Source organism: Variovorax sp. 278MFTsu5.1, assembly GCF_048305045.1.
Taxonomy (GTDB): domain Bacteria; phylum Pseudomonadota; class Gammaproteobacteria; order Burkholderiales; family Burkholderiaceae_C; genus Variovorax; species Variovorax guangxiensis.
The window spans coordinates 2,260,050-2,316,231 of record NZ_CP157622.1 but is presented as its reverse complement, the minus strand read 5'-3'; the positions used below and the strand labels follow the sequence as shown (position 1 = coordinate 2,316,231).

The following is a 56,182-nucleotide window of genomic DNA, read 5'->3' as shown; positions in this document are numbered from 1 at the left end:
ATCCGCTGCCGGCGCCGGAGCTTTCTAGAACACCCGCTCCTGGAGGATCCTCATGACCGAACAACGCTCGCGCGTCCAAGGCCGCGCCGCGCGCGCACTGCTTGGCGCAGGCGCCGCGTGGCTGGCCGCCACCGCCCTGCCCGCGCAGGCCGCCGAAGAACTCACGCTCTACACGACGCGCGAGCCCGCGCTGATCCAGCCTCTCATCTCGGCCTTCAGCGCCCAGAGCAACATCAAGGTCAACACCGTCTTCGTGAAGGACGGCCTGCTGGAGCGCGTCAAGGCCGAAGGCGCCCGATCCCCCGCCGACGTGCTGATGACGGTGGACATCGGCAACCTGATGGACCTCGTCGACGGCGGCGTGACGCAGCCCGTGAAGTCGGCCGCGCTCGAGTCGGCCATTCCGGCCAACCTGCGCGGCGCCGACGGCCAGTGGTTCTCGCTCTCGATGCGCGCACGCGTGCTCTACGCCGACAAGAGCCTGCCGCTCACCAGCTTCCGCTATGAAGACCTGGCCAACCCCAAGTACAAGGGCAAGGTCTGCATCCGCGCCGGCCAGCATCCCTACAACACCGCACTCGTGGCCTCGCTGATCGCGCACGACGGCGAAGCCAAGGCCGAGCAGTGGCTGCGCGGCGTCAAGGCCAACCTGGCGCGCAAGGCCACCGGCGGCGACCGCGACGTGGCGCGCGACATCCTCGGCGGCATCTGCGACGTGGGCCTGGCCAACTCGTACTACGTCGGCCAGATGAAGAGCGCCAAGGAAGGCACCGACGCGCGCAAGTGGGGCGACGCCATCAAGGTGGTGCGCCCGACCTTCGCCAATGCCAAGAGCGGCGGCACGCACGTCAACATCAGCGGCGCGGCCGTCGCGAAGAACGCGCCGCAGCGTGCCAACGCGGTCAAGCTGCTCGAGTTCCTGGTATCGGAACCGGCCCAGGCCCTCTACGCTCAGGCCAACTACGAGTACCCGGTGCGCAAGGGCGTGGCGCTCGACCCGATCATCGGCCAGTCCATCGGCGAGCTGAAGGTCGACCCGCTGCCGCTGACCGAGATCGCGAAATACCGCAAGCAGGCGAGCGCGCTTGTGGACAAGGTTGGCTTCGACCAGTGACATCGACGAGCGCCGGGCATGCCTGCCGGCGACTGACTGAATGAGTCTCCTGCGGCGCCAGCCGCCGGGCCTGCAAGCCGCCGGCCCGGCCTGGCGCTGCGCGTCGTTCCTGATCGCCATCGGCGTGCTCGCGCCGGTGCTCACGCTGGCGTGGCTGGCCTTCGGCTCGGGCCTCGGCCACTGGGGGCCGCTCTTCGCGCACGTGCTGCCCCAGGCGGCGCTCAACACGGCCGTGCTGCTTGCCGGCGTGGGCGCGCTGGTGCTGGTGATCGGCACCGGCTGTGCCTGGCTGGTGACGGCGCACGACTTCCCCGGCCGCGGTACCCTGCACTGGGCCCTGCTGCTGCCGCTGGCGATGCCGACCTACATCGTCGCCTTCGCCTACCTCGACCTGCTGCACCCCATCGGCCCGGTGCAGGGCGCGATCCGCTGGATGCTCGGCTTCGACAGTCCGCGCCAGTTCCGCCTGCCCGACCTGCGCTCGATGCCCGGCGCGATCTTCGTGCTGGGCTTCGTGCTCTATCCGTACGTCTACATGACGGCGCGCGCGATGTTCATGACGCAGCCGGCGCATCTGATGGAAGCGGCGCGCATGCTCGGCGAGAGCCGGCGCGGCGCCTTCTTCCGCGTGGCACTGCCGCTGGCGCGTCCTGCACTGGCCGTGGGGCTGAGCCTTGCGCTGCTCGAAACGCTCAACGATATCGGCGCTTCCGAGTTCCTCGGCGTGAACACGCTGACGGTGGCGGTCTACACCACCTGGATCACGCGCTCCGACCTCGCGGGCGCCGCGCAGATCGCCTGCGCGATGCTGTTCGTGGTGATCGCGCTGGTCTGGCTGGAGCGCAACGGCCGGCGTCACCAGCGCTTCGGCTCGGCGCAGCGAATGCGCGCGGTGCAGCCACGCAGGCTGCACGGAGCCGCGGGCTGGGCCGCGATGGCGGCCGCCTCGCTGCCGGTGCTGATCGGCTTCGTGGCGCCTGCCCTCTACCTGGTCTGGGAAAGCGCCAAGCGGCTGCGCCAGGGTGGCGGCATCTCGCAGGGGCTGGTCGCGAGCCTGGGCAATACGCTGGCACTGGCCACGGGCGTCACCGCCGTCGCGGTGGCAGCCGGGCTGGTCGTCGCGTGGGCCGCACGCAGCCAGGGCTCGGGGCCCGCGCGCGCGCGTTGGCAGGCGCGCGCCGCGACGCTGGGCTATGCGGTGCCGGGCACGGTGCTGGCCATCGGGCTGCTCACGCCGGCTCTGGCCTTCGATTCGGCGCTGGCCGCGGCCTTCGGCCTGCAGGGCCTGCCTCTCATGAGCTGCGGCGTGGTGCTGGTCGTGGCCTGCGCGATCCGCTTTCTTGCCATGCCGGTCGGCGGCATCGAGGCCGGCCTCTCGCGCATTCCGCCCGCCATCGAGCAGGCCTCGCGCCTGCTCGGCGAAACCACCGCCGGTACGCTGCGCCGCGTGCACCTGCCGCTGCTGCGGCCCGCCATGGCGGCCGCCGCGCTGCTGGTGTTCGTCGACGCCATGAAGGAGCTGCCCGCCACGCTGCTGCTGCGGCCCGCCAACTTCGACACCCTGGCCACCTGGCTGTACGCCGAGGCCGCGCGCGGCACGTACGAGGAAGGCGCCATCGCCGCGCTCGCCATCGTGCTGGCCGGCCTGCTGCCCGTGGTGCTGCTGGCGCGCAACCAGCTGGGCGCACCTTCGGCCACACTGGCTCCCGAGAAGACATGACATGAGCTCCCCACTGCACCTCGATGCGATCAGCCTCGCCTACGACACGCCGCGCGGCCTGCACACCGTCGTCGACGGCTTCTCGCTGGCGCTGGACGCGGGCGACATCGCCTGCCTGTTCGGCCCTTCCGGCTGCGGCAAGACGACGGTGCTGCGCGCCATCGCGGGCTTCGAGCCGGTGCGCGCCGGCACGATCCGCCTCGGCGAGGTGCTGCTGTCGTCCGCGCAGAAGCACCTGCCGCCCGAGCAGCGGCGCGTGGGCATGATGTTCCAGGAGTACGCACTGTTCCCGCACCTTTCGGCGGCGAAGAACGTGGCCTTCGGCCTGCGCCGGCTGGGCCGCGCCGAACAACAGTCGCGCGTCGTCGAAATGCTCGCGCTGGTCGGTCTCGCCGATGCGGGCGAGCGCTATCCGCACGAGCTTTCCGGGGGCCAGCAGCAGCGCATCGCGCTGGCCCGCGCGCTCGCACCTTCGCCCGCCCTGCTGCTGCTCGACGAGCCCTTCTCCAACCTCGACGGCGGCACGCGCGAACGGCTGACCGTGGAAGTGCGCGACATCCTGAAGCAGGCGGGGCAGACGGCCATTCTCGTCACGCACAACGAGGCCGAGGCGCATGCGATGGCGGACCGCATCGGCGTGATGCACGGCGGGCGCATCACGCACTGGCTAGATACGACGGCCGTCGATCCCATCTAGCACAAGGCGCCCGTTTCCCTAATGGGCTTTTCGGGAAAAGGTTGTTCAGGACCGCAAGAATCGCCGCGATCCAGACACAACCGATCCAGAAAGCGGAGAGCCCCATGCCCCAGCAATCCCTCACCCTCGTCAGCCACCTGCTTTGCCCGTACGTGCAGCGTGCCGCGATCGCGCTGCACGAGAAGGACGTGCCCTTCGAGCGCGTCGTGATCGACCTTGCCAACAAGCCGCAGTGGTTTCTCGACATCTCGCCGCTCGGCAAGGTGCCGCTGCTGAAGGTGCGCAGGCCCGACGGAGGTGAGGCCGTGCTGTTCGAGAGCAACGTGATCTGCGAGTACCTGGAAGAAACCCAGCCCGGCGCTCGCCTGCACCCCGAGGACCCGCTCGCCCGCGCCGAACACCGCGCATGGATGGAGTTCGGCTCGGCCATCCTCGGCGACCTCTGGGGCTACGAGACCACGCAGGAGGCGGCGGTGTTCGAACAGAAGCGCCAGGCACTGCTCACCAAGTTCCAGCGCGTGGAAGCGGCGCTGGGCCAGGGCCCTTACTTCGCGGGCGGCAGCTTCAGCCTCGTCGACGCGGTCTTCGCGCCGGTGTTCCGCTACTTCGAGGTGTTCGATGCGATCAGCGACTCGCACATCTTCGACGCCCTGCCCAAGGTCGATGCATGGCGCAAGGCGCTGGCCGTGCGCCCCAGCGTTCGGGACGCGGTGGTGCCCGAGTACCCGCAGCACCTGATGGAGTTCCTGAAGCGCCACCAGGCCCACCTGCTGACACTGGCCGCTTGATCGCCGCGCCGGGAGGCCCACAATAGCGGGCTTCCCTCTCCACGACCACGAACAAGGCACAACGAGATGCGACTCCTCCACACCATGCTGCGCGTCGGCAACCTGCAGCGCTCCATCGACTTCTACACCAAGGTGCTCGGCATGAATCTGCTGCGCACCTCGGAGAACCCCGAGTACAAGTACAGCCTCGCATTCATCGGCTATGGCAACGGCAACCCCGACCAGGCCGAGATCGAACTCACCTACAACTGGGGCACCGAGAGCTACGAACTGGGCACCGCCTACGGCCACATCGCCCTCGGCGTGCCCGACGCCTACGCGGCCTGCGAGAAGATCAAGGCCGCCGGCGGCAACGTGACGCGCGAGGCCGGCCCGGTCAAGGGCGGCACCACCGTCATCGCCTTCGTCACGGACCCCGACGGCTACAAGGTGGAACTGATCCAGCGCGACGAGAACGCTGCCGGCGGCGGCCTGCGCTGAAGGCCCCGGCGCCGGATACGCCATGGCAACCGCGAAGAAGCAAGCCGCCACGGCCACGCGCCATGTCGCGCTGCTGCGCGGCGTGAACGTCAACGGCATCACGATCAAGAGCGCGGACCTGAAGGCGCTATTCGTCGAACTGGGCTTCGGCGCGGTGCGCACGGTGCTCGCCAGCGGCAACGTGCTCTTCGACACCGATGAGAGCGACGCCGCCGCGCTGCGCACGCGCATCGAGCAGGCGCTGCGCAAGCGCTTCGGCTACGACGCCTGGATCGTGCTGCTCACGCAGAAGACCGTTGCCGCGATCGCCGCTGCCTACCCCTTCGAACGCATCGACGAGGAGCGCCATCCGTACATCGTGTTCGGCTCCGACAAGGCGATGCTCGACGAGATCATGGAAAAGGCCGGCACGGTCGATGCCAATACCGATACCGAGCGGCTCGAACGCGGCAAGGGCGTGCTGTACTGGCAATGCCCGCGCGGCGAGAGCCTGGACACGCCCGTGGCCAAACTGCTCGGCAAGGCCCGCTACAAGTCGAGCACCACGACGCGCAACCTGCGCACGGTGGAAAAGCTGCTCGCCGACTGATCAGCAGCCCAGCAGCTCGGCCAGCTGGTTGATGTCGCGCGCGTGCAGGTTGTTGTCCGGCTTCGGCGAGACGTCCTTCGGCCGCGCGAGGCCGAACTCGTGGGGCCGCTCGATGTAGGCCGTCTTCAGGCCGCATGCGCGCGCGGCGGCCAGATCGTCGTGATGCGCGGCGGCCAGCATCACCTGGCCCGGCGTCGCGTCGAACACGCCCGCCACGCCGAGATACGTGCGCGGATCGGGCTTGTAGGCTTTGAACACCTCGGCCGAGAGCACGCAGTCCCAGGGCAGGCCGGCACGCTTGGCCATCTCGGTGAGCAGGCCGATGTTGCCGTTCGACAGCGTGCAGATGGTGAACTTCTTCTTGAGCCGCGCGAGCCCCGCCACCGAGTCGGGCCATGCCGGCAGGCGGTGCCAGGCGCGGCTCAGGTCGCGCCTGGCGGCGTTGTCGATGCGATCGGCCAGGCTGAAGTCGTGCAGCACCTGGTCGAGCATGCTCAGGTGCAGCTCGTCGAGCAGCGTGAAGCCGCCCTCGCCCGCGGCGATGCGCTCCATCACCGCCTTCATGGCCGGCTGGTAGCCGGCGCGCCACGCCAGCGCGAAGGCCGCGCCGTCCACGCCAGGGAACACGCGCTCGACCTCGGCGGCGATGCCGCTGTGCCAGTCGACCACGGTGCCGAAGACGTCGAACGCGATGACCTTGAGATCGCTCGCGTCGAATTCAGCGCTGCTCATGGCGGCGGCGCTCAGCGCTGCAGTTGGCTCGCGGCGCGTGCCAGCTGCTCGATGCGTGTCCAGTCGCCGTCGCGGATCGCGTCGGTCGGCACGATCCACGAGCCGCCCACGCAGGCCACGTTCGACAGCGCGAGGAACTCGGCCGCGTTGCCGGCATGGATGCCACCGGTCGGGCAGAAGGTGACATCGCCGAAGGGGCCCTGCCATGCCTTGAGCATCGGCAGGCCGCCGGCCTGCAGCGCGGGGAAGAACTTCAGCTGCGTGTAGCCGTCTTCCTGCGCCGTCATGATCTCGCTGCCGGTCGCCACGCCGGGCAAGAGCGGCAGGCCGATGTCGTGGCATGCCTTGCCGACCGAGCGCGTATAGCCCGGGCTCACGCCGAATTTCGCACCGGCAAGCGCCGCGGCCTGCGCGTCGGCGGCGCTGCGGATGGTGCCGGCGCCGGCCACGGCCTCGGGCACGTCCTTGGCGATGGCTTCGATGCACTGCAGCGCCTGCGGCGTGCGCAGCGTCACTTCGAGCATGCGGATGCCGCCGGCCACCAGGGCGCGCGCGAGCGGGATGGCGTCTTTCACATCGTTCAGCACGATCACCGGAATGACCGGGGCGTCGCGCATCACGTCGAGAGGGGTGAGTTTTTCAGTCATTTCCTGGCTCCAACTGGTTACGTATGCCTCGCCTTGTGGAAGAAGCCGCCCTGGTCACAGCCAGGAGCAGGCCCCCTCTTCGGCGGTCAGTGCATTGCGGCGCATGCCGGCGAACAGCTCACGGCCCAGGCCGTGCCCGTCGGCAATGCGTTGTGCCTCGGGCATCGTCGCGACCTCGCGCGCGGCCCATTCGTCCTCGGGCAGCAACACGGCGAGCGTACCCGCGACGGAGTCGAGGCGGATCAGGTCGCCGTCGCGCACCTTGGCGAGCGGCCCGCCGGCGGCGGCCTCGGGCGAGACGTGAATGGCGGCCGGGATCTTGCCCGACGCGCCGCTCATGCGGCCGTCGGTGACCAGCGCCACGCGGAACCCCTTGCCCTGCAGCACCGACAGCGGCGGCGTGAGCTTGTGCAGTTCGGGCATGCCGTTGGCCTGCGGACCCTGCCAGCGCACCACGCAGACAACGTCGCGCTCCAGTTCGCCCGCCGTGAACGCTTTCTGCAGCGCGGCCTGCGAATCGAAGACGCGTGCGGGCGCCTCGATGACGTGGCGGTCATCGGGCACCGAGGACACCTTGATGACGCTGCGGCCCAGGTTGCCGCTCAGCAGTTTGAGTCCGCCGGTGGCGCTGAAGGGGCTCTCGACGGTGCGGGTGACGGCTTCGTTCTTCAGCGGTGCGGCAGGGGTCCATTGCAGGCGCTTGTCATCCGAACCGCTCGCCAGCGAGGGAATGTTCGCGAATTCGCGGATGCCGCCCGAGCGCACCGTCAGCACGTCGGCATGCATGAGGCCGGCATCGACCAGTTCGCCGATCACGAAGCCGGGGCCGCCCGAGGCCTGGAACTCGTTCACGTCGGCGCTGCCGTTGGGGTACACGCGGCTCAGCAGCGGCACCACGTCGGAGAGCTTCGAGAAGTCGTCCCAGTCGATCAGGATGCCGGCGGCGCGCGCCACGGCCACCCAGTGGATCAGGTGGTTGGTGGAACCGCCCGTGGCAAGCAGCGCGACCATGGCGTTGACGATGCAGCGCTCGTCGACCATCACGCCGATCGGCGGGCAGTCGAAGGGCGCATTGCCCGCCTTGCCCAGCACCGTGCGCACGGCTTCCCGCGTGAGCGTCTCGCGCATCGCGTCGCCCGGCTGGATGAAGGCCGTGCCGGGCACGTGCAGGCCCATGGCCTCCAGCAGCATCTGGTTGCTGTTGGCGGTGCCGTAGAAGGTGCATGTACCGAGCGTGTGATAGGCCGCCATCTCGGCGTCGAGCAGGCCCTGGCGGCCGACCAGGCCTTGCGCGGCCTGCTCGCGCACCTTCGACTTGGCGCCGTTCGACAGGCCCGAGGGCATCGGCCCGGCCGGCACGAACACGGTGGGCAGGTGGCCGAAATGCAGCGCGCCGATGAGCAGGCCGGGCACGATCTTGTCGCACACGCCGAGCATCAGCGCGGCGTCGAACATGTCGTGGGTGAGCGCGACGGCGGTGCTCATGGCGATGAGGTCGCGGCTGAACAGGCTCAGCTCCATGCCGGGCGTGCCCTGCGTAACGCCGTCGCACATGGCGGGCACGCCGCCGGCCACCTGGGCGGTGGCGCCGAGGCCGCGGGCCTCGTTCTTGATGATGTCGGGGTAGCCCTGGTACGGCGCGTGGGCCGAGAGCATGTCGTTGTAGGCGGTGACGATGCCGATGTTGGGCGCGCGCTCGGCCACCACGCGGAACTTGTCGTTGGCCGGAATGCCGGCCACGGCATGCGCCACGTTGGCGCAGCCCATGCGGTCGGAGCCGCGGTCGCGGCTGCGGAGTTCTGCAAGGCGGGTGAGATAGGCGCTGCGCAGCCCCTGGCTGCGCTCGCGGATGCGATCGGTGACATCGCGTACGGTGGGGTTGGTGCTGCTGCTCATGGGGGTCTATGGCTCTTGCTGCTGTCGCCCGGGCGACTCTGGGCCTGGAGGCCCATGGTAACAAGCCGGGTGCGGCAGCCCGATGAAATCCGAGCGCGGGGCAATACGAATTTACCCAGTTGCGCGCTGAAAGAGGCCGCGCACAAAAAAGCCCGGCATGGCCGGGCTTGTTGTTCTTGCGGCGAGGCGGCTGTCAGTCGACCAGCTTGACCTCGACACGGCGCGCCTCGGCGTTGTTGCCCGAGCCGGCCGTCACGGCGGGCTTCTGCAGGTCGACCTTGGCGGCCGGAACGCCCAGGCCCACGAGCACGTCGCGCACCATCTCAGCCCGCTTCTTCGCGAGCTGCTCGTTGATGGCGGCGTCGCCGGTGGTGTCGTGGAAGCCAGAGACCACCGCCTTGCGGCCGCTCTCCACGCCCTTGATGACCGCGGCCAGGGCTTCCGCGGCGCCCGGCGCGAGGTCGGCGCTGCCGGTCGCGAAATAGAAGTTCACCACGCCGTCGACCACGCGGATGCTCGCGCCGTCGGGGATGACCACGGTCACCGTCTCGGTGACTTCGGCCACCTTGGGCGCCGGCTGGGCCGGGGGCGGAGCTGGCATGGTCGTCACCATCGCGGTCACCGCCGGCGGCTTGGCAGCGGCCGCGTTGCCGTGGCCCTTGTGCCAGATGGCGATGCCCACCACGAAGAAGATCACCAGGGCGATCAACGCCATGACGAATCCGAGGATGAAGTTCTGCTGGCTGTCGTCGTCGCTCATCGGGGGTCTTGCTCCGTAAGGAAGGGGCCGGTAAATAATGGTGCGGTGAACCATGATCAGGAAATTGTAGGTGGCGGTTCCGGCACTTCCGTGTCGGAGCCGGCGCCGAACCCCGGTCCGCCGGGACTCGACCCCATGCCCGCGCCCCTGCGCGACCCGCAGCCGATGCTCGAGCGCGCCATCGCCGACTGGGGCGGGCACGAGGACCTCTGGCTCTTCGGCTACGGCTCGCTGATCTGGCGGCCCGAGTTCGACTTCGTCGAGCGGCGCCAGGCCTGGGTGCGCGGCTGGCACCGGGCGCTGAAGATGTGGAGCCGCGTGAACCGGGGCAGCGTGCAGACGCCGGGCCTGGTGTTCGGGCTGCTCTCCGGCGGCAGCTGCCGCGGCATGGTGTTCCGCGTGCCGAAGGCCGAGGGGCTCGAAACCCTGCGGCGGCTCTGGCTGCGCGAGATGCCCACCGGCGTGTACGACCCCAGGTGGCTGCGCTGCGGCACGGCCGACGGCGACGTGCGCGCGCTGGCTTTCACGCTCTCGCGGCGCAGCCCCAACTTCACGGGCGAACTCAGCGACGAGCGCTACCGCCACATCTTCGCTAATGCCGTGGGCCGCTACGGCAGCTCGCTCGACTACGCCCAGCAGACGCTGCTGGAGCTGCGGCGCCATTCGATCCACGACGCCGCGCTGGCCCGGCTGGTGGCGCTGGCCGAGGTGAAGGAGCAGCTGCTGTCGGAGAACGCCGCTGATTGCGATGTGCCGCAGGCTCCGGTATATGTTCCGGGGTCAGCAGACAAGAAGTCTTCCTCCCAACCATCCGGACCCAACAAGGAAAACACATGAACCAAAGTCGTCTCACCGCCATCGGCGCCACCCTCCTCGCGTCGGCCCTGCTGGCCGCCTGCGGCAGCATGGGCGGCAAGCCGAGCTCCGCCGTCGAGCTGGTGCCGACCGCCGCGATCACGCCCAACCCGACGCGCGGCACGGTGACCTTCACCGCCCTCGACCATGGCGTGCGCGTGGCGGGCGAGGTGCGCGGCTTGGTGCCGGGCAGCGAGCACGGCTTCCACATCCACGAAAAGGGCGACTGCGGCGACAACGGCAATGCCTCGGGCGGCCACTTCAACCCGACCGGCGGCACGCACGGCAAGTTCGGCGCGCCGGGCAGCCATGCCGGCGAACTGCCGAGCCTGGTGGCCGACGCCAAGGGCGTGGCCCGCTTCAGCGTGGAAGACCACTCGATCTCGCTCACGCCGGGCGCAGCCAACAGCGTCGTCGGCCGCGCGCTGGTGGTGCACCGCGACCCGGACGACTTCACAACGCAGCCCGCGGGCAACTCCGGCCCGCGCATCGCCTGCGCGGTGATCGCGAAGCCCTGATCGTCGAGAGAAAGAGCTAGGCGCCCTCGCGCGCCAGCCACAGCGCCTCGGCCCTCGCCAGGGCTTCGGGCGTGTCGATGTCGGTGACGACGCCCACGTCGTCCACCGCGAGATCGACGACCGAATCGATGGCGCGCATCGCCCGCAGGACGGACGCCGCGCCGGCAGCCCCCTCCAACGCCGCCAGTTGCGCGCCGCATACGGCGGCGAAGCCCACCGGGTGGCCGCGCTCCCCCAGGTACTGCGGCTGCACGGCATTCACCGCACCGTTCAGAGCGGCCGCCACGGCCCGCAGCGTACGCGGCTGCACCAGCGGCAGATCGCCCGGCAGGATCAGCCAGCCGGCAGCCCCGGAAGTGGCGCGCACGGCCGCGGCAATCGAATCGCCCATGCCGGGATGCCCCGCGTCTTCCACATGCCAGGGCAGCCCGCTGGCGCGCACCGCGTCGAGCGTTCGCTCCAGCACCGGCCTGCCGGCCAGCAGCGCCCTGAGCTTGGAGCCGGTACCGCCGGCCGCGATGAAGCGCTCGCCACGGCCCGAGGCCAGCACGATCACCACCGGGGAATTCGCCTTCTGCGTCGTCATGGGCCGAGTATGTGCGCAACAATCCCGGCATGACTTCCCCTCTTTCCAAAGACGCGCTGGCCGCGCTGCGCAAGAGCTACGAGCGGGCCGAGCTCGATGAGACCCGCAGCGCCGACGATCCGCTCAAGCAGTTCGAGCGCTGGCTCACCGAGGCCGTCGAGGCACAGGTGCCCGAGCCCAACGCGATGACGCTGTGCACCGTGGGCAGCGACCTGCGGCCGTCGAGCCGCATCGTGCTCATCAAGGGCTACGACGCGCGCGGCATCGTCTGGTACACCAACTACGAGAGCCGCAAGGGCCGCGAGCTCTCGGGCAACCCCTATGCGTCGCTGCAGTTCCACTGGGTCGAGCTGGAACGCGTGGTGCGCATCGAGGGCCGGGTGGAGAAAGCCGGCGCAGATGAGAGCGACGCCTACTACGCGAGCCGCCCGCTCGACTCGCGCATCGGCGCCTGGGCCAGCCCGCAGAGCGAAGTGATCAGCGGCCGCGACGTGCTGGTGAAGAACGCAGCCCTCTACGCCGCCAAGCACCTGCTCTCGCCGCCGCGCCCGCCGCACTGGGGCGGCTACCGGCTGGTGCCCGACCGCTGGGAGTTCTGGCAGGGCCGCAAGAGCCGCCTGCACGACCGGCTGCGCTACCGGCTTGAGGGCAGCGACTGGATTCGCGAACGCCTCGCCCCCTGACCCCTACTCCTTGAAGGAACACCGCAGAACCGGCTTTGCCGGGCTGCAGGTGTTGCACCGGAAGGGAGCTGGCGAAGCGACACGAAGTGCGCGCAGCCTGGGGCGAATCAAGCCTCGCAACCGACAACCTTGAACTCGACGCGCCGGTCCAGCGCGTCGCTCGCATCGTCGGCGCCCGTACCGACGATGTTCTCGCGGAATCCCATGCCCGATTCGCGCAGCTTCTTCGACAGCGGCGGGGCCTCTCCCACCAACTTCGCCTTCACGCTCGTCGCGCGCTGCAGCGACAGCCGCTCGTTCACCGCCTCCGAACCCGTGCGGCTGGTGTGGCCCGTGACCACCACGCACGAATCGATCTGCGCCGCCTGCCGCGCGATCTGGCGCAGCCACATCGGATAGGCGGCGCTGATCTTCGGGTCGGACAGGAAGTCGGTCGAGCCCGGCTTGAACAGGAACTTCACGCTCAGGTTGTTGGTTTCGAGCCCGAGCCTGGCGATGGTGCCGAAGGTCTTCTCGGCATCGGCTGTGCGGCCGAGCTGCGATTGCGTGAGGTACAGGCCGCTGTAGATCCGTAGCTGCTGGCCGTCGGGCCGCTTAGATGCGGCCTCGTAGCGGCTCAGCGCCTCGCTCATGCGGCCGGCCTCGTAGGCGGCGGTGGCTTCCTGCAGCACGGTGGCGGTCGGCAGGCGCTCCAGGTAGAGCGCATCGGCGGCCTGGCCGGGCTGCGTCTCCGCGGTGCGGATGTAGCCCTCGACGCCGCGGTCCTTGCCGTTCACCGGGCTGTCGCGGAAGAAGGCGGTGGGGCGTGTGTCGAGCGAGGTGTCGCTGATGCGCGTTACCGACTGCGCGATCACCACGCCGCTCTTGATCTCGGTGAGCGCCAGGTTCAGCCGGTAGGGCCCGCCCGAGGCGTCCTTGTCGCGCACCAGCGTGCCATTGAGCACGTACTGCGCATTGCCGATCTCGGTGGCGTTGAAGGGCGAGACGGTGAACTGCTTGAACTGCGCCTGCATGCGCTGGACGATGCGCTGCTCGGCCACGCGCGTCACCTCGGTCTGCTGGCCGCTGGCGCCTTCGAGCAACGGATCGATCACGATGCGGCGCTGCGTGAGCGTCGACTCCACCTTGGCCAGGAAGGCCGGCAGCTTCTGCGTCTGCACCATCAGGTCGTCCACCGCCTGGTTCACGGCCTGGTCGAAGGGCATGGCGTTGCCGGGCACGGGGCGGTGCGCGCAGGCGGCGGCGAGCACGGCGGCAGCGCACAGCGCGAACGCGCGCAGCGCCAGGCAAGCGCGTTGGATGGTGGTCGTCATCAGCATTGGCTCCTCAATGTCTTCATGTCCTGGTCCGACAGCGGCTCGCCGACGGCGGCGCGCATGTTGATCTCGGTGCAGCGCTTCGACGGCGCGGGGCGCGGCGCGGCGGCTGCTTCGCGTTGCACGGGTGGTTGCGACGGCGGCGGCGCGACCGGCTGCGGGCGAGCCCTGGCCACCGGCTTCGGTTTCAACGGCCCCTCCTCGGCCCTGTCCGCTTTCTCCGCCTTCTCCGCCTTCGCTTCCGCCGGCTCGCGCGGCACGCCCGCCGAAAGGCACGGCGTGCGGCACGGCTTGGGGGCCTCGGCGGCAGTCTCGGCTGCCTGCGCGGGTCGGCCATGCAGCGCGATCACCGTCGCGACCACCGCCATAGCAAGAAGGGGCGAAGAGCGCGCCGGGTAAATCATCAGCCGGCAAATGTAGGTGCGCGAAGGCCGCGCGCCATCTCGCCAAACGGCCACCCTGCCGAACGGCATAGGCGCGCCCGGCGGCAGCGCTAAGGCGAAAGTGCGCGAGAAATTACCTGAAGGAGTCCGAAGGACTCAGGGCAGCCACTGCACGCACATCATCACGAGCGTGAGCGTGGCCAGCGCGAGCACCGTCGACACCACGACGCTGGCGGTTACCAGGTCCTCGGCGGTGCGGTAGCGCTGCGAGAAGAGGAACACGTTGGCGCCGATGGGCAGCGCGGCCGCCACCACCATCACCGTGAGCGGAATGCCGCGCACACCCAGCAGCCATCCGATGAGGGCCACCAGCAGCGGATGCAGCAGGTTCTTCACCAGCGCCTGTGTCAGCGCGCCGCGCCAGTGCCGGCCGATGGGCGTGAGCGCGAGCGTGATGCCCACCATCACCAGCGCGATCGGGCCGAAGGCCTGGCCGAGCAGCTGGATCGGCTTGTCGATCGCCTCGGGCATTGCCAGCCCGGTCTGCGCGAACAGCAGGCCCGCGATGATCGGCAGCGGCACCGGGTGGATGATCGCGTTGCGCAGCGCACGCACCACGGTGCGCGCCATCGAGGGGCGCTTCTCGTTGCCGGAGGCGCCGGCCTGCTCGCGCGCCACGGCCAGCTCCAGCACCACAGTGGCGCTGGTCAGCAGCACCAGCGAATGCAGCGAGATCAGCGTGAGCAGCACCACCATGCCCTCCTCTCCATAGGCCAGGCCGATCAGCGCGATGCCGATCATCACGGTGTTGCTGTAGGTGTTGGCCAGCGCGATCACCGCCGCCGTGCGGTTGAAGCCGCGCAAGGCCAGCGTGCCCGCGAACAGCAGGCCCGAGGCGATGAAGTAGGCGGCCACCGGCTTCAGGCTGAGCTGCTCGACGTGCACCGTGCTCATCGCGCGGAACAGCAGCGCGGGCGCCAGCAGCAGAAAGATGAGGTGAGAAAGATCCTTCACCGCGCCGCCGCCGATCCAGCGCCGCTTGCCGGCCAGGTAGCCCGCGGCGATGAGCACGACCACGGGCACGAGCGAGGAGACGACGATGGAGTTCACCGGGCGAGGATAGCCCACGGACTCCCCTGTCTTGCCCCTTCCCCCTCCGGGGCAAGGTTGGATGGGGGCAGGCGGCGCTTTTGCATGGCCGCGGCCTCATCGGACGCCGCTTGCCCCACCGTTGCCCTCCCCCAGAGAGGGGGAGGAGAAACACACCGATCAGAACGTCACGCGCAGGCCGACCTTCAGCGTGCGGCCCGGCAGCGGCGCATTCGGATACACCGTGCTCGTCAGGATCGAGGTCGCGCTGTAGGCCAGCTTGTTCGTGATGTTGTCCATGCGCGCGTACCAGGTGAGGTTGGCGCGCTGCACCTTCATGCGGTAGGTGATGGCGGCGTTCCACAGCGTATAGGCATCGGTCTCGCGTGCGCCCACCGAGGGAACGCGGCGCTGGGCGGCGTTGTAGTCGAAGCCGAAGCGCGCGCCCCACGGCCCGTTGTTGTAGGCCAGCGTGGCGCCCAGGCGCAGTGGCGCGATGCGCGGCAGCGGCTCGCCGGTGTCGAGGTTCCTGGCGCGCACGATGTCGCCGCGCCATTCCAGGTCGAGCGTGCCCGCATCGTCCATGCGTGCGAAGCCATCGGAGCCCAGCAGGCGCAGGTTGCCGTTGGCCTCGATGCCGGTGAAGCGCGCGCGCACGCCGCCGTAGACGTACTCGGCCAGCGTGTCGGTGGCGCCGGGTTCGGCCACGTTGCCCTCCTCGTCGAGGCTGCGCCCCGTCGCGGTCAGGCCGATGTAGTTGCGAAAGCGCGTGACGTAGGCGTTCACGCGGGCCGTGTTGGGGCCCGACTTCCATTGCGCGCCCAGGTCGAAGCCGGTCGACTTTTCCTTCTTCAGGTTCGGATCGCCCACCTCCCAGGCGCCCGTCGCCACGTGCGGGCCGTTGGCCAGCAGCTCGTAGTCCTTGGGCGCGCGCTCGGTGTAGGCGAGGTTCGAGGTCAGCTGCCACTGCGGCGCGAGGTTCACCAGCGCACCGAATGCAGCGCTGTGCGGGTTGAAGGTGCGCTCGCCGATGGCGAAGCGCGTGACTGTCGGATCGTCCGGATAGCCCAGCGAGCGGATGCGGACCTGCTCGGTGCGCGCGCCGAAGCTCAGGCGGCCCCACGAAGTGCCGTACTCCTCGTGCAGGAAGAACGCGTTGGAGCGCGTGCGGCTGTGCGGCGCGAAGGCTTCCTCGCCGTCGGCGGCGAAGCGATTGGTCTCGCTGCTGAAGCCGACCAGGCCCTCGAAGTTGCCGATCTTCCGGTGGCGCGCCTCGATGCGCAGGTCGTTGCTCATGTTCGAGAAGGTGGTGCCGGGCGTGCCGCCCTCGAACTCGGTATGGCGGTAGTCGGTGTGGCTGAGCTTGGCGTGGATGCTGCTGATGAAGCCGCCCGGGCGCCACTCGCCTTCGAGCGCGTAGCGGTCGGACTTCATGTTGATGGTCACGTCGTCCTCGGCCACCGTGCCGTACTTGCTACGGTAGCTGCTGACCGAGGCGCCGATGTAGCCCTGGTCGAAGAACAGCGTGCCGCCGAGCGCGCCGCCGTTCGCCTCGTTGGCCGAATTGCAGATCTTGCGCGCCGTCCAGGGCGAGCCGGGCTTGCTGCACTCGAGGGTGATCGGCACCGAGACGTCCTTCGAGTCGCGGTTGAAGGCGTCGACGTGCAGGGCGAAGCGGTCGTTGCCGCCTTCGAGCACCACGCCGCCGTTCTTCTCCTTGTTGCCGGTGGAATAGCCCAGGTCGGCGCGGCCTCCGAAGCCGTTGATGGGCTCCGAGGGAATGCGGTTGTCGATCACGTTGACCACGCCGCCCACGGCGCTGCCGCCGTACTGCAGCGCCGAGGGGCCGCGCAGCACCTCGATGCGCTCGGTGACCAGCGCATCGACTGGCACGGCATGGTCGTAGCTGAGCGAGGAGGCATCCGGCGCGGCGCCTCCGTTCTGCAGGATGCGGATGCGGTCGCCGTCCTGGCCGCGGATGATCGGCCGGCTGGCGTTGGGACCGAAGTAGCTGCTGCTCACGCCCGGCACGTTGTCCAGCGTCTCGCCGAGAGTCGATTGGGAGCGCAGCAGCAGCTTGTCGCCGGACAGCGCGGTGGTGGGCGCGATCAGGTCGGTGGCGCCCAGCGGGTTGCCGGTGACGGTGATCTCGCGCAGGCTGGCGGCGTCGGCGGGCTGGGCCGGGGCAGCATCGGATGCCTGCGTCTGGGCCATGCTTGCGAAGGAGGCAAGCGAAAGAACGGCAACGCCGATGGCGTTGCGACGGAAATTGGGGGTCATGAATGGAAACTCGGTGAATCAAGGGACGACCAGCCGCCACCGCGCGCAAGGCGGGTGCAGCAGCAGCCGGCACACAGGAGGATTCAGCGAGAGGAAGGCGGGCCGCGCGCGTCGAAGAGCGCAACCCAGCGGGCGAGAGCCTCGCCCTGCAGGAAAGCGAAGGTGGCCGACGGCAGCAAAACCGGCAGCACCACCAGCGGCACGCCGGGCGCGGCCGAGCCATGGGCGAGCTGGTCGTACAGCCGGCATTCGGCGTCGGTGTGATCGCCGAACAGGCTGGCCAGGTGATGAGCCGCGTGCTTGTGGACGACCTCCGCGGCCTGCGCCGCGGCGTCCGGCAGGCCCGGCACGTGCAGCGAACGGTGCATCAGCCCCAGCGTGCCCGCGAACCACAGCGCGGCCGCGAGCACGACCGCGAGCGCGCGGGTCAAGCGGGGGCGGGACTGTCGGATCGCGAGGTGCACGAAAAGGGCGTGTTCAGGCCATCAGGCCTTGAGGCGGGACGCGAAGGTCTTCTGGAACTTCTCGACCTTCGGGCCGACGACGAAGGCGCAGTAACCCTGGTTCGGGTGGTTCAGGAAGTAGTCCTGGTGGTAGGCCTCGGCCGTCGAGTAGTTGGCCAGCGGGGCCACCTCGGTGACCACGGGCGAGGAGTAGGTCTTGCTGGCCCCGATCTCGCGGATGACGTCTTCGGCCACCTGCTTCTGGGCTTCGTCCGTGTAGTAGATGCCGCTGCGGTACTGGGTGCCGACGTCGTTGCCCTGGCGGTTGAGCGTGGTCGGGTCGTGCACGACGAAGAAGATTTCGAGGATCTCGCGCAGGCTGATCTGCGCCGGGTCGAATTCGAGCTTCACCACCTCGGCATGGCCGGTGCGGCCGGTGCAGACCTGCTCGTAGGTCGGGTTGACGGCCTGGCCATTGCTGTAGCCCGATTCGACGTCGAGCACGCCCTGCACGCGGTCGAAGACCGCCTCGGTGCACCAGAAGCAGCCTCCACCCAGGACGATGGTTTCGGTGGCCGACGATGAAGTGGACATGGTGCTGCTCCGGCGGAGGTTGAAAAGGCGAACCCGATATTGTCGCGGCTTGACGTGACGGATGCCCGTCACTACATTACTAACCCACGAGTCATTAAGAGTATGTCCACGCCCCGCTCCTTCGTCGACAAGATCTGCCCGGTGCGCGCCAAGCGCGAGCGCCGAAAAGAGGCGCGCCCCGGCGAACTGCTGGCGGCCGCGCTCGATCTGTTCGTCGAGAAAGGCTTTGCGGCGACACGTTCCGAGGAAGTGGCGGCCCGCGCCGGCGTTTCCAAGGGCACCCTCTTTCTCTACTTCCCGAGCAAGGAAGAGCTCTTCAAGGCCGTGGTCATGGAGAACCTCGGAGGCCGTTTCACCGAGTGGAATGCCGAGTTCGAGGCCTTCGAGGGCACCACCGCCGACATGCTGCGCTACTGCATGAACGTGTGGTGGGAGCGCGTCGGCAAGACCCAGGCCTCGGGCCTGACCAAGCTCATGATGAGCGAGGGCGCCAATTTTCCGGCACTCGCGGAGTTCTATCGCGAGCAGGTGGTCCGGCCCGGCCACGAGCTGCTTCGGCGCATCTTCCAGCGCGGCATCGACAGCGGCGAATTCGCGCCCATGGACATCGACCACGCGATCTACTCGGTGGTCGCGCCCATGGTCTTTCTCATGCTCTGGAAGCATTCGGCCATGGTCTGCGTCGACGCAACGGCGGCGCTCGACCCCGAAAAATACGTGGCGACCCAGGCCGAAGTGGTGATCAACGGCCTCAGCGTGCGTCCCGGAAGGCCGACCGAACCGGGGGTGTCATCGGCGGCACCTAAAATTGAAGGTTTGTCCTGAGCCCACAAGGAAAGCCACGCCATGAACCCCACCCCCACCCTCGAGCGCTTGCGCTTCAACATGATCGAGCAGCAGATCCGTCCCTGGGACGTGCTCGACAACGACATCCTCGAGCTGCTGGCCCGGATCCACCGCGAGGACTACGTCCCCGACGCGCACCGCACCCTCTCGTTCTTCGACATGGAACTGCCGCTGCTCGACGGCTCCGTGCCCGGCGAAATCATGCTGTCGCCCAAGGTCGAGGCCCGCACGCTGCAGGACCTGCACATCAAGAAGCACGAGACCGTGCTCGAGATCGGCACCGGCTCCGGTTTCATGGCCGCGCTGCTGGGCGCCCGCGCCGCGCAGGTGCTCTCGCTCGAAATCAACCCCGTGCTGGCCGCCCGCGCCGCCGAGACGCTGCGCCGCAACGGCGTGACCAACGTCGAGGTGCGCCATGCCGACGGCTCCGTGCCCCTGCCCAGCGGCCCCAGCTTCGACGTGATCGTGCTCAGCGGCTCCGTCGCACGCATTCCGCAGAACCTCCTGGGTTCGCTGAAGGTCGGCGGCCGCCTCTCGGCCATCGTGGGTGACGAGCCGATGATGCGCGCCCACTTCGTGACCCGCACCAGCGAGAGCAAGTGGGACACCATCCAGCCCTGGGACACGATGGCGCCGCGCCTGCTGAACTTCCCCGAGCCCTCGCGCTTCGCGTTCTGAGCATACGGTTGACCCAGAGCATGATCGACCAAGTCCGCCCCGCCGACCTCGCCGCCTGGTTCGCGCAGAACGCCGACGCCACCCCCGTGCTGCTCGACGTGCGCGAGCCCTGGGAGCTGCAGACGGCGAGTGTCGTCCCCCAGGGCTTCACCCTGGTGGCGATTCCGATGAACGAGATCCCCGGGCGGCTGGCCGAGCTGAATGACGGCCAACCCGGACTCCGGATCGCCTGCCTGTGCCACCACGGTGCGCGCAGCCAGCGCGTGGCCGCCTTCCTGCACCAGAACGGCTTTGACCAGCTCGCCAACGTGGCGGGCGGCATCGACGCCTGGTCCTCGCACGACCCCAAGGTCCCGCGCTACTGATTCTTTCCCCCAAGGACGTTCAATGCCCCCCAGGCCCCGGCTTTCGCCTCTTTCCGCAGCGCTCGCTACCACCTTCGCAGCCCTGCTCGCATCGCCGGCCCTGACCCAGGCCCAGACACTGAACGAACTCTACGAATCCGCCCGCGGCTTCGACGCCACCTACCAGGGCGCGCGGGCACAGTACGACGCGAACATCGCGCGCGCCGCGCAGGCCAAGGCCGGCATCCTGCCCAGCGTGGGGCTCACGGCCGGTGTGACGCGCAGCGACCTCGACATCGACACCCTCACGGGCACCGGCCGGGGCACCTCCGCCTCGCGCGACTTCAACACGCAGAACGTCGGCATCAACGCCACCCAGCCGCTGTACCGGCCCGCCAACTGGGCCACCTACGAGCAGGGCAAGCGCCAGGCCGAGATCGCGCAGGCGGTGCTCACGGTTGCCGAGCAGGACCTGATCGTGCGCGTGAGCCAGGCCTATTTCGACGTGCTCGCGAGCCAGGACAGCCTGGCGCTCGTGCGCGCACAGAAGGTGGCCGTGGCCGAGCAGCTGGCTTCGGCGAAGCGCAACTTCGAGGTCGGCACCTCCACCATCACCGACTCGCGCGAGGCCCAGGCCCGCTACGACCTGGTGATCGCGCAGGAAATCGCCGCCGAGAACGACCTGCAGGTGAAGAAGGTGGTGCTCGACCAGCTGGTCGGCCGTCCCGGCAGCGTGCCGGTGCCGCTCGCCGTGCCGGTGGTGCTGCCGACGGCGACGCCCGCCGACATCAACGCCTGGGTCTCGCAGGCCGACGAGGCGCATCCCGCCATCCGGCAGGCCCGCCTGGGCCTCGACGTGGCCGGGCTCGAAGTGGACAAGGCCAAGGCCGGCCACAAGCCCACGCTCGACGCCAACCTGGGCTACAACGTCACGCGCAACCCGACCGGCACCAGCACGAGCACCGTGGGCACGCGCGTCAACGCGGCCACGGTGGGCGTCACCTTCAACCTGCCGCTGTTCGCCGGCTTCGCCACCGAGAACCGCATCAAGGAAACCCTGGCGCTCGAAGACCAGTCGCGCAGCGTGCTCGAAGGCACGCGCCGCAGCGTGGCGCAGGCCACGCGCGCCGCCTACCTCGGGCTCGTCTCGGGTGCCGGCCAGGTGAAGGCGCTGGAAGCCGCCGAGGCGTCGAGCCAGAGCGCGCTCGACGCCAACCGGCTCGGCTACCAGGTGGGCGTGCGCATCAACATCGACGTGCTGAACTCGCAGAGCCAGCTCTACCAGACCAAGCGCGACCTCGCGCAGGCGCGCTACAACGTGCTGCTGGGCAACCTCAAGCTGCGCCAGGCCAACGGCACGCTGACGGTGGACGACATGAACGCGATCAACGCGACGCTGGCCAGCAGCGGCAGCGTGCCGGCCGTGCCGCCGGCCATCGGGCCCGACCGCGGTACGACGACGCCCGCGGTGCCCATGGCGCCGCCGAGCATTCCAGTGGTTCCGCCGGTGCAGACGCCGCAGTTCAATCCGCCCGCGCCGACGATGCCGACGGCACCCGTGCCGCCGGTGATCGTTAATCCGCCTGTGCGCTGAGCCGCCGGGCGCGGCTTCAGCTCTTTTCGATCAATCGAGCGTGGGCTCGGCCCGCGCCGGCTCGCCGCCCTCTTCCACCGGCTCGCCCTTCGCCGTCACCGGCTGCGCAGCTTGCGCAATGGCCAGCACTGCGGCAGCCGTGCGCTCGGCCGCCCCGCGGTTCGACGAGGAGAACGCCAGCGCGGCCTGCGCCATGGTGGCGCGGCGCTCGGGGTTCTCGACCAGCTTCAAGGCGGCCGTTACGGCCTGCTCCATGCCCTCGACGCGCAGCGATGCGCCGGCAGCCAGCGAAAGCTGCGCCGCCTCGGCGAAATTGAAAGTCGACGGCCCCATGACCACCGGACAGCCACAGGCCGCCGGCTCGATCAGGTTCTGCCCGCCCAGCGGCTCGAAGCTGCCGCCGAGCAGCGCCACGTCGGCAAGCCCGTAATAAAGCGCCATCTCGCCCAGCGAATCGCCGAGCCAGATCTCGGCCTCGGACGGCTGGCCCGCCGCGCTGCGGCGCGCCACCGCGAAGCCCTCGGCCTCGATCAGCGCCGCCACTTCGTCGAAGCGCTGCGGATGGCGCGGCACGATCATCCATTGCACGTCGTGCACGCGCTTGGAAATCGAGCGGATCGCGCCCTGCTCGGGCGGCACGGGCGAAGTCGCGCCGAAGCGCTTGAGCACTTCGAGCAGCATGCGCTCCTCGCCGTCGCGCGAACTCGCCAGCACCACCATCGGCTTGGGCAGGCGCTCGCGCAGCGAAGCGGCCGCAGTGAGCTGGCGCGCATCGGGCGTGGCATCGAACTTCACGTTGCCGTAGATGCCGGCGACCTTGGCGCCGAGCGACACCAGCCGGTGGGCATCGGCCTCGGTCTGCGCCCAGACGGCCGTGAGGGCCGAGTACGCAGGCCGCGCCAGCCAGGCAAGGCGCTCGGCGGCGGCCAGCGATTTCTCGTTGAGGCGCGCATTGGCCAGCACCAGCGGAATGCGGCGCTCGGCGCAGGCGGCCGTCATCTCGGGCCAGACCTCGGTTTCCATCAGCACGCCGATGCGCGGCTGGAAGCGGTCCAGGAAGCGCCCGACCGCGCCCGGCGTATCCCAGGGCTGCCAGACCTGCGTGTCGCCCGGCTCGAGCAGCTTGGCGCCCTCCTCCCGGCCGGTGGCGGTGCCGTGCGTGAGCAGGATAGGCACGCCCGGGTACTGCCGCCGCAGCTCGGCGATGAGGATGGCGGCCGCGCGCGTCTCGCCCAGCGAGACCGCGTGCACCCAGCACTGGGCCTGGCCGGTGGTGGCTTCGTCGTAGTAGCCGAAACGCTCCTCCACGGCCACGCCGTAGCCGGGCTCGGCCTGCGCGCGGCGCCGCAGCTTGCGGCGCACGAGCGGTTGCACGACGGTGGTGAAGACGCCGTAGAGGCGCAGCAGCAGGGAACGCACGATTCAGCGCCCCACTACACCGTTGCTGAACCCGTAGCGCGTGAAATTGCCGCGGCCTTTCACTCCAGGGATACCGTGGAACCGGCTTTGCCGGGCCACCGGTATCGCCCCCTGAAAGGGGGTTGGCGTAGCGACACGAAGTGCGCGAAGACTGGGGGTCATCCTAGTGCGCGGCTTCTGCCAATTTGGCGTCGGGCTTGGCGGTCTTCAGCAAAGCCAGCATCTCGGCTTCGATGCGCTTGAGCGCCGCATCGGTCTGCCCTTCGAAGCGCAGCACCAGCACGGGCGTGGTGTTCGATGCGCGGATCAGCCCGAAGCCATCGGGCCAGTCGACGCGCAGGCCGTCGATGGTCGAGACCTGGGCGGGCGCGGCAAAGGCAGCGCTCTTCACCAGCTTGTCGACCACCGCGTGCGGCTCGCCCTCGGCGCAGGCCACGTTCAGTTCGGGCGTGGAGAAGCTCGTGGGCAGCGCGTTGAGCACGGCATTGGCGTCCGGGCTCTTGCTCAGGATCTCCAGCAGGCGGCAGCCCGCATAGGTGCCGTCGTCGAAGCCGAACCAGCGCTCCTTGAAGAAGATGTGGCCGCTCATCTCGCCGCCCAGGGGCGAGTCGATTTCCTTCATCTTCGCCTTGATGAGCGAGTGGCCGGTCTTGAAGATCATCGGCTTGCCACCCGCGGCCTCGATGGCCGGCGCCAGACGCTGCGAGCACTTCACGTCGTAGACGATGGTGCCGCCGGGCACGCGCGAGAGCACGTCCTGTGCAAACAGTTGCATCTGGCGGTCGGGGAAGATGTTCTGGCCGTCCTTGGTGACGATGCCCAGGCGGTCGCCGTCGCCGTCGAAGGCCAGGCCCAGTTCTGCGTCGCCGGTGGCCAGCGCCGCGATCAGGTCCTTCAGGTTCTCGGGCTTGCTCGGGTCGGGGTGGTGGTTGGGGAAGTTGCCGTCGACCTCGCTGAAGAGCTCGGTCACCTCGCAGCCCAGGGCGCGGAAGATGGCCGGGGCCGAGGCGCCGGCGATGCCGTTGCCGGAATCGACCACGATCTTCATCGGGCGCGCCAGCTTGATGTCGCCCGCAATGCGCTTGATGTATGCATCGGTCACGTCGACCTTGCGCACGCTGCCACCCGGGGCGAGCTGGGCAGAGCCGGCTTCCATGGTCCTGCGCAGGGCCTGGATCTCGTCGCCGTAGATCGCGCGGCCGGCCAGCACCATCTTGAAGCCGTTGTAGTCCTTGGGGTTGTGGCTCCCGGTGACCTGGATGCCGCTGGTGCACAGCGTGTGGGCCGCGAAGTACAGCATCGGCGTGGTGACCGCGCCCACGTCGATGACTTCGATGCCGGTGGCCACCAGGCCCTTGATCAGCGCCTCGGCCAGCGCCGGGCCCGACAGGCGACCATCGCGCCCCACGGCCACCGACTTCTCTCCCGCCGCGCGGGCCGCGCTGCCAAAGGCCCTGCCGAGCGCTTGCGCCACCTCCGCATCGAGAGTGACCGGCACGACGCCGCGGATGTCATAGGCCTTGAAGATCGACGCGCTGAGCTGCATGGAGAGGCGTTTCCCTGATGGTTTTGCAAACCGGGCATTGTAGGCAAGGGCCCGGCTGGCCACATGTCCGGAAACGGCCAGTTGAAACGAGTCGAAACCGTATCATTTCTCCATGCCTGCCAACCACCATTCCACCGAAGCGCTCGAGAGCGACGCCTGCTACCTGGCGATGAAGACGCATGACGCGCGCTTCGACGGGTCGTTCTTCACCGCGGTGACATCCACCGGCATCTATTGCCGCCCGGTCTGCCGCGTGAAACTGCCGCGGCGCGAGAACTGCCGGTTCTTCCGCCATGCGGCACAGGCCGAGGCCGCGGGCTTCCGTCCCTGCCTGCGCTGCCGGCCCGAATTGGCACCGCGCGCGGCCAGCTGGTCGACCGAAGACGCCTCGCGCATCCTCGCGCTGCAGGCGGCACGGCTGATCGACGAGCCAGACGCCTGGTCGGAAGACGGCCCCGGCGCCGCGCAGATCGCGGCACGCCTGGGCGTGAGCGACCGCCACCTGCGGCGCATCTTCGAGTCGCAGTTCGGCGTCTCGCCCCTTCAATACCTGCAGACGCGCCGCCTGCTGGCCGCCAAGCAGCTCATCGCCGACACGCGCCTGCCGATGACGCAGGTCGCGCTGGCCAGCGGCTTCGCCAGCGTGCGGCGCTTCAACGCGGCCTTCCTGGAGCACTACGGCCTGAATCCGAGCGCACTGCGGCGCGCCGGGGGCGACGCGGATGGCAGCGGTAGCAGCCAGGGCAAGGCCATCGAGGTCCGGCTGGGCTTCCGCCCGCCCTACGACGCCAACGCGATGCTGGGCTTCTTCGCGCGGCGCGCGCTGCGCGGCGTGGAGGTCGTCTCCACGGCCGGCGGCAAGGAGCCCGCCAAGGGCAGCACGCCCGAGTACGTGAAGCTGATCCGCACCCTGCGCATCCAGCAGGGCGCTCAGGCCCACGCCGGTTGGCTGCAGCTGCACTTCGACCTGGAACGCGAGCAGATGCTGCTGTCGGTCAGCGACTCGCTGGCCGCCGTGCTGCCCATCGTCATCAGCCGCGCCCGTGCCCTGTTCGACCTCGACGCGGAACCGATGGCGATCAACGCGGCACTGCACGCGGCCTTTCCGCACGGCGACGGACTGCGCGTGCCAGGCGCGGTCGATGGCTTCGAACTCGCGGTGCGCGCGGTGCTGGGCCAGCAGATCACTGTGGCCGCGGCACGCACGCTGGGCTCGCGGCTGGTCGAGGCCTTCGGCGAGCCGCTGGCCACGCCCGTCGAAGGGCTGAACCGGCTCTTTCCAACCCCGGCCGCCATCGCTGCCGCGAGCGGCGACGAGCTGGGCCGCCTCGGCATCGTGCGGCAGCGGCAGACGGCGCTGCACGCCATCGCCCGCGAAGTGGCTTCCGGCAAGCTGGCACTGCATGCGGGGGCCGACGTGCCCTCCACCATCGCCGCGCTGCAGGAGTTGCCGGGCATCGGCGCCTGGACAGCGCAGTACATCGCGATGCGCGCACTGCGCTGGCCCGACGCCTTTCCGGCCGGCGACGTCGCGCTGCAGAAGGCGCTGGGCGTGACCACCGCGCGCGCCGCCAGCGAAGCCTCGCAGGCCTGGCGGCCCTGGCGCAGCTACGCGGTGCTGCGAGCCTGGCATGCGCCCGGTGCGGCCCCTTCTCCTGTTCCGGCGAACGACGCCGGTTCTCCCCTTGTTGCAACGGCAGGCGTCGCAGCCTGAAGCGTCATGAAGTTCAAGAGCAAAGTCATCTACACCTCGCACATCGACACGCCGCTGGGCGGCATCACGATGGCCGCCACCGACAAGGGCCTGGCCGGCGTCTGGTTCGACCAGCAGCGCCACTGGCCCGACACCAGCGGCTGGGTCGCGAAGGAAGACCACCCCGCGCTGGTCGAGGCGGCCGCGCAGCTGCGCGACTACTTCGCCGGCAAGCGCGAGAGCTTCGACATGAAGCTCGACCTCTCGCACGGCACCGCCTTCCAGCAGAGCGTGTGGCAGCAGCTGCTGGCCATTCCGGCCGGCGCCACCACGAGCTACGGCGCGCTGAGCGTCAACGTGGGCAACCCGGCCGCGGTGCGCGCGGTGGGCGCGGCCGTTGGGCGCAACCCGATCAGCGTGATCGTGCCCTGCCACCGCGTGCTCGGCTCGGACGGCTCGCTGACCGGTTACGCTGGCGGGCTCGAACGCAAGACGGCGTTGCTGCAGCTCGAAAAGGCGATCTGAGCAATCCGGGCGCATAGCAAGAGAAAGAAAGAGATCGACCAGAGGACGCATGACCACAACGAAGAACAACATCGCCGCTGCCACTCCCGCCAAGCCCCTCGCACCCACCGCCTGGCTCATCGACCTGGTGCTGCTGGGCGCGCTGTGGGGCGCCTCCTTTCTCTTCATGCGCATCGGCGCCGCCGAGTTCGGCGCTCTGCCGACGGCCGCGGTGCGGGTGGCGATCGCCGCGCTGTTCCTGCTGCCCATCGCGCTGCTGCGCGGACAGGGGCCGTCGCTGGCGAAGCACTGGAAGGCCAGCCTGCTGGTCGGCGTCTTCAACTCGGGCATGCCGTTCGCGCTCTTCTGCTTCGCGCTGTTGACCATCAACACCGGCCTTGCGGCGGTGCTCAATGCCACAACGCCGATGTTCGGCGCGCTCGTGGCCTGGGCCTGGTTCCGCGAGCGGCCGGCGAACTGGCGGCTGGTGGGGCTGGCGATCGGCTTCGCGGGCGTGGCGATGCTGGCGAGCCGCAACGCGGGCCTGCATTCCGGCGCCAGCGGCAATGCGGCTCTCTTCGCGGTGCTGGCCTGCCTGGGCGCGTGCCTGTGCTACGGCATCTCGGCCAGCGCCACGCGGGCCTACCTGGGCGGCGTGCCCGCGCTGACCACGGCCACCGGCAGCCAGATCGGCGCCACCGCATTCCTCGCCCTGCCCGCCATCTGGCTCTGGCCTGCGCAGATGCCCAGCCTGCGCGCGTGGCTCGCGCTGCTGGCACTGGGCATCGCCTGTACCGGTGTGGCCTACATCCTGTTCTTCCGACTGATCGAGCGCGCCGGCCCGGCCCGCGCGCTGACGGTGACCTTCCTGGTGCCGGTGTTCGCGCTGTTCTACGGCGCGGTCTTCCTGGGCGAGAGCATCACGCAGTGGATGCTGATCTGCGCGGTGGTGATCGTCTGCGGCGTGGCGCTTTCGACCGGCATCGTCAAGCCCGGCTGGCCACGCAAGGCCGCGGCCTGAACGGGCATCGCGAGGCGCCTAAACGGCGCCCGCGACCACGTTCACCGAGAGCGCCAGCACCAGCATGTTGAAGGCGAAGGCCAGCACGCTGTGCAGCAGCGTGATGCGCCGCATCTCCTTGGAGGTCGCCTGCACGTCGGACACCTGCGAGGTCATGCCGATCACGTACGAGAAATAGAGAAAGTCGAAGTAGTCCGGCGCGTCGGGCGCATCGCCCTTGCCCGGAAAGTCGAGGCCGCCGTCGGGCGTGCCGTCGCGCTGGTCGATGTAGTAGCGGTGCGCGTAGTGGAAGGCGTAGATCGTGTGCATCGTCAGCCACGAGCCCGCCAGCGCCACCAGGCCCAGCGCGATGTGCGCCGCCCGCTCCAGGCCGCTCAGCCCCTTCACCTGCTGCAGCAGCATGGCGATGGCCACCACGCTCATCGCCACGACCACCAGCATCGACACCAGGATCACCACGTTGGGCTGGTCCAGCGACTGCGCCCGCTCGCGCGTGCGCCTCGCGTCGAAGGTGCTGGCCAGCCACCAGGACAGCACCTGGTACACGCCCACGGCCGCGCACCAGCCGGCCAGCCCGCGCGCCATGCCGCTCATCGGCACCGGCATCAGCGCGGCGACGACGGCGCAGCCCGCGGCCGCACCGTAGAGAAGACGCTGGGGGCCGGTGGTGGTGGAAAGGTGTCTGCGCATGACGGCACTGTAGCGCCCGCCAAGGCGCGCAATGGCCGTCGCGGCGTAGAGGAATTCCTACAACCACTGCGGCATTCCGCGCATCCGCGGGACGCGCGCGCGCCACTACTGTCGTCGCTGCCGTCCAAGGGAGCCCCGCCCGGAGCACGCCAGCGTCACCTGAAGTCACGACAGCGCGCCCGCGGCATTCATTCATTTCCGGTCCTCCGGGGCCATCAAGGATCCGCTTCATGCCGCTCTTCACGCCGCTGCATCGCCGCACTCGTTCCCGCGATCGTTTCCTGCTCTCCAGCCTCATCCACCAGCCCGCGCTGCTCGGTGCCGGCATGCTGCTGGCTGCCGTGCCGGCCTTCGCCGACCCCTCGCCCGCGCTGGACCGCTTCAGCCTCTCGGTCGGCGGCTTCAGCGCCGATCCGAAGCTCGACGCCTCCTTCGGCACGGCCTACGGCGCCCTGCAGACGGGCGACGTCAAGCCCGGCCGCGTCACCATGCCGCGCATCTCGGCCGACCTGCTGCTGGGCGACAGCCAGGGCATCTCCTTCGACTACTACCGCTACAAGCGCGACTATTCGGGCGGCATCGACAGCACCACCTCACTGGGCCCCTTCGGCACGCTCAACACCTTCGGCAACGCCAACATCAGCACCAAGCTCGACTTCGCCAAGCTCTCGTACAAGTGGTGGATCGGCTCGGGCAACACCGTGTTCGGCCTCGGTGCCGGCGCGGCCTACTACCGGGCGACGCTGGGCACCACCGCGCTGGCTTCGGTGAACGGCCAGATCGGCACGCTCAGCGAAAGCTCCAGCGGGAGCACCGTGGCGCCGCTGCTCGAGATCGGCGTGCGCCACGCCATCACGCCCGACCTGCGGCTCTTCGCCGACGCCTCCGGCGTGTGGAAGAGCAGCGGACGCTTCCACGGCAACATCTACAACGCCTCGGCGGGCGTGGAATGGTTCCCCGTGAAGAACATCGGCGTGGTGCTGGCCTATGGCGTGACGAACATCGACCTGACGCGCGAGAACGACTTCGCGGAGTCGCGCCTGAAGGTCAAGCTGCAAGGGCCATCGGCCTTCCTCAAGGCGCGCTTCTAGCAGCCTCTGCGGCCGCCTGCGGGGCGGTAGCCAGTCTTCGCAAGACGCGGCGCGGGATGCGGCCTTAGGCTGCGCATTCCCGACGCATCATCGAAGAACGGAGACGAAGAGCATGCCCGCAGCCGCCCCCGGCCCTGTGCCGTCGCAGTTCCATTCACGCATCTCGCGCATCGCACTGGGCGACGTGGTCCACCGCAGCGCACGCCGCTTCGGCGCGCGCACCGCGCTGATCGAAGGCGAGCACCGCATCACCTACAGCGAACTCGACGCTGCATCGAACCGCTTCGCGCACCACCTGCTGGGCCTGGGCCTCGCGGGCGGCGAACGCGTGGGCATGCTGTGCAACAACTCGATCCAGATGGTGGTCGCCATGCTGGGCATCCAGAAGGCGGGCCTCGTGTGGGTGCCGATCAACACCGCGCTGGCGGTGGATGCCATCGGCTACATCCTCGGCCATGCTGGAGTGCGCCACATGGTGATCGACACGGCGCTGCACGCGCGGCCCGAATTGCGCGAGCTGCTGGCCGAGAAAGGCGTGGCGCCCATCCTCTGCGTGCTCGACGGCGAAGCACCGCCCGCCGGCGTGCCCACGGTGCCGCAGACCATTGCGCAAGGCCCGGCGACGCTGCCCGAGGTGCCCATCGACAGCACGCAGCTCGCGCTCATCATGTACACCAGCGGCACCACCGGCCGGCAGAAGGGCGTGATGCATTCGCACGCCTCGGTGCATTCGGTGCTGCTGAGCAACATGGTCGAATGGGGCAGCAGCCCCGAGCGCGCCGATGTTTGGAGCAGCGTGCTGCCGCTCTTCCACTGCGGCCAGCACACGGTGCTGATGTCGGCGCTGGCGGTGGGCGGCTCGCTGGTGGTGCTGCGCGGCTTCGACCCTGGCGCGGTGCTCGCGGCCATCGAACGGCATCGCATCACGGTGATGGTCGGCCTGCCGATGATGTACGGCGCGCTGCTCGCGCACCCGCAGCGCACCGCGCGGGACATCTCGAGCCTGCGGCTTTGCGTGTACGCGATGGCGCCGATGTCGCGCACGCTGCTGCTGCGCCTGCTCGACGAGTTCTGCCCGGACTTCGCCCTCGTCTCGGGCCAGACCGAGATGTACCCAGGCGCCACCATCTTCGAAGCGCACGAGCAGCGCAGGCGCTTCGGCTCCTACTGGGGCGTGGGCACGCTGGTGAACGAGGTCGCGGTGATGGGCGACGAGGGCGAGCTGCTGGGGCCCGGGCAGGTCGGCGAGATCGTCTTTCGCGGCCCCAACGTGATGCTCGGCTACTACAACGACCCCGAGGCCACGGCGAACTCGCAGCGCTTCGGCTGGCACCACTCGGGCGACCTGGGCATGCTCGACGCCGATGGGCAGCTGATCTTTCTCGACCGGCTCAAGGACATGGTCAAGTCGGGCGGCGAGAACGTGCCCTCGATCAAGGTCGAGGAGGTGCTGCTGCGGCACCCCGCCGTGCTCAACGCGGCGGTGGTGGGCCTGCCGCACGAGCGCTGGGGCGAGGCCATCACCGCTTTCGTCACGCGCAGGCCCGATGCGCCGGCGGACTTCGACGAGGACGTGCTCACCGCGCACTGCAAGGAGCACCTGGGCGGCTTCGAGGTGCCGAAGAAGATCGTCTTCCTGCCGGCGCTGCCGATGACATCGACCGGCAAGATCCAGAAGTTCGAGCTGCGCCGGGCGCACCACGACCACTACGAGCGCGGCGGCTGATCCGCGCGCTGCAGCAGCGTCGCGCGCACCTCCTTCTTCAGCACCTTGCCCACCCTGGAACGCGGCAGGTCGAGCCACACCTCGATCTGCTTGGGTGCCTTCACGCTGCCGATGCGCGACTTGACGAAGGCCTTGACGTCCTCGACATCCACCTGCCTGCCGTCGTGCAGCTGCAGCACGGCCACCACGCGCTCGCCCCACTTCTCGTCGGGCAGGCCGACCACCGCGCTGTCCTGCACGTCGGGGTGCTGCAGCAGAGCCTGCTCGACCTCCGCCGAATAGACGTTGAAACCGCCGGAGATGATCATGTCCTTGGCGCGGTCGACGATGTAGAGAAAGCCGTCTGCATCGAGGTAGCCGATGTCGCCCGTGTGGTGCCAGCCGTGGCGCGAAGCCTCTTCGGTGGCGCCCGGATTCTTGTAGTAGCCGAGCATCACCAGCGAGCCGCGCACCACGATCTCGCCGCTTTCGCCGGTGGGCAGCAACTTGCCTTCGCCGTTCATTACGGCGACCTGCACCAGCGGCCCCGGCCGGCCGGCCGACGCGAGGCGTTGGCGCGCGACGGTGCCGTCGGCGTTGAAGTGCTCGCGCGGCGACATCATCGAGATCATCATCGGCGCCTCGGTCTGGCCGAAGAGCTGGGCCATGACGGGGCCGATCTTCTGCAGCGCCTCTTCGAGCCGCGCGGAAGACATGGGCGCCGCGCCGTACCAGAAGCACTGCAGCGAATCGAGCCGGGTCTGCTCGAGCCGAGGATGCTGCAGCAGCATGTAGATCAGCGTGGGCGGCAGGAAGGTGTGGGTGACGCCATGCGCCTCGACGAGGCCGAGGAACTCGGCCAGATCGGGCCTGGGCATGATGACCACTTGCCCACCCAGGGCCATGATCGGCAGGCAAAGCACGCCGGCCGCGTGCGTGAGTGGCGCGAGCGCGAGGTAGACGGGCCGGCCCTCGAAGGGATAGCCCATCAGCGTCAGCGCAGACATCGCTTCCAGGTTGCGCCCCGAGAGCATCACACCCTTGGGCTGGCCGGTGGTGCCGCCGGTGCCGGCGATCATCGCGACGTCATCGGGCGGCGCGATGTCGAGCTGCGAATCGTCCAGGCCTTCGAGCCAGTCGTCCATGGAAGGGGCGAAAGGCAGCCGCTGGTCGAGGCACACGAGCGCGCGCAGCTTGGGCAGCTGCGAACGCATCTGCTCGACCATGGATGCGTAGTTGCCGTGGAAGACCAGGCAGGCGCAGTCGAAGGCGTCGAGCACGAAGGCGTTCTCGCTCGCCTCGTTTCGCGGATTGATCGGGCACCACACGCAGCCCGCGCGCGAGATGCCGAACACCGTGGCGAATGCGGTGGCGTCGTTGCTCGAGAGCACGGCCACCTTGTCTCCGGGCTCGATGCCGGCGCGCTGCAGGCCGCGCGCCACGCGCCAGCTGATGCGCTGCACTTCGCCGTAGCCGAGGTCCTTGCCGGCCATGGTGAGGCACGGCGCGTGGGCGCCCAGCTGGGCGCCCTTGTCGAGATAGTCGACGAGGCGCATGGAAGTCAGCCCATCCGGGTGAGCACGGGCTCCTGCACCAGTCCGAAGCCGCGCAGCGCCCCCAGCAGCTCTCGGTGCCCGAAGGCCTGACAACCCGATGCGAAGCCTGCGCGCCGCGGCGGCTGCTGCAGCAGCGAGGCCGCCGCATAGGCCTGCAGCAGGCCGGTCTGCTTGTAGTTGCAGTTGCCGAAGATCACGCAGTGCACGCGGCCCAGCGGCCCGGAGGCATGCACCGAGTCGACGGACTTGTTGATGCGCGGGTTCTCGCGCGGGGGCATGGTGTTCATCACGCCCGAAGCGGTCTGGGCCAGCGCGGCATAGCGGTCGTCGTCGTTCATGCCCTCGGTGGCCTTGAGCGCGGCGGCCACGATCTGGGGCACGCCCTGCATCAGCGCCTTGTTGAAGACCCCGCCGAGCACCTTCACGTTGGCCACGCGCGGATCGCGCCTGAACCACACCGGGTGCGAGGTGCCTCCCCAGGGCAGCGCAAGCGCCGCCTCGTGCTGGCCGGGAATGGACAGGTGGTAGAGGCCCGCGTCGGGCTGCCACTCGACGTACTCGTTCTGCTCCAGGTAGAAGGCCTTGGAGGTGGCGGCATTCACCAGGATGGTCTGGGTGGATGCGATGGTCGGGCTGCCTCCCCAGAACACGGCGATGTCGAGGGTGTCGAGGCCGGGCGTCTCCAGGCAGATTTGCGCCGCGATCTCGCCGGTGGTGTACATGTGGGCGAGGCCCGGCGAGAGCAGCAGCCCCGCGGCGGCAAAGCGCGCGCCGTATTTCTGGTCGAGCGTGATGAGCCAGTCCTGCTCGCCGGTGGTGTCGGTGTAGTGGCAGCCGGCGGCGAGGCAGGCGTCGACGACCTCAGGGCCGAAACGGGCGAAGGGGCCGACCGTGTTGAGCACGACCGAGGCGCCGGTGAAGAGCTCGGTGAGCGCCTCGACCGAATGCGCCACTTCCACCACCTCGTAGCTCGCGGTCTCGATGCCGGGCACGTTGGCCTTCATCGCCGCCTCCACCTTCTGCGCGCTGCGGCCCGCGGCGATGAAAGGGATGTTGTACTCGCGCAGGTATTCGCATACCAGCCGGCCGGTGTAGCCGGAAGCGCCGTAGACGACGACGGGTTTCTTCTTGCTGTTGCTCATGTTGTGTCTCCTTCCTGATTGCTTGCCTGCGTGACTTACATGCCCATGCCGCCATCCACCGCGATGCCAGCACCGGTGATGAACCGGGCCGCGTCGGAGCAGAGGAAGACCACCACGTCGGCCATGTCGCCGACTTCGCCGAGACGGCCCAGCGGCGTCTGGCCGACCACGTCGCCCACGGCCGCCTCGACGCTGGGCGCAAGGCCGGCGGCCACGATGTCCTGGGCGAGTTTCATGCCCATCTCGGTGGGCACGAGCCCCGGGTAGATGCAATTCACGCGCACGCCGTAGCCCAGCTTGCCGGACTCCATGGCCGCGACGCGCGTCGCGCGGTCGACGGCAGACTTGGTGGCGGAGTAGCCGGAGATGGCGGGGAATGCGATGGTGGCGGCGACCGACGCGATGTTGACCACCGCCCCGCCCTTGCCCGCGCTGCCGCCGGGACGCATCGCGCGGAACGCGTGCTTCATGCCGAGCAGGGTGCCGGCCACGTTCACGTCGAGCATGCGGCGCAGGTCGTCGCCGTCGACGTCGACCACCAGCGAGGTGATCTCGATGCCTGCGTTGTTGACGAGGATGTCGAAGCCGCCGAGCTCCTTCACCGTGGTCTCGGCGGCCGAGGCCCAGTCGCCGTCCTTCGTGACGTCGAGCGGGACGAAGCCCACCTTGGCCCCGGAGGAAGCGAGCCTGGAGGCGGTTTCCCGCCCCAGGTCGGCGAGCACGTCGCCGATCATCACGGACGCGCCGGCGGTGGCCAGCGTCTCGGCGATGCTCGCGCCGATGCCGCGCGCACCACCCGTCACGAGCGCACGGCGCCCTTTCAAGTCGAACTTGGCCATCACTTGTCTCCTGTGGATATGTTGTGAGATGGAGCGGCCATCCTAGAAATCGACTTTACGACTGTCAAGATTTTTCTAGTCACTCGTCAAGTTTTTCTAGAATGGCATCCGTGGCACGCCGGATGCGGGTTCTCCCGCTTGCGTGCTATGTTCTGCAATCACGAGGAACACAGGGTCGGCATCCACGCGGCCCGGCTTTCAATGACGACACATCAACGGGTAAAGAAACACGCTGAACGAGTGCCCAAGGCGCGGGTCGACAAGTTCTCCGAGCGCCGAGCCGAGCTGGGCGAAGCCGCGCTGACCACACTGGCGGCACTGGGCTATGCGCGTACGAGCCTGCGCGAGATCGCGCAGAACTCCGAGTTCTCGCACGGCGTTCTGCACTACTACTTCAGCGACAAGGTCGACCTGATCATCTGCAGCGTGAAGCAGTACAAGGCCCGCTGCGTCACGCGCTACGACCATGCGGTGGAAAGCGCCACCACCTACGACGAACTGATGGACGGCTTCCTCAAGAGCCTGGGCGACACGCTCTGCGACGAAGGCCACGTGCACCGCCTCTGGTACGACCTGCGCTCGCAGGCCCTTTTCGAGGAAGCCTTCCGCACCGACGTCGTGCAGATCGACAAGAGCCTGGAAGACATGATCTGGCGCATCATGAGCCGCTTCGCCGAGCTTTCCGGCGAGCAGCCCGGCATGTCGCCATCAGCCACCTATGCGCTGTTCGACGGGCTCTTCCAGCAGGCATTGCTGAAGCACATGTCCGGCGACACGAAGGCCGTCGAGAACATGCAGGCCGATGTGCGCCAGGCCATCATGCGCCTCTTCACCCCTGCGGCAAAGGCCGCGCCCGCGGCCCGCAAGCGCCGCGCCTGAAGCGAAGGGCTGGCCCACTTCGCGGCCCTACTTCGCGGCGGTCTTCGCGGCGCTCTTCACCGGCGCGAGCGCACGCGCGCCGGCCCACTGCCCGCTCTCGCACAGGTCGCGCACCACGTCGCCGATCAGCGTGCATACCGCGCGCTTGGCGTTCGTGGTCGGCAGGTGCACCGAAACGCACAGCCCCAGCGTGCGATGCATCGAAGGCGAATCGATGCGGTGCGCCACGAGCCGCCCCTCCTGCACCTCGCGCTGCGCAAGTCCGAACGGCATGATCGTCGGCCCCAGCCCTGCCTCCACCGCCGCCTTCAGCGTATAGACGGAGTTGATCTCCGCCGCCACCCGCGCAGCCGGATGGCCCGCCTGCTCCAGCACCGTGTCGACGAGCCATCGCGTGCAGTGCCCGTGGGCATGGGCCGGCCACACCAGCGGCCGCGCGGTGGCCTGCGCGATGCTCACCTCACCAGGCGGCAGCGCATGCGGGCTCTGGGGCGAGTCGAGGAAAACGAAGTCTTCCTCCACCAGGGGGACGAAGCGGATGTCCTCCTCGGGCATGGTGGGCGAGAACATCGCCACGTCGACCCGGCCGCGCAGCAACTGGTCGGCCATGTTGCCGGTGAGTTCCTCGTTCAGATGCAGCACCACGTCGGGATAGCGCCGCGCAGCAGCGCGCATCAGCGGCAGCGCGATCATCGGCGACACGCTCTGCGGCAGCGCCGCCACCACCGATCCCGCCACGGACTCGGCCGCGACGTGCACCGCGGCCTTCGCGTCGCGCACCTGCTTGGTGATGCCCTGCGCGTATTCGTAGAAGACCTTGCCGGCCTCGGTCATCGCAACGCCGTTGCGGCTGCGCAGAAGCAGTTGCGTGCCGAGTTCGGATTCGAGCTCGGCCATCTGCTTGCTCAGGGCCGACTGCGCGATGAAGAGTTGCTGCGCGGCGCGCGAGAGGCTGCCGCAATCCACGATGGCAACGAAGTACTTGAACTGGCGCAACTCCATCAGGGGGCCTCCGGCCGCTCGCCGCGAGGTGCGGGCAAGGCCGGAAATTCTAGATCGCACACCCGCGCTCAGCCCTGGGACAGGGCGACGACCTTCCCGGGGTTGAAGATGTCATGCGGGTCCAGCGCCTTCTTCACTGCACGCATCAGCGCCACAGTGTGCTCGCCATGCTCCTCGACCAGGTACCTCATCTTGTGCAGCCCCACGCCATGCTCTCCGGTCGAAGTCCCGCCGTGGCGCAATGCGCGCTGCACCAGCCGATGGCTGAAGGCCTCGGCGGCATCGTTCTGCGCCGCATTTCCCGGGTCCACCAGCACCAGGCAATGGAAGTTGCCGTCGCCGACATGGCCCAGCACCGGCACCAGCAGCCCGTGTTCAGCGATGTCGGCCTGCGTCTCCTCGATGCATTGCGCGAGCGCGGAAAGCGGCACGCAGGCATCCGTGCTCAGGCTGCGGCAGCCTGCCTTCAGCTGCAGGCATGCGAAGTAGGCGTGATGGCGCGGCGTCCACAGGCGCGAGCGTTCCTCGGGCCGCTTCGCCCACTGGAAAGCGCCGCCGCCATGACCGCTCGCGATCTCGCGCACGATGCCCGCCTGCTCGTCGATCTGCGCCTGGCTGCCGCCGAACTCCAGGAACAGTGTCGGATGCTCGCCGAGCGTGGTGCGGCTGTGCGCGTTCACGGCGCGGATGGTCAGTGCGTCCAGCAGTTCGGCGCGCGCCAGCGGCACACCCATCTGGATCGCCTCGATCACGCAGTCGACCACCGCGCGCACCGACGGAAAATGCACCACCGCGGCCGCATAGGTTTCGGGATGCGGATGCAGCCGCACGGTGACTTCGGTGATCAGCCCCAGCGTGCCCTCGGATCCGCAATACAGCTGCGTGAGGTTGTAGCCCGCCGAACTCTTGCGAGCCCGCGAGGCGGTGCGCACGACCTCTGCGTCGGCCGTGACCACCGTGAGGCTCACGAGGTTGTCTCGCATGGTGCCGTAGCGGACGGTGTTGGTGCCCGAAGCCGCCGTCGCGACCATGCCGCCGATGGACGCATCGGCGCCGGGATCGACCGAGAAGAAGAAACCCGTGCCCTGCAGCGCCGCGTTCAACTGCCCCCGCGTGACGCCCGCCTCCACCGTGGCCGTGAGGTCGCCGGGCCTGATCGCAAGCACCTTGTTCATCTGGGAGAAGTCGACGCACACGCCGCCCGCCACCGCCAGCAGATGCCCTTCGACCGACGAGCCCACACCGAAGCCTATGACCGGCACCCGCTCCTTCGCGCAGGCTCGCACCACGAAAGCCGCTTCTTCCGTGCTGCGCACATACACCACCGCATAGGGCGGCCGGGGCGGATAGATCGACTCGTCCGTACCATGCTGCAGCAGCACGCTCTTGCTGGTGGAGAAGCGCTCGGCGAACCTGCTCTCCAGCAGGGCGAGCAGCTCGGGCGATGGCGAACGCCGTGTGTTCGAGCGCACGGGAATGTTCACGATGGAGTCCATGGATGTCTCCTGGCCAGGTACCGATCAGCGCTTCGGCGAGGTGGCGCCCCGCCCGACGAACAGCACCAGCACGGCGCCGATCACCAGCAGCGCCGCGAGCATGTGCAGCCCCGCGTCGGTGCTCTGCGTCGCATCCTTGATGAGCCCGATCAGGTACGGCGCGCTGAAGCCCGAGAGATTGCCGAAGGAGTTGATGAGCGCGATGCCCGCGGCCGCCGCCGCACCGCCGAGGAAGGCCGTGGGCATGCCCCAGAAGACCGGGAAGGTCGACATGATGCCCATCGTCGCCAGCGTGAGCCCGGCCATCGCGAGCGTCACGTTGCCGTGGGAGGCCACGCTCAGCACCAGCCCGATCGCGCCGACCACCGCGCCGGTCGCACTGTGCCAGCGGTACTCGAGGTGGCGGTCCGCGCTGCGGGCCATGAAATACATCGCGATCACGCCGAATGTCCATGGAATGGCGCTGAGCAGGCCGATGTCGAGCGCCCCTTTGACACCCGCCGCCTTGATGATGCTGGGCAGCCAGAACGAGATGCCGTACAGCCCCGAGGTGTAGGCGAAGTACACCAGCGCCAGCAACCACACGCGGCCGTTGCCCAGCACGCCGGCGATGCGCGGCTCGGACTTGCCCGCGGCCTCGGCGGCGATGTCGCGGGCGATGAGTTCGCGCTCGGCCGGCGTGAGCCAGCGCGCGTCCTTCACGCGGTCGTCGAGGTAGCGCCACACGATCAAGCCAAGCGCCACCGTCGGCAGCCCCTGCAGCAGGAACAGCCACTGCCAGCCCGCCCATCCGTTCACGCCGACCATGCCTTGCAGGATCCAGCCCGAGAACGGCCCGCCGAGAATGCCCGCGAACGGGATCGCCGCGAGGAACAGCGAGGTCGCCTTGCCGCGCCGGGCGGCCGGATACCAGTAGGTGAGGTAAAGAATGATGCCGGGGAAGAAGCCCGCCTCGGCCGCTCCGAGCAGGAAGCGGATCACGTAGAACGACAGCGGCGAACCCACGAACATGGTGCCCGCCGAGAGCAGGCCCCACGTGATCATGATGCGCGCGATCCAGCGGCGCGCACCCACGCGGTGCAGCACCACGTTGCTCGGCACCTCGAACAGGAAGTAGCCGATGAAGAAGATGCCCGCGCCCAGCCCGTAGACCGCGTCGCTGAACCGCAGGTCGCCCTGCATCTGCAGCTTGGCGAATCCGACGTTCACGCGGTCGAGGTACGCCACGATGTAGCAGAGGAACAGCAGCGGAATCAGCCGCCATCCGACCTTGCGGTAGACGGCATCGGAGGTGCTGTCGAAGCGGCCCTCGCAGGGCTGCGCGATGGTGCTGGTGCTCATGGGGTGCGTCGCTTTCCTTCGCCTGGTTCGGCTGCGGGCGATGGTCGCGTCCACACCCCGCCTCGCCGTTGCGGGTTTCCACGCAAGATTCATATGGATTGAAGATCGGCGTATCTCGCGTCGAGATGCGCAATGCAGGTGCGTTCACGAAGACGGTGCGCGACGCGCCGGGACAGTGTTCCAGCAGAAAGTTGTTCCACCAGTCTGTGGAAATCTTTGTGGATAACGCAGGGACAACATCGGCGTTGCCAGCATCCGTGCGGGCCGTCGCCAGAGTGCCTGTATTCGAGGCAACCGCCTCTTGACTTTTTCCGCCGACAGGCTCGGCAAAGACGCGGCAACTTGGATATCTGGAGATTCCGGCGCTCCCGGGAATGCCCGGCGCGCTTTCTGGAGACAATGGCCCGATCGACGCCTGGGCAAGGGAATCACGATGTCAGCTGACGACTGGTGGAAGTACGGAATCGTCTATCAGGTCTACCCGCGTTCGTTCCAGGACAGCAACGGCGACGGCATCGGAGATATCGACGGCATCCGCGCCCGGCTCGACCATCTGGTCGCGCTCGGCGTCGACGCCGTCTGGATATCGCCGATCTATCCCTCGCCGATGGCCGACTTCGGCTACGACATCTCCGACTTCTGCGACATCGATCCGCGCTTCGGCACGCTGGACGACTTCGATGCGCTGGTGCGGGAGGCTCATGCGAAGGGCCTCAGGCTCATCCTGGACTTCGTGCCCAACCACACCTCGGACCGTCATCCATGGTTCGTGCACAGCCGCAGGGCGCGCACCGATGCGCGGCGCGACTGGTACATCTGGCGCGATCCGGCGCCCGACGGCGGGCCGCCCAACAACTGGCTCGGCAATTTCGGCGGCCCGGCGTGGAGCTTCGACGAGGCCACCGGCCAGTATTACGCCCATTCGTTCCTGAAGGAGCAGCCCGATCTCAACTGGCGCAACCCCGAGGTGCGCGCCGCGATGTACGAGGTGCTGCGCTTCTGGCTGCGGCGAGGCGTCGACGGATTCCGCGTCGACGTGCTCTCGCAGATCGTCAAGGACGCGCAGTTCCGCGACAACCCGCCGAACCCCGATTTCGTCGAGGGCCAGGACCCCTTCCTGCGCCTGACGATGCTCTACAACACCGACCTGCCGGAGGTGCAGCCCATCGTGGCCGAGATGCGCCGCGTGGCCGACGAGTTCAGCGACGTGCGCTCGTCGCGCGTGCTGATCGGCGAGCTCTACCTGCCGCTCGCGCGCCTGGTCGCCTACTACGGCCTCAACGCCCGGGGCGTGCTCGAAGGCGTGCAGCTGCCCTTCAACTTCCAGCTGATCGCGACCGAATGGCAGGCCGCGCTCATCGACCGGCTGGTGCGCGACTACGAAGCCGCCCTGCCCCCCGGCGCCGCGCCGAACTGGGTGCTGGGCAACCACGACAGGTCGCGCATCGCCAGCCGCGTCGGCCCGCGGATGGCGCGGCTCGCGGCCATGCTGCTGCTCACGCTGCGCGGTACGCCCACGCTCTATTACGGCGACGAGATCGGCATGACGGACGTTCCCATTCCCGCCGACGAAGTCCAGGACCCGTTCGAGAAGAACAAGCCCGGCATGGGCCTGGGCCGCGACCCGGAGAGAACGCCGATGCAGTGGAGCGCAGCCCCGCACGCCGGCTTCACGACGGGCTGCCCCTGGCTGCGCCTGGCATCCGACTGGCGCACGTGCAACGTCGAGGCGCAGTCGCGCGACGCCGGGTCCATGCTGGCGCTCTACCGGCGTCTGATCGCGCTGCGCCGCGCGCAGCCCGCGCTGCACCGGGGCAGCTACGAAGCGCTCGAAGCCGGGAGCGAGGTGCTCGCCTATGCGCGCGAGAGCGACGGGCAGCGGCTGGTGGTTGTTCTGAACTTCGGCGGCACTCCGGCGCCTGTGCAGCCGTCGCTGCTGCCGCGACAGCCGGTCGTGCTGGCATCGACCGATCCCGCGCGCGCCGGATCGATCGAAGAGCCGCTGGTGCTGGCGCCCTGCGAAGGCGTCGTGATCGGCACCGGGCAAGCTTAGTGAATCAGGACGATTTGCCGGTCTGGATCTCGACGTAGCTGCGCGCATGCCAGCGCACGCGCAGCGGCCATTTCGCGTCGGTGATGGTCTCCGAGTTCACGTCCTTGCCGCTGCCGTAGTCGATCTGCCGGTCGGGCCGCTTGTTGATGCCGACCACCAGCACGAGGCGGCTGCCCGCCGCCAGCCTGCAGGCGGTGACGCGCTCGACGGTGAAGGCAAGCAGCTGGCGCTCGCCCGCCCGCAGAAGCCGGCGACGCACGCGATGGCCCGCATAGCTCGCGCGGAAGTCATAGGGATCGAAAAGCAACTGGCATTCGCCGCTTGCCGTCTGCTCGTACAGCGAGACGCTGAAGTCCACGTCCTGCCGCGAGGGCGTGATGTCGAACACCCCGCGCAGGCTGCCGATGATCTCGGTGCCCTCGGGCAGCGGATCGCCGACGAAGCTGATGCTGTTGCGCGCCGGCAGCTGCTTCATCCGCAGCGCGTCGGGCCAGGGGGTGCGCACGTCGCGCCTGTCGGCCAGGTCGACCGACAGCCGCGCGTTGCCGCCCTCCTCGGCCGGCGCAGGCAGCAGCCGATGCGGTTCGCCGCGCGCGCTGGTGTCGAGATAGAGGCGCAGCGGCGCGCGCTCCGGCGCCTCCAGCAGCGGAGCATGGCGCCACTGGTCCGCCCCCATCACCTGGTAGTTGACGCGATCCGCCAGCAGCGCAGGCTTGTTCGCGCCCTTGAGGATGTGGTCGATCCACTGGTAGCGCAGCTCCGGCAGGTCGACATGCGCAACGGGGTCCGGCGTATAGCCGCGCAGCGTTGTCGCCATGCCGCGCCGGATCGAGCTCGCGTCGTAGGGGCCTAGCAGCAGCGTCGTGTCGGCCTTCGGCCGGTTGCGCAGATGCTCGCGGTGGAAATGGAGCGCGCCGGCGTCGGCGCCGAAGTAGCCCGCGAAGCTGAGCACCGGGATGTCGATGCGCGCGAACTGATCCGCCGATGGCAGGAACTTCTGCCAGTAGCGGTCGTGGCTCGGGTGCGTCAGCCACGTGCGGATCAGCCTGCTGCGCTTGCCCAGCAGGACGCGGTCGATGTCCCAATAGGGACGATTGCCGCGATACCAGCGAGCATCGAGCGCCTGCCAGACGGCATCCGGGCCGGCGTCGGCATCGCCGTTGATGCTCGCGTGCAGCGGCTCGGCCAGCGCATGTTCCTGCGCCCATCGGACCATGGCGTTGCGGAAGATCTGTCCGGCCATCGGAAAGTCGATGCCCGGCGCCATCGGCGCGATGGTGGCGATGGCCTTGAGCGCCGCCGGCCTCCTGCGAGCTGCCGCCCACGCGGCGTAGCCGGAATAGCCCTCGCCGAGCATGACCACGCGTCCGTCGCTCCACGCCTGCCGGGCGATCCAGTCGATGACGGCGGCGGCGTCCTCGCTGTCGCGGACGAAGGGCCACACGGCGCCCTTGCCGTCGGGCGTGCGGCCGCGCACGTACGCCGTGATGCCGACATAGCCCCTGGCCGCGCTGCGCCGGGCGTCGTCTTCGGTGGGGTCGAGCGTGAAGCGCAGCAGCGCCGGCAGCGCCCCTTCCGCGCGGCCGGGCCGGACCATGCTGGCATGGATGACTCCCCCGCGCACGGGAATCCTGATGTCGGCCTGCGCCACGTAGCGGCCGCCGTTCTGCGCCGCGAACAGCTCGGGCAGCAGCCCGCTGAAGCTGCGGCGCGACTGGTACGACAGCCAGGTCCGCACGAGCGCCAGGGCCTCGGCCTCCGGCAGGCTGCCCTTGGCGCGCCAGAGATCGAAGGCCTGGCGCAGCGGCTCCCTGAACGCCGCCGCCGGAATCTCCAGCCGCGCCATGACGGCCTGGGCCTGCGCGTTGTCCAGCGGCGATACCAGCTCGTCGAAAGAGCGCGCGTAGGCTTCGGCGAAGCCGACGCGCCCCTGCGCCTCGAGCATGCGCGCGCCCGCATAGATGCCGTCGAGAGTCGCGCGCTCGGCCAGCACCTCGAAGGGCTTGCCCTTGCGGCGCTCGCGCAGGGAGCGGCTGCTGTCCTGGGCCGCACGATAGGCGCCGCTGACGATCTGCAGGGCCGTCACGTTGGCCAGGAAGGCGTCCTTGTCCGCGTCCTGATACACCGGCAGGATGCGCTCGGCCAGGTCCCGCATCAGGCCCTCGGCCGCGGCATCCTCCGGATCGCGCGGCGGCCGGAAGCCGAAATCCGCGGCCCAGGCCCATGAGGGCAAGGCAGGCAGCGCGACGCCCAGCCGCATGAGGGCGCGGCGCACGCGGCTGACGGTCGACTCTTTGCGTCTCATGGTCGCGGCTCCTCGGGCACGTCGTGCGGCGCCTTGACCAGATGAACCACTTGCGTGAACAGCCGGTCGTGCGCCCCGCCGGCCGAGCCGATGTGAATGATGCCCGTGCGCGTGAGTTTGCCCAAGGCACCGATGATGAGTTCGAGCGTGTCGTCGTCGAACGCGCTGAAGGCCTCGTCCATCACCAGCCAGGGCGGTTCCTGCAGCACCACGCGGGCGAAGCCCAGCCGCAGCTGCTCGTCCATGCTGAGGTCGCTCTCCCAGCGGCCCGTCCTGTCCAGCAGCGGTTCGAGGCGCTGCAGGCCCACGCTCTCCAGGGCGGCCACCATCGCTTCCCTCGGATAGGTCGTCGGCTCCATCGCATACGACAGCACCTCGGCCAGCGTGCCGCGCGGAATGTAGGGCGTGCCGCGCGGCATGTAGTGGATGGTCTCGCCGTCCGGCCGGCGCACCGTGCCCGAGCCCCAGGGCCACAGGCCTGCGAGCGCCCGGAACAGAAGCGTCTTCTCGGTACCCGGCGTGCCGAGGATCAGCGCGCACTGGCCGCGGCGCACGACGAGCGCCGGCACGTCCAGCCGGTCGTGGCCGTTCCAGGAGCGGACATCGAGCGCCTCCATCGCGAGCGTCCCGGCTTCACCCTCCTCGTAGGCGATGCGGCTGCCGCCCGCCTGCGCCTCCAGGTCGGACGCCAGCATCCGGCGCAGGTCGGTCACGCGCAGCAGCGTGGCGCGCCAGTCGGCAATGATGCTGAAGTTGTCGACGAACCAGCGCAGCGACGACTGCGCCTGCGTGAAGGCCGCGGCGGCCATCATCAGGCCGCCGAAGGACACCTTGCCCGAGAAGTACAGAGGCGCTGCCACCAGCGTCGGCGCGATGACGGTGATCCAGCCGAAACCCGCCGTGGCCCAGGTCAGGTTGGTCAGCCCGAGCACCACGCGCGAGGTGGCGCGCAGCACGTCGCCGAAATGCACGGCGACGCGGCGCTTCTCGTCGGCCTCGCCGCCGGCCAGCGAGATGCCGTCGAGATGCTCGTTGATGCGCGTGAGCGAGAAGCGCAGTTCGCCCTCGCGCGCATAGCGCTCGGCGTTGCGCGAGATCAGGCCGTTGCCGACCCAGTAGGCAGCCAGCGAGCCGGCCACCGCGTACGCGATCGCTGCCCACAGCATGAAGCCCGGCAGCACGTGGTCCTGGCCGTTGAAGAAGATGCTGAAGTCCTTGGAGAGCACCCACAGCACGCTCGCGAAGCTGCCGAACAGCATCGTGGCCTGCAGCAGGCCCACGCCGAGGTTGACCGACAGGTCGCACAGCTTCAGCGTGTCCTCGTGCATGCGCTGGTCCGGATGGGCGCCCATCGGGCCGCTGGCCTGCAGCCAGAACGCGCGGCGCGGCTGCAGCCACAGCCCCACGAGGTCATTGACCACGGCCTCGCGCAGCCTCAGCTGCAGAGTCTCGCCCAGCCACCGCTGCGCAACGTTCAGGACCAGCAGCGCGCCCGCGATCACGGCGAACACGCCGACCTGCACGATGAACTCGTTCAGGTCGCGGCGCGAAATGGCATCGTAGAAAGGCTTGTTCCAGCTGTTGAGCTCGATCTGCCCGTACGCCGTGAGCCCCACGACCACGACGATCGCACCGATCAGCCCGACCAGCTTCCTCGAGACCGGAGAGCCCCGCAGGGCGCCGATCAGCTCGCCGACCTGGCGGAAGACGCCGACCCTTGCGACGGGCTCGGCGCGGGGGGTCTCTGCCCTCTCGCTCATCGTCAGCGCGGCTGCCCGGAAGCGGCGAGCGCGGCGCGGCGCGCCGACACGCACGAGATGAACGCGGCGTGGCTCCAGGCCAGCTGCTTCGCCGAAGTCTGCTCGCCGCTGCGCTGGTCGAACTGCTCGGACAGATCGCCGCTCGCCGGCGTGTAGGCGCGCACGGTGGCGAGATAGGCGTCGCCGCGCCCGATCCACTGGTCGCGCCGGTGCTCGTCGCCGCCATGCGCCGCCGCGGCGCGGAAACAGAACTCGGCGGCGCCGAGCGTCGAGAAGTAATACGCGCCACCTGAGCAGTACACATCGCCGGCATACCTGCCCATCGCGGCGCCACGGTCCGAGGAGCGGCCATGGTTGATCGGATAGGCCGCGTCGAACAGCGCGTCGAGCCGCGCCAGCGTGGCCTGCATGCACGGATCGGCCGGGCCGTGCATGGCCCCGGTGCCGGCGCAGTGGATCGCCGAGAGGATCACCGCGATGTCCAGCGCCTTCGGGCCGGGCCCGCCGTCCGCCAGCACGCGCGAACGGTAGTAGCCATGCGTCGCGTCGCGGTCATCGACCCGATAGCCGTCGAGCAGCCGCAGCACGGCCTGCGATTCTTCACTGCAGTGCAATGCCTGAGCCGTCTCCCCCAGGCCGTCCAGCCATGCCGCGCCTTCGGCCAGTGCCGCCGCCGAGACACGCAACGTGTAGTAGTGATGGCCGCTCTCCTCCTCCCAGATGTCGAACGACGGCTCGCGCCAGTGGCGCAGCGTGAACTCGAGGTCGAAGCGGATCAGCGACGCGACCTCGGCCAGCAGGTCCGCATCGTCGAGATGCCCACCGGCCACCCAGCGCAGCAGCGCCAGCGCGCGCAGCGGCGGTCCGTCGTGCTGGGGTCGCGCCCAGCGCAGGATGTCCAGCGTGCCGTTGGGGTTCACCCGCGTCTCGGCGACGACCGCGTCGCCGTGGACGCTTGCCAGGTCATGGTCCTCGCGCAGGTACTGCAGCAGCCCGGGAGCCACGCGCGCCCTGCGGTCCGGCACGGCGGCAATCGCCCGGCCGTCGAGCCCGTTCAGGGCAAGGCTGAAGCGGGTGAAGTCGCGCAGATGCCGCAGTGCCTCGGCGCCGATGTGTCCGCCGATGTAGAGCAGCCGCAACGCGTCGATGACGACGGCCGAATCGCGGAACCAATGGAAGAAGTAGTCCGGGTCGGGGTTGTAGTCGCCGAGCACCGGCGAGGCGACGATGGCGCCGGCGACCGGCCGCACGGTCTGCCCGAAGCCCGGGCGATGCTTGACGATCGACACCGGCGAGATGCTCGACAGCATCGCGCCCGCCGAATGGCGCAGCTGCCCTTCGAGCCAGGACTCGAAGCCCGGGTCTTTTCGATTCGCCGCGCCAGGACTCACGACGCGGACGCCCCCAGATGCGGACTGCTGAAGTCCAGCCGCCGCAGCCCGGCCTGCACCTCCGGCGCGCTCATGAACAGCTTCCACAGCAGGCCCGTGCGATGGTTCTCCATCATCACGACGATGGGGCCCTGGTCGATGGCCAGGAAGGTGTCGGCGAACCAGCCGCGCGACTCGCAGAACGCATCGATGAAGCCGTAGTCCCGCCAAACGCGCGTGCCGTGCACGTCGAGGAAGTGCCGCAACACCCGCATCACCTCGGCCGGTGCATATGGCAGGCTGGCCAGCGCCGCCGTCGGCGAGATGGTGCCGTTGTCGTTGTTCGGGTCATGCGCGAGGTAGCCGTCGGGGTCGTCGCTGGCGGTCAGGCCCCAGCACGACTCGCCGTAGCCCGCGAAGCCCCGGGGGTTGGCGATGCAGTGCGCGCGGTTGACCTGCACATGGCGGGTGTTGAGGCTCCAGTAGTCGGCGTAGCGGTCCTTCAGGCCATGTGGATCCAGACCGCAGAACGAGTAGTGCGCGAAGAACAGCGGGCCGCCGTTCGGCGGGCCCAGCGGCAGCTCGATGCCGTGGTACGAGCGGCCGTTGAGGAAGTCGGGCCCCGAAGCGAAGCCGCGGTGGTAGACCCGCGGATCGATCGCGTGGCGCGGCGCCGCCGCGGCCATGAAATAGGTGATGAGGCACTCGTTCCAGCCGTGCACCTCGTGGTTCATTGCCCAGCCGTGGTTCGGGCTCCAGTGCCAGTAAAGCACGTCCCGTCCGCCCTGGGTGAACCAGTCCCACTCGACCTCGTGCCAGAGCATGTCGAAGTCGGCGCGAAGACGGCGCGCCATGGCCGTGTCGTCGTTGAAATACTGGCGCGCGCAGAGCAGGCCCATGCAGAGAAACGAGGTCTCGACCAGGTCGCCCGCGTCGTCCTTCGGGCTCATCGGGATCGTCTCGCCGCTCGCCCCGTCCATGAAGTGCGGGAAGGTGCCGTGATAGCGCCTGGCGCGCAGGAGCGCGTCTCGCATGCGGCCCAGCCGCTCCAGCGCCGCGTCGCGCGAGACCCAGCCGCGCTCCACCGCGACGATCAGCCCCATGATGCCGAAGCCCGTGCCGCCGATCGCGACGCGCTCGTCGGCCAGGTCCTCGCCCGTGGCGGCGACCAGCGTGCGGCGGTCGAGCGCAAGGCCGCTGGCGGCGTCGGCACCGTCCCAGAAATAGCGGAAGGTCTGCCGCTGCACGGCCTCGATCAAGGCCTCGTCGGGCAGCGCAGCCAGTTCCTTCGGGGTTCTCTCATCCTTCAACACGAACGGATCCTTTCGTCGTTGTCGTCTTCGGTGTGACGTTTGGTTTCACCGAATCATCGACCACACCACATGGCCGATGGCCCTGCCCCGCAGCATGCCATCATTGAGGCCCCTGGGTTCTATTCGAAATCCCTGATGAGCCGCATCGATTCCCTCATGGCCCGGATGACGCTTGCCGAAAAGCTCGGCCAGCTCACGATGACCGCCTCCAGCTACACGGTCACCGGACCGGTGCTCGCAGGAGACTCCACGCAGTCGATCATCGACGGCACCGTCGGCAACCTGCTGAACATGGTCGGGGCCGGCCCCACGCACGAGATGCAGCGGCTGGCCGTCGAGAAGTCGCGGCTGGGCATTCCGCTGCTGATCGGCCTGGACATCATCCATGGCCACCGGACGCTCTTCCCGATTCCGCTCGCGGAGGCGGGCGCCTTCGACGACGAACTCTGGGAGCGCACGGCGCGCGAGGCGGCGCGCGAAGGCGCCGCCGACGGCCTGGCGATGACCTTCGCGCCGATGCTCGACGTGTCGCGCGATCCGCGCTGGGGCCGCACCGCCGAAGGCCCGGGCGAAGACCCCTGGCTCAACGCGCGCATCGCGCAGGCAAAGGTTCGCGGTTTCCAGGGCACCGACCTGTCGTCGGCCGAAACACTGGCCGCCTGCGCGAAGCATTTCGTCGCATACGGCGGCGTCAACGCGGGGCGGGAGTACGCCGCCGTCGACATCTCCGAGCGCACCCTGCACGAAGTGCACCTGCCGGGCTTCGCGGCCGCCGTGCGCGCCGGCGTCGCGACGCTGATGCCCGCCTTCACCGATCTCAACGGCGTGCCGATGACGGCGCACGTCCCCCTGCTGCGCGACTGGCTGCGCGGCGAGATGGGCTTCGAGGGCGTGATCGTCAGCGACTACAACGCGATCGCGGAACTCATCAAGCACGGCGTCGCCGCCGATCTGGTCGATGCGGCGGTGCTGGCGCTGAAGGCCGGTGTCGACATCGACATGATGGCCGACGCGTACCGCAAGGGCCTGCCGGTAGCGCTCGAACAGGGGCGCGTGACCATCGAGGAGATCGACGCGAGCGTGCGACGCGTGCTGCGGCTGAAGGAGCAGCTCGGCCTGTTCGACGACCCCTACCGCCGTGGAGCGACACCGGAGTCCACGCAGGCTGTCGCCGAACGGCGAGCGATAGCGCGCGACGCAGCGCGCAAGGCCATCGTCATGCTCAGGAACGAGCGCGACACCCTGCCCTTGGCTGCTTCGGCGAAGACGCTGTGCGTCATCGGCCCTCTTGCCGACGCCAGCACCGAGATGAAAGGCCCGTGGTGGGGCGCCGGCGAACACGAGCCGGCGGTCACCGTGCTGGGCGGCCTTCGCGCCGCGCTGCCGCAGGCCGAGATACGCCACGCGCCGGGCGTCGCCATCGAGAGCGACGACGACAGCGGCATCGACGCTGCCGTCGCGCTGTGCGACGGCGCCGACGCCGTGCTGCTGTGCCTGGGCGAACGCGCCACGATGAGTGGCGAAGCGGCCAGCCGCGCCACGCCCGCTCTCGCCGGCCGGCAGCAGGCGCTGGCCGAAGCGGTGATGGCCCGCGCGAAGAAGCTGGGCATCCCCGTCATCGCGATCCTGTTCTCGGGCCGTCCGCTCGTCGTTCCCTGGCTGGCCGGGCACGCCGATGCACTGCTGGCCGCATGGTTCCTCGGCGTCGAAGCCGGCAATGCGATCGCCGACGTGGTCACGGGCCAGGCAAGCCCCGGCGGCCGCACGCCGATGAGCTGGCCGCGCGCCGTCGGGCAGGTGCCGGTCTTCTTCGGCCAGCGCCCTTCCGGCCGGCCGATGAACCCCGCCGACTACTTCACGAGCAAGTACCAGGACATCGACAACTCGCCGCTCTATGCCTTCGGCCACGGCCTGAGCTACGGCAAGTTCGGCTATGAGGAATTGCAGGTCGAACAGAAGCGGGTGAGCGAGCAGGACACGCTGAAGATCAGCATCGGGCTGCGCAACACCGGCGCGCGCGAGGCCGAGGAGACGGTCTTCCTGTTCGCCCGCCGCAAGGTGAGCCGGGTCACCCGGCCGCTGCTGGAGCTCAAGGGCTACGCGAAGCTGCGGCTGGCGCCCGGCGAAACCGGCTCCGTGAAACTGGAGTTGCCGACGGCCGAACTGCGCTATCCCGGTCCGGACCTGCAGCCCCTGTTCGAGGCTGGCGAGGTCGATATCCTCGTCGGGCCGAGCGCCGATGCATCGGGGCTGCTGCGCCAGACCATCGAGCTGTACTGACCCGGGCCCGGTCCGCCTTCACGCCTGCGCCTTCGTGCAGGACTTCACCGCGCGTGCTCGACGATGCACGGCAGGCCGCCGCGGGTGTGCGGGCCCACGAGCACGACAGTACGCCCCGGTAACGTAGTGTGTGGACCGGCGAAGCGCGATACACGCGCATACGCAGTGTGCGGAGACAGGGAAGAAGGCGGCGGACCATCGGCGCGCCCCGGGGCGCGGTCCCGCGTGTCGTGGGCATTTTCTTGTCCAACAGCACAGTCCACCCATGAACAACCTCCACACGCACCAGCCTTCCAGCACGAATGCGGCGAAGGCATTTCCCCTTTCCCTCAAAGGCGCTCCGGCGAAGTTCGCCGGCGCAGGCGTTCTCGCGCTCGCAGCCGCCCTGGCCACCTTCGCGGTCGCTCCCATTGCGGCGAAGGAGACCCGCGCTGCCGCGCCGGACCCGCAGGCATCGCCGATCTATGGCGTCACGCTGCCCAAGGGCTACCGGCAGTGGCAGCTGATCGCGCCCGCCATCGAGGCCGAGCCGCTGAACGAACTGCGCGTCGTGCTCGGCAACACCAAGGCGATCAAGGCCTACGACCAGGGCACGCTGCCCTTTCCCGACGGGACCGTGCTCGTCAAGCTGGCATGGAAACACGTGCAGTCGCCCGAGTTCGCGCCCGCCTCCATTCCTGGCGCGGCCACCACCGTGCAGGTGATGGTGAAGGACTCGAAGAAATACGCCGCCACCGGCGGCTGGGGCTTCGGCCGCTTCATCGACGGCAAGCCCGCGGACCTGGCGCAGCACCAGACCTGCTTCGCCTGCCACCAGTCGCTGGTGAAGAACCACGACTACGTGTTCACGCGGCTCGCGCCCTGAGAGGCCGCACGGGTCGTTTTGAAATTTATTGTTGGCGGATACGGCCCGGATACAGAGGCATACGCAAACCGCTCACGAGCCGCCTCATGCGCCGAACAATCTCTCCATCAGTTCGGAAAAGCACATGCGATCCGGCTGACAAACCCTCTTGCAAACCCTATTGCCAATTGTCATCACCCAACCGAAAGGATTCATCATGAAAGCTTCCGTCCTCCTCGCCGCCGCAGCCGTCTCTTCGTTGTTCGCCTTGGGCGCGAGCGCCGAGGAATACCAGGGCGTGCTGCAGTTCCACTCCAGCGCAAGCCGCGCCGGCGTCCGGGCCGAGGCCGTCGTCGCCTCGCACAGCGCAGACCCCTATCGCGAAGGCGCCTCGGCGGACGTCGCTCCCGCGCTGCCCACCCTGGCCAAGCGCTCGGACACCCGTGCCGAAGCCGTGGCGGCCGCCCGCGCCGGCAACCTCTATGCGGACGGTGCCGACGCCGGCGTGCCGCAGGCGTTCACCAGCACGCTCGATCGTTCGACGGTGCGCGCGCAGGCACGCGCAACGGCGGCCCACGGCGTGACCGAGGGAACGCTGTAAGCGGCCATCGATGCGCATCGCATCCGCTTCCATCGTTCCCGACGCCGGGAAATCTCGATGATCTTTTCCCGGCAGCAGCCCGCCGCCCGCTTCCCATCGAGGAAGCGCGCGGCGTGGCCGCGCCTGCCCTAGTCCATCGATCCGTCGAGCAGCCGCTCGGCTTCCTGCAGATCCGCGGTTTCGAAGCCCTCCGTGTAGTGGGCGAGCACGCCGGCCAGCAGTTCCCTTCCCTCCCGCCCGCGCCCGGCTTTTTCCCGGAGGCGAGCCAGGTCCATTGCCACACGCAGCTCCCACGAGCGTGCCCCTTGCTGCCTGCTGGCAGCCAGCGCTTCGAGCAGCGATTCTTCGGCGCTCGCCATGTCCGGCGGCACAGCACCCGAGAAAGCCCGCGCCTTCACGCGAAGAAGTTCCGGAAGGTTGTAGAGGTCTCCCTTGGCATGCACCAGCGCGAGCGTGTCGTTCATCAGCTCCAGCGCCTCGCCGTTCCTGCCGATGGCGTTCAGGCCTTCGGCGAGCGTGATGTTGAACGAGGTGGTGAGCAACTCGTAGCGTGACGCGCGCAGCTCGATCAGCGATTCCTGGATCGCCTGCACGCCCCTTGCTGCATCGCCGCGCTTCACCGCGAGTTCGCCCTTCACGCCGCGGCCCACTGCCAGGTAGGGCGTCAGGGAATGCGATTCCGCATAGGCGATGAAGCGGTCGATGTCCTGCTCGGCCCGCGCGAGGTCGCCGACCCACATGTAGACCGACACGGCCCATATCAGGGCGATGCACAGCGTCACCGGGTGGTTCAGGTGCCTGGCCTCCTCGACCGCACGCTGGGCGACGACCACGGCCTGCGTGGGATGGCCCTGCAGCCACAGGGTCCTGGCCAGCGCGATGCATGCGCGGTTGTGGAAATCGAAGCCGGCGTGGATGCTGCTGCGCTGCCGCGACACCGAGGCACCGGCGATCGCGGCCTCCAGGAAATGCCGCGCGCGAGGCTGGTCGCCCACCAGGTGGTGGCACAGGCCCACCAGCGAATTGGCGGTCGCCTGCGCCGTCGCATCGTCGATGGACGCGGCCACGTCGGCGCAGCGCCTGGCATGGCTGAGAGATTCGACGAAGTCGCCGATGCGCTCGTGGAATATCTGCAGCCGCCCCAGCAGCTCGACCTGGCTGCGGGAATCGCCGAGCTCCTCGGCCACCCGCAGGCTGCGTTCGAGCGCATGGCGCACCTCGTCGCTGTGGCCACGCGTGAACATCTGCGAGAGGCCGACGGCCGCCTGCAGATGCATCTCTGCGGCGCTGCCAGCGGAAGCCGAGCCCAGCCCGGCGAGCGCACGCTTCGACCAGTCGTGGCACTCCGCCAGCAGCGACATCGCCATGAAGGCCGGCACGGCCGCCAGCATCAGGGAAACGCCCAGCTCCCTGGCATCGGCGCGATCGAAGCACCAGGCGAGCGCAGCCCTCACGTTGCCCAGGTCCGCAAGGTCCGACGCGCGGGCAGTGTCGCGCGAGAAGGCGTCGTCCTGCGCGGCCATCTGCTCCAGCCGCTTGCGGAAGTAGATGGCGTGGCGCCGCGCCGCCGAGTCGGCCAGATCGGCGCCGGCCTTCGAATGCGCGTACGCGCGGGTGCTTTCGAGCAGCCGGTACTGGGTCGAGGCGCCGGAGCGCCGGAGGGAGAGCAGAGATTTCTCCGCGAGGCTCGCGACCGCGTCGACCACCTGCGCCTGCGTCAGCTCCTGGTCCGCTGCCACTTCGCGAGCGGCCTCCAGCGAGAAGTGGCCCACGAAGACCGACAGCCGGCACAGCACCAGGCGCTCCGGCATGTCGAGCAGTTCGTAGCTCCAGTCCAGGGTGGCCTGCAGCGTCTGGTGCCGCGGCTGCGCCGTGCGCTGCCCCAGCCACGAAAGCGCCAGGCGCTCGTCGAGCAGCGCGGCCGTCTGCTGAAGCCCGTAGGCGGCAACGCGCCGCGCCGCGAGTTCGATGGCGAGCGCGACGCCATCGAGCTTCCTGCAGATGCTCGCGATGACGGGCGCGTCCTCGTCGTTCAGGTCGGGCATCGCGCCGCTCGCGCCGGCCCGGTCGACGAACAGGCGCGTGGCGGGATACATGAGGATGTCGCGCGCGACGAGCCCGGGCTGGTCGGGCGGGTTGTCCAGCGGATCGAGCAGGTGGATGTGCTCCCCCTGCACGCGCAGCGCCTCGCGGCTCGTTGCAAGAATGTGGATGCGCGGCGCCGCCTGGAAGATGCGCTCGGCCAGCGAGGCGGCCGCAGCGATCACGTGCTCGCAGTTGTCCAGTATCAGCAGCATGCGCCTTTCGCGCAGGTAGGCGATAAGGCTGGGCACCGGGTCGGCGGAGCGCACCGACAGCCCCAGCATCGATGCGATGGCGCTGGGCACCAGGCCGGGGTCCAGCAGCATCGAAAGATCGACGAACACCACGGCCCCGCCGAACTCGCCGAGCATGTCCTGCCCGGTGCGGACCGCGACGCTGGTCTTGCCCACGCCGCCCGAGCCCACGATGGTGACGAACCTCGTGCGGGCCAGCTGGGCCGTGATCGCGGCCAGGTCCTTCGCGCGGCCGACCAGCTCCACCGGCTGCGCGGGAAGGCCGGGCTCGACGGAGCTTGCCTCGGCCTCGGGCTGCACTTCGATGGCAGCCTCCGCCGGCGTGATGCGGGCCACGAAACAGTAGCCGCGGCCGACGACGTTCGACAGGTACCGTGCGCCGTCCTGCCCGTCGCCGAGTGCCTGCCTCAGCATCGCGATCTGGTAGCGCAGGCTGCCGTCCGAAACCACCATGCCGGGCCAGGCCAGCGCCATGAGCTCCCGCTTGCTCACGATGGTGTTGGCGTTGGCGACCAGCGCGAGGAGCACATCCATCGCCCGTCCACCCAGATCCACCGGCACCCCCTCGCGCTCCAGCAGCCGCTGCGCGACGCGCAGGGTGAACGGGCCGAAGGAGACGGGACCGGCGGTCTTGAAGGAGTTGTCGTCGCTCATGGAGATGGGGGAACTGCGGCGTGCCGCGCACGCGGCGGATTGCCAGGCCGCACGCGGTCGATCCGATCGGCCCGGCGGACCCGCCGGCCGCCTCGGCAGCGCGGGCGGACGGAGCATAACCGAGGGTCGCGGCGTGCCGATTTGTATGACCGTGTGTCGGTCCGCCCCCGAGGTACCTGCGCATGCGATTCAGCCCTTTCTTCACACACGCGGGATACATCCGCCCACTTCAATGGAGGCGTTTCAACTTCACAGAGATGCCTGCATGAACAGCCTCCATCCATCCCTCTCGCGCCGCCACCTCCTGGCCACGTCGCTCGCCTTCGGCGCGGCGTCGGCAGCCACCGGCGCCTTCGCCATGCTGCGGCCGTCCGGGGCCTCCGGCCCGGACGACACCTCGGTACGGCCGTTTCGCATCAGCGTCGACCGCGAGGCGCTGGCCGATCTGCGCCGGCGGCTCGGCGCCACGCGGTGGCCGAGCGCCGAGACCGTCGCGGACGACTCGCAGGGCGTGCGGCTCGCCACCTTGCGCTCGCTGGTGCGCCACTGGTCCACCGACTACGACTGGCGCAAGGGCGAGGCGCGGCTCAACGCCATTCCGCAGTTCGTGACCACCATCGACGGCCTCGACATCCAGTTCGCGCATATCCGCTCGCGGCACGCCGACGCGATGCCGCTGGTCATGACCCACGGCTGGCCGGGCTCGATCTTCGAGCTGCTCAAGGTCGTGGGCCCGCTGACCGATCCCACTGCCCACGGTGGCCGCGCGGAGGATGCGTTCCACCTCGTGCTGCCCTCGCTGCCGGGCTTCGGCTTCTCGGGCCAGCCGCAGGCCACCGGCTGGGGCTCCGACCACATCGCGCGCGCCTGGGGCGTGCTGATGGCGCGGCTGGGCTACAGGCAGTTCGTCTCGCAGGGCGGCGACTGCGGCTCGGTCATCTCGCATCGCATGGCGATCCAGAAAGTGCCGGGCCTCATGGCCATCCACGTCAACATGCCGGGCACCGTGCCCGCCGAGATCGCATCGATCCTCGCGGCGGGCGGCCCCGCGCCCGCCGGGCTGTCGCCCAAGGAGCGCGCGGCCTTCGACAAGCTGGACGCCTTCTACAA

49 protein-coding genes (1 of these 49 running past the window's edge) are annotated in these 56,182 nt (G+C 69.1%); 24 read left to right on the top strand and 25 right to left on the bottom strand.

Annotation, left to right across the window (positions count from 1 at the left end; all coding sequences use genetic code 11):
• Window positions 1-52: 52 nt before the first annotated feature.
• The 6 genes from ABL844_RS10385 to ABL844_RS10360 all read left to right on the top strand — a co-directional run bounded on the left by ABL844_RS10385 (window position 53) and on the right by ABL844_RS10360 (window position 5,388).
• A complete protein-coding gene (locus ABL844_RS10385; RefSeq protein ID WP_418131191.1) occupies window positions 53-1,114 on the top strand; it encodes a Fe(3+) ABC transporter substrate-binding protein in 1,062 nt (353 codons plus the stop codon).
• 40 nt (window positions 1,115-1,154) lie between these two features.
• The gene (locus ABL844_RS10380) at window positions 1,155-2,834 is read left to right on the top strand and encodes an ABC transporter permease (protein ID WP_418131190.1); all 1,680 of its coding nucleotides are present in this window, start codon (window positions 1,155-1,157) and stop codon (window positions 2,832-2,834) included.
• Between the two features lies 1 nt (window position 2,835).
• Window positions 2,836-3,531, top strand: a complete 696-nt coding sequence (locus ABL844_RS10375; protein ID WP_418131189.1) for an ABC transporter ATP-binding protein — start codon at window positions 2,836-2,838, stop codon at window positions 3,529-3,531.
• Window positions 3,532-3,635: 104 nt separating this feature from the next.
• Window positions 3,636-4,319 (top strand): glutathione S-transferase family protein, encoded by a 684-nt coding sequence (locus ABL844_RS10370; RefSeq protein ID WP_418131188.1) that lies wholly within the window; start codon window positions 3,636-3,638, stop codon window positions 4,317-4,319.
• 66 nt (window positions 4,320-4,385) lie between these two features.
• On the top strand, window positions 4,386-4,799 hold the full coding sequence (gloA, locus tag ABL844_RS10365) for a lactoylglutathione lyase (protein ID WP_126024106.1): 414 nt from the start codon (window positions 4,386-4,388) through the stop codon (window positions 4,797-4,799).
• Window positions 4,800-4,821: 22 nt separating this feature from the next.
• The gene (locus ABL844_RS10360; protein ID WP_418131187.1) at window positions 4,822-5,388 is read left to right on the top strand and encodes a DUF1697 domain-containing protein; all 567 of its coding nucleotides are present in this window, start codon (window positions 4,822-4,824) and stop codon (window positions 5,386-5,388) included.
• On the opposite strand, the gene ABL844_RS10355 is transcribed toward ABL844_RS10360, so the two are convergent.
• From ABL844_RS10355 to ABL844_RS10340, 4 genes are all read right to left on the bottom strand, one after another.
• Complete coding sequence (locus ABL844_RS10355; RefSeq protein WP_418119772.1) at window positions 5,389-6,120, bottom strand: haloacid dehalogenase type II; 732 nt, start codon at window positions 6,118-6,120, stop codon at window positions 5,389-5,391.
• 11 nt (window positions 6,121-6,131) lie between these two features.
• The gene (eda, locus tag ABL844_RS10350) at window positions 6,132-6,767 is read right to left on the bottom strand and encodes a bifunctional 4-hydroxy-2-oxoglutarate aldolase/2-dehydro-3-deoxy-phosphogluconate aldolase (RefSeq protein WP_369658845.1); all 636 of its coding nucleotides are present in this window, start codon (window positions 6,765-6,767) and stop codon (window positions 6,132-6,134) included.
• 54 nt (window positions 6,768-6,821) lie between these two features.
• The gene (gene edd / locus ABL844_RS10345; protein WP_418131186.1) at window positions 6,822-8,663 is read right to left on the bottom strand and encodes a phosphogluconate dehydratase; all 1,842 of its coding nucleotides are present in this window, start codon (window positions 8,661-8,663) and stop codon (window positions 6,822-6,824) included.
• A 193-nt stretch (window positions 8,664-8,856) separates the two neighbouring features.
• The gene (locus ABL844_RS10340) at window positions 8,857-9,423 is read right to left on the bottom strand and encodes an OmpA family protein (RefSeq protein WP_418131185.1); all 567 of its coding nucleotides are present in this window, start codon (window positions 9,421-9,423) and stop codon (window positions 8,857-8,859) included.
• A 135-nt stretch (window positions 9,424-9,558) separates the two neighbouring features.
• On the opposite strand from ABL844_RS10340, the gene ABL844_RS10335 reads away from it, so the two are divergent.
• Both ABL844_RS10335 and ABL844_RS10330 read left to right on the top strand, forming a co-directional pair.
• A complete protein-coding gene (locus ABL844_RS10335; RefSeq protein ID WP_418131184.1) occupies window positions 9,559-10,260 on the top strand; it encodes a gamma-glutamylcyclotransferase in 702 nt (233 codons plus the stop codon).
• Window positions 10,257-10,796, top strand: a complete 540-nt coding sequence (locus ABL844_RS10330) for a superoxide dismutase family protein (RefSeq protein WP_126024099.1) — start codon at window positions 10,257-10,259, stop codon at window positions 10,794-10,796. Before ABL844_RS10335 ends, ABL844_RS10330 begins: the two co-directional genes overlap by 4 nt.
• A gap of 16 nt (window positions 10,797-10,812) precedes the next feature.
• Here the strand turns inward: ABL844_RS10330 and ABL844_RS10325 are convergent, their stop codons facing one another.
• The gene (locus tag ABL844_RS10325; protein WP_418131183.1) at window positions 10,813-11,382 is read right to left on the bottom strand and encodes a nucleotidyltransferase family protein; all 570 of its coding nucleotides are present in this window, start codon (window positions 11,380-11,382) and stop codon (window positions 10,813-10,815) included.
• Between the two features lie 29 nt (window positions 11,383-11,411).
• Between ABL844_RS10325 and pdxH the strand changes: the two genes are divergently transcribed.
• Entirely contained in the window at window positions 11,412-12,065 is a 654-nt protein-coding gene (gene pdxH, locus ABL844_RS10320) for a pyridoxamine 5'-phosphate oxidase (protein WP_126024097.1), read from the top strand.
• Between the two features lie 107 nt (window positions 12,066-12,172).
• Here pdxH and ABL844_RS10315 read toward each other — a convergent pair whose 3' ends face one another.
• From ABL844_RS10315 to msrA, 6 genes are all read right to left on the bottom strand, one after another.
• A complete protein-coding gene (locus tag ABL844_RS10315; protein WP_369658849.1) occupies window positions 12,173-13,384 on the bottom strand; it encodes an OmpA family protein in 1,212 nt (403 codons plus the stop codon).
• Window positions 13,378-13,785 carry a hypothetical protein gene (locus ABL844_RS10310; RefSeq protein WP_418131182.1) on the bottom strand — a complete coding sequence of 136 codons (408 nt, stop codon included), beginning with the start codon at window positions 13,783-13,785 and terminating at the stop codon, window positions 13,378-13,380. The genes ABL844_RS10315 and ABL844_RS10310 overlap by 7 nt, the downstream gene beginning before the upstream one ends.
• 135 nt (window positions 13,786-13,920) lie before the next feature.
• Window positions 13,921-14,874: an AEC family transporter gene (locus ABL844_RS10305; protein ID WP_369658851.1), complete on the bottom strand. Its 954-nt coding sequence runs from the start codon at window positions 14,872-14,874 to the stop codon at window positions 13,921-13,923.
• Window positions 14,875-15,033: 159 nt separating this feature from the next.
• Window positions 15,034-17,133, bottom strand: coding sequence for a TonB-dependent receptor (locus tag ABL844_RS10300; RefSeq protein WP_418131181.1), 2,100 nt, complete (start codon window positions 17,131-17,133; stop codon window positions 15,034-15,036).
• An 83-nt stretch (window positions 17,134-17,216) separates the two neighbouring features.
• Window positions 17,217-17,597: a hypothetical protein gene (locus ABL844_RS10295; RefSeq protein ID WP_418131180.1), complete on the bottom strand. Its 381-nt coding sequence runs from the start codon at window positions 17,595-17,597 to the stop codon at window positions 17,217-17,219.
• Between the two features lie 21 nt (window positions 17,598-17,618).
• Window positions 17,619-18,170 carry a peptide-methionine (S)-S-oxide reductase MsrA gene (gene msrA / locus ABL844_RS10290; protein ID WP_418131179.1) on the bottom strand — a complete coding sequence of 184 codons (552 nt, stop codon included), beginning with the start codon at window positions 18,168-18,170 and terminating at the stop codon, window positions 17,619-17,621.
• Between the two features lie 102 nt (window positions 18,171-18,272).
• Between msrA and ABL844_RS10285 the strand changes: the two genes are divergently transcribed.
• Genes ABL844_RS10285 through ABL844_RS10270 form a run of 4 tightly spaced genes read left to right on the top strand, consistent with a single transcriptional unit; the run spans window position 18,273 to window position 21,632 of the window.
• The gene (locus tag ABL844_RS10285; RefSeq protein WP_126024090.1) at window positions 18,273-18,995 is read left to right on the top strand and encodes a TetR/AcrR family transcriptional regulator; all 723 of its coding nucleotides are present in this window, start codon (window positions 18,273-18,275) and stop codon (window positions 18,993-18,995) included.
• 21 nt (window positions 18,996-19,016) lie between these two features.
• Window positions 19,017-19,694 carry a protein-L-isoaspartate O-methyltransferase family protein gene (locus ABL844_RS10280; RefSeq protein ID WP_126024089.1) on the top strand — a complete coding sequence of 226 codons (678 nt, stop codon included), beginning with the start codon at window positions 19,017-19,019 and terminating at the stop codon, window positions 19,692-19,694.
• A 20-nt stretch (window positions 19,695-19,714) separates the two neighbouring features.
• Window positions 19,715-20,059: a rhodanese-like domain-containing protein gene (locus ABL844_RS10275; RefSeq protein WP_418131178.1), complete on the top strand. Its 345-nt coding sequence runs from the start codon at window positions 19,715-19,717 to the stop codon at window positions 20,057-20,059.
• A 22-nt stretch (window positions 20,060-20,081) separates the two neighbouring features.
• The gene (locus ABL844_RS10270) at window positions 20,082-21,632 is read left to right on the top strand and encodes a TolC family outer membrane protein (RefSeq protein ID WP_418131177.1); all 1,551 of its coding nucleotides are present in this window, start codon (window positions 20,082-20,084) and stop codon (window positions 21,630-21,632) included.
• Between the two features lie 30 nt (window positions 21,633-21,662).
• On the opposite strand, the gene ABL844_RS10265 is transcribed toward ABL844_RS10270, so the two are convergent.
• Together ABL844_RS10265 and ABL844_RS10260 are read right to left on the bottom strand one after the other, a co-directional pair.
• A complete protein-coding gene (locus ABL844_RS10265) occupies window positions 21,663-23,051 on the bottom strand; it encodes a 3-deoxy-D-manno-octulosonic acid transferase (protein WP_184636071.1) in 1,389 nt (462 codons plus the stop codon).
• A gap of 163 nt (window positions 23,052-23,214) precedes the next feature.
• The gene (locus tag ABL844_RS10260; protein WP_418131176.1) at window positions 23,215-24,597 is read right to left on the bottom strand and encodes a phosphomannomutase/phosphoglucomutase; all 1,383 of its coding nucleotides are present in this window, start codon (window positions 24,595-24,597) and stop codon (window positions 23,215-23,217) included.
• 112 nt (window positions 24,598-24,709) lie between these two features.
• Here ABL844_RS10260 and ABL844_RS10255 point away from each other — a divergent pair, with 112 nt between their 5' ends.
• Genes ABL844_RS10255 through ABL844_RS10245 form a run of 3 tightly spaced genes read left to right on the top strand, consistent with a single transcriptional unit; the run spans window position 24,710 to window position 27,815 of the window.
• A complete protein-coding gene (locus ABL844_RS10255; RefSeq protein ID WP_418131175.1) occupies window positions 24,710-26,311 on the top strand; it encodes a DNA-3-methyladenine glycosylase 2 family protein in 1,602 nt (533 codons plus the stop codon).
• Between the two features lie 6 nt (window positions 26,312-26,317).
• Complete coding sequence (locus tag ABL844_RS10250) at window positions 26,318-26,815, top strand: methylated-DNA--[protein]-cysteine S-methyltransferase (RefSeq protein WP_126024083.1); 498 nt, start codon at window positions 26,318-26,320, stop codon at window positions 26,813-26,815.
• A 49-nt stretch (window positions 26,816-26,864) separates the two neighbouring features.
• On the top strand, window positions 26,865-27,815 hold the full coding sequence (locus ABL844_RS10245; protein WP_184636065.1) for a DMT family transporter: 951 nt from the start codon (window positions 26,865-26,867) through the stop codon (window positions 27,813-27,815).
• A gap of 18 nt (window positions 27,816-27,833) precedes the next feature.
• On the opposite strand, the gene ABL844_RS10240 is transcribed toward ABL844_RS10245, so the two are convergent.
• Window positions 27,834-28,505, bottom strand: coding sequence for a DUF1345 domain-containing protein (locus ABL844_RS10240; RefSeq protein WP_369658862.1), 672 nt, complete (start codon window positions 28,503-28,505; stop codon window positions 27,834-27,836).
• Between the two features lie 326 nt (window positions 28,506-28,831).
• Here ABL844_RS10240 and ABL844_RS10235 point away from each other — a divergent pair, with 326 nt between their 5' ends.
• Together ABL844_RS10235 and ABL844_RS10230 are read left to right on the top strand one after the other, a co-directional pair.
• The gene (locus ABL844_RS10235) at window positions 28,832-29,596 is read left to right on the top strand and encodes a hypothetical protein (protein ID WP_260319235.1); all 765 of its coding nucleotides are present in this window, start codon (window positions 28,832-28,834) and stop codon (window positions 29,594-29,596) included.
• Window positions 29,597-29,708: 112 nt separating this feature from the next.
• Complete coding sequence (locus ABL844_RS10230; protein WP_418131174.1) at window positions 29,709-31,322, top strand: class I adenylate-forming enzyme family protein; 1,614 nt, start codon at window positions 29,709-29,711, stop codon at window positions 31,320-31,322.
• Here the strand turns inward: ABL844_RS10230 and ABL844_RS10225 are convergent.
• From ABL844_RS10225 to ABL844_RS10215, 3 genes are read right to left on the bottom strand one after another with little or no spacing between them, the layout of a single operon-like run.
• On the bottom strand, window positions 31,304-32,857 hold the full coding sequence (locus ABL844_RS10225; protein ID WP_418131173.1) for an acyl-CoA synthetase: 1,554 nt from the start codon (window positions 32,855-32,857) through the stop codon (window positions 31,304-31,306). The two genes, ABL844_RS10230 and ABL844_RS10225, sit on opposite strands and share 19 nt — an antisense overlap.
• 5 nt (window positions 32,858-32,862) lie before the next feature.
• Entirely contained in the window at window positions 32,863-33,999 is a 1,137-nt protein-coding gene (locus ABL844_RS10220) for a DUF5938 domain-containing protein (protein ID WP_126024078.1), read from the bottom strand.
• Window positions 34,000-34,034: 35 nt separating this feature from the next.
• Complete coding sequence (locus ABL844_RS10215; protein ID WP_418119755.1) at window positions 34,035-34,838, bottom strand: SDR family NAD(P)-dependent oxidoreductase; 804 nt, start codon at window positions 34,836-34,838, stop codon at window positions 34,035-34,037.
• A 240-nt stretch (window positions 34,839-35,078) separates the two neighbouring features.
• On the opposite strand from ABL844_RS10215, the gene ABL844_RS10210 reads away from it, so the two are divergent.
• A complete protein-coding gene (locus ABL844_RS10210) occupies window positions 35,079-35,717 on the top strand; it encodes a TetR/AcrR family transcriptional regulator (protein ID WP_311736988.1) in 639 nt (212 codons plus the stop codon).
• A gap of 27 nt (window positions 35,718-35,744) precedes the next feature.
• Here the strand turns inward: ABL844_RS10210 and ABL844_RS10205 are convergent, their stop codons facing one another.
• The 3 genes from ABL844_RS10205 to ABL844_RS10195 form a co-directional block, all read right to left on the bottom strand.
• Window positions 35,745-36,719: a LysR substrate-binding domain-containing protein gene (locus tag ABL844_RS10205; RefSeq protein ID WP_418131172.1), complete on the bottom strand. Its 975-nt coding sequence runs from the start codon at window positions 36,717-36,719 to the stop codon at window positions 35,745-35,747.
• Window positions 36,720-36,787: 68 nt separating this feature from the next.
• Entirely contained in the window at window positions 36,788-38,215 is a 1,428-nt protein-coding gene (locus ABL844_RS10200; protein WP_418131171.1) for an FAD-binding oxidoreductase, read from the bottom strand.
• 24 nt (window positions 38,216-38,239) lie between these two features.
• On the bottom strand, window positions 38,240-39,556 hold the full coding sequence (locus tag ABL844_RS10195; RefSeq protein ID WP_418131170.1) for an MFS transporter: 1,317 nt from the start codon (window positions 39,554-39,556) through the stop codon (window positions 38,240-38,242).
• A 433-nt stretch (window positions 39,557-39,989) separates the two neighbouring features.
• On the opposite strand from ABL844_RS10195, the gene ABL844_RS10190 reads away from it, so the two are divergent.
• On the top strand, window positions 39,990-41,609 hold the full coding sequence (locus tag ABL844_RS10190) for an alpha-amylase family glycosyl hydrolase (RefSeq protein WP_418131169.1): 1,620 nt from the start codon (window positions 39,990-39,992) through the stop codon (window positions 41,607-41,609).
• A gap of 4 nt (window positions 41,610-41,613) precedes the next feature.
• Here ABL844_RS10190 and ABL844_RS10185 read toward each other — a convergent pair whose 3' ends face one another.
• From ABL844_RS10185 to ABL844_RS10170, 4 genes are read right to left on the bottom strand one after another with little or no spacing between them, the layout of a single operon-like run.
• The gene (locus tag ABL844_RS10185; RefSeq protein WP_418131168.1) at window positions 41,614-43,914 is read right to left on the bottom strand and encodes a CocE/NonD family hydrolase; all 2,301 of its coding nucleotides are present in this window, start codon (window positions 43,912-43,914) and stop codon (window positions 41,614-41,616) included.
• Window positions 43,911-45,674 carry an ABC transporter ATP-binding protein/permease gene (locus tag ABL844_RS10180; protein ID WP_418131167.1) on the bottom strand — a complete coding sequence of 588 codons (1,764 nt, stop codon included), beginning with the start codon at window positions 45,672-45,674 and terminating at the stop codon, window positions 43,911-43,913. The genes ABL844_RS10185 and ABL844_RS10180 overlap by 4 nt, the downstream gene beginning before the upstream one ends.
• A 2-nt stretch (window positions 45,675-45,676) precedes the next feature.
• A complete protein-coding gene (locus ABL844_RS10175) occupies window positions 45,677-47,065 on the bottom strand; it encodes a glycoside hydrolase family 15 protein (protein WP_418131166.1) in 1,389 nt (462 codons plus the stop codon).
• On the bottom strand, window positions 47,062-48,357 hold the full coding sequence (locus ABL844_RS10170) for a glucoamylase family protein (protein ID WP_369658873.1): 1,296 nt from the start codon (window positions 48,355-48,357) through the stop codon (window positions 47,062-47,064). The genes ABL844_RS10175 and ABL844_RS10170 overlap by 4 nt, the downstream gene beginning before the upstream one ends.
• Before the next feature lie 135 nt (window positions 48,358-48,492).
• On the opposite strand from ABL844_RS10170, the gene ABL844_RS10165 reads away from it, so the two are divergent.
• The 3 genes from ABL844_RS10165 (at window position 48,493) to ABL844_RS10155 (ending at window position 52,082) form a co-directional block, all read left to right on the top strand.
• Window positions 48,493-50,637, top strand: coding sequence for a glycoside hydrolase family 3 N-terminal domain-containing protein (locus ABL844_RS10165; protein WP_418131165.1), 2,145 nt, complete (start codon window positions 48,493-48,495; stop codon window positions 50,635-50,637).
• Between the two features lie 265 nt (window positions 50,638-50,902).
• A complete protein-coding gene (locus tag ABL844_RS10160; protein ID WP_221297388.1) occupies window positions 50,903-51,502 on the top strand; it encodes a cytochrome P460 family protein in 600 nt (199 codons plus the stop codon).
• Window positions 51,503-51,698: 196 nt separating this feature from the next.
• Window positions 51,699-52,082, top strand: coding sequence for a helicase SNF2 (locus ABL844_RS10155; RefSeq protein ID WP_369658876.1), 384 nt, complete (start codon window positions 51,699-51,701; stop codon window positions 52,080-52,082).
• Window positions 52,083-52,210: 128 nt separating this feature from the next.
• On the opposite strand, the gene ABL844_RS10150 is transcribed toward ABL844_RS10155, so the two are convergent.
• Complete coding sequence (locus ABL844_RS10150) at window positions 52,211-55,072, bottom strand: ATP-binding protein (RefSeq protein WP_418131164.1); 2,862 nt, start codon at window positions 55,070-55,072, stop codon at window positions 52,211-52,213.
• A gap of 265 nt (window positions 55,073-55,337) precedes the next feature.
• Here ABL844_RS10150 and ABL844_RS10145 point away from each other — a divergent pair, with 265 nt between their 5' ends.
• Window positions 55,338-56,182, top strand: the 5' portion of a protein-coding gene (locus ABL844_RS10145) for an epoxide hydrolase family protein (RefSeq protein ID WP_418131163.1). It continues 448 nt past the right edge of the window; the window shows 845 of its 1,293 coding nt (coding positions 1-845); it begins with the start codon at window positions 55,338-55,340; its stop codon lies beyond the right edge, outside the window.

Excerpts from the sequence above, each read along its gene's own strand:
- ABL844_RS10385 (WP_418131191.1), top strand. The coding sequence starts at position 53 with ATGACCGAACAACGCTCGCGCGTCCAAGGCCGCGCCGCGCGCGCACTG.
- ABL844_RS10380 (WP_418131190.1), top strand. The coding sequence starts at position 1,155 with ATGAGTCTCCTGCGGCGCCAGCCGCCGGGCCTGCAAGCCGCCGGCCCG.
- ABL844_RS10375 (WP_418131189.1), top strand. The coding sequence starts at position 2,836 with ATGAGCTCCCCACTGCACCTCGATGCGATCAGCCTCGCCTACGACACG.
- ABL844_RS10370 (WP_418131188.1), top strand. The coding sequence starts at position 3,636 with ATGCCCCAGCAATCCCTCACCCTCGTCAGCCACCTGCTTTGCCCGTAC.
- gloA (WP_126024106.1), top strand. The coding sequence starts at position 4,386 with ATGCGACTCCTCCACACCATGCTGCGCGTCGGCAACCTGCAGCGCTCC.
- ABL844_RS10360 (WP_418131187.1), top strand. The coding sequence starts at position 4,822 with ATGGCAACCGCGAAGAAGCAAGCCGCCACGGCCACGCGCCATGTCGCG.
- ABL844_RS10355 (WP_418119772.1), bottom strand. The coding sequence starts at position 6,120 with ATGAGCAGCGCTGAATTCGACGCGAGCGATCTCAAGGTCATCGCGTTC.
- eda (WP_369658845.1), bottom strand. The coding sequence starts at position 6,767 with ATGACTGAAAAACTCACCCCTCTCGACGTGATGCGCGACGCCCCGGTC.
- edd (WP_418131186.1), bottom strand. The coding sequence starts at position 8,663 with ATGAGCAGCAGCACCAACCCCACCGTACGCGATGTCACCGATCGCATC.
- ABL844_RS10340 (WP_418131185.1), bottom strand. The coding sequence starts at position 9,423 with ATGAGCGACGACGACAGCCAGCAGAACTTCATCCTCGGATTCGTCATG.
- ABL844_RS10335 (WP_418131184.1), top strand. The coding sequence starts at position 9,559 with ATGCCCGCGCCCCTGCGCGACCCGCAGCCGATGCTCGAGCGCGCCATC.
- ABL844_RS10330 (WP_126024099.1), top strand. The coding sequence starts at position 10,257 with ATGAACCAAAGTCGTCTCACCGCCATCGGCGCCACCCTCCTCGCGTCG.
- ABL844_RS10325 (WP_418131183.1), bottom strand. The coding sequence starts at position 11,382 with ATGACGACGCAGAAGGCGAATTCCCCGGTGGTGATCGTGCTGGCCTCG.
- pdxH (WP_126024097.1), top strand. The coding sequence starts at position 11,412 with ATGACTTCCCCTCTTTCCAAAGACGCGCTGGCCGCGCTGCGCAAGAGC.
- ABL844_RS10315 (WP_369658849.1), bottom strand. The coding sequence starts at position 13,384 with ATGCTGATGACGACCACCATCCAACGCGCTTGCCTGGCGCTGCGCGCG.
- ABL844_RS10310 (WP_418131182.1), bottom strand. The coding sequence starts at position 13,785 with ATGATTTACCCGGCGCGCTCTTCGCCCCTTCTTGCTATGGCGGTGGTC.
- ABL844_RS10300 (WP_418131181.1), bottom strand. The coding sequence starts at position 17,133 with ATGACCCCCAATTTCCGTCGCAACGCCATCGGCGTTGCCGTTCTTTCG.
- msrA (WP_418131179.1), bottom strand. The coding sequence starts at position 18,170 with ATGTCCACTTCATCGTCGGCCACCGAAACCATCGTCCTGGGTGGAGGC.
- ABL844_RS10285 (WP_126024090.1), top strand. The coding sequence starts at position 18,273 with ATGTCCACGCCCCGCTCCTTCGTCGACAAGATCTGCCCGGTGCGCGCC.
- ABL844_RS10280 (WP_126024089.1), top strand. The coding sequence starts at position 19,017 with ATGAACCCCACCCCCACCCTCGAGCGCTTGCGCTTCAACATGATCGAG.
- ABL844_RS10275 (WP_418131178.1), top strand. The coding sequence starts at position 19,715 with ATGATCGACCAAGTCCGCCCCGCCGACCTCGCCGCCTGGTTCGCGCAG.
- ABL844_RS10270 (WP_418131177.1), top strand. The coding sequence starts at position 20,082 with ATGCCCCCCAGGCCCCGGCTTTCGCCTCTTTCCGCAGCGCTCGCTACC.
- ABL844_RS10260 (WP_418131176.1), bottom strand. The coding sequence starts at position 24,597 with ATGCAGCTCAGCGCGTCGATCTTCAAGGCCTATGACATCCGCGGCGTC.
- ABL844_RS10255 (WP_418131175.1), top strand. The coding sequence starts at position 24,710 with ATGCCTGCCAACCACCATTCCACCGAAGCGCTCGAGAGCGACGCCTGC.
- ABL844_RS10250 (WP_126024083.1), top strand. The coding sequence starts at position 26,318 with ATGAAGTTCAAGAGCAAAGTCATCTACACCTCGCACATCGACACGCCG.
- ABL844_RS10245 (WP_184636065.1), top strand. The coding sequence starts at position 26,865 with ATGACCACAACGAAGAACAACATCGCCGCTGCCACTCCCGCCAAGCCC.
- ABL844_RS10240 (WP_369658862.1), bottom strand. The coding sequence starts at position 28,505 with ATGCGCAGACACCTTTCCACCACCACCGGCCCCCAGCGTCTTCTCTAC.
- ABL844_RS10235 (WP_260319235.1), top strand. The coding sequence starts at position 28,832 with ATGCTGCTGGCTGCCGTGCCGGCCTTCGCCGACCCCTCGCCCGCGCTG.
- ABL844_RS10230 (WP_418131174.1), top strand. The coding sequence starts at position 29,709 with ATGCCCGCAGCCGCCCCCGGCCCTGTGCCGTCGCAGTTCCATTCACGC.
- ABL844_RS10225 (WP_418131173.1), bottom strand. The coding sequence starts at position 32,857 with ATGCGCCTCGTCGACTATCTCGACAAGGGCGCCCAGCTGGGCGCCCAC.
- ABL844_RS10220 (WP_126024078.1), bottom strand. The coding sequence starts at position 33,999 with ATGAGCAACAGCAAGAAGAAACCCGTCGTCGTCTACGGCGCTTCCGGC.
- ABL844_RS10215 (WP_418119755.1), bottom strand. The coding sequence starts at position 34,838 with ATGGCCAAGTTCGACTTGAAAGGGCGCCGTGCGCTCGTGACGGGTGGT.
- ABL844_RS10205 (WP_418131172.1), bottom strand. The coding sequence starts at position 36,719 with ATGGAGTTGCGCCAGTTCAAGTACTTCGTTGCCATCGTGGATTGCGGC.
- ABL844_RS10200 (WP_418131171.1), bottom strand. The coding sequence starts at position 38,215 with ATGGACTCCATCGTGAACATTCCCGTGCGCTCGAACACACGGCGTTCG.
- ABL844_RS10195 (WP_418131170.1), bottom strand. The coding sequence starts at position 39,556 with ATGAGCACCAGCACCATCGCGCAGCCCTGCGAGGGCCGCTTCGACAGC.
- ABL844_RS10190 (WP_418131169.1), top strand. The coding sequence starts at position 39,990 with ATGTCAGCTGACGACTGGTGGAAGTACGGAATCGTCTATCAGGTCTAC.
- ABL844_RS10185 (WP_418131168.1), bottom strand. The coding sequence starts at position 43,914 with ATGAGACGCAAAGAGTCGACCGTCAGCCGCGTGCGCCGCGCCCTCATG.
- ABL844_RS10180 (WP_418131167.1), bottom strand. The coding sequence starts at position 45,674 with ATGAGCGAGAGGGCAGAGACCCCCCGCGCCGAGCCCGTCGCAAGGGTC.
- ABL844_RS10165 (WP_418131165.1), top strand. The coding sequence starts at position 48,493 with ATGAGCCGCATCGATTCCCTCATGGCCCGGATGACGCTTGCCGAAAAG.
- ABL844_RS10160 (WP_221297388.1), top strand. The coding sequence starts at position 50,903 with ATGAACAACCTCCACACGCACCAGCCTTCCAGCACGAATGCGGCGAAG.
- ABL844_RS10155 (WP_369658876.1), top strand. The coding sequence starts at position 51,699 with ATGAAAGCTTCCGTCCTCCTCGCCGCCGCAGCCGTCTCTTCGTTGTTC.
- ABL844_RS10150 (WP_418131164.1), bottom strand. The coding sequence starts at position 55,072 with ATGAGCGACGACAACTCCTTCAAGACCGCCGGTCCCGTCTCCTTCGGC.